This window comes from Vibrio sp. MM46 (assembly GCF_027587135.1).
GTDB classification, from domain to species: Bacteria; Pseudomonadota; Gammaproteobacteria; order Enterobacterales; family Vibrionaceae; genus Vibrio; species Vibrio harveyi.
Genome location: NZ_JAPPTO010000027.1, coordinates 1 through 57,671, shown reverse-complemented (window position 1 = coordinate 57,671; position 57,671 = coordinate 1). Strand labels below are relative to the sequence as shown.

Sequence of the window (57,671 nt, the reverse complement as noted above, 5' to 3'; positions counted from 1 at the left end):
CTCACAGCTGGGCAAAAGAGCTGACCCCTTTCAATATTCGTGTGGGTGGCGTCATCCCATCCGTAAACCATACCAGCGAAGATCTAGACGAGCGACATTGGGCTCAGATCCAAGATGAGTTGGTAAGAAATACCGCCTACATTGTCGCAAATGAGTACTTTAGCGGACGCGTCGTCACGACCGAAGTCTAAGTAAACCTTCCTACCTAAATCCGCCACCTAACAGAGCCGTTGGTAATGTAAAGAACAAAAAAAGCCCCAGTCTTTCGACTGGGGCTTTGAGTTTTCCCGATTGTAAGTTTCGTGCTAGCGAAAACCTACTTCATAACTAACGTCGTACTTATGCGTTAGCTTTTTCTTTCTTAGCTTTTGGTGCTGCTTCTTTCGCTACTTGGTCTGCTTTCTTCTTGATAACAGTTGTACCTTCGAAAGTTTCGCCTTCAACGAATGCTTTACCGTAGTAAGAAGCCATTAGAACTTCTTTTAGCTCAGTGATTAGAGGGTAACGAGGGTTAGCACCTGTACACTGGTCATCGAACGCTTCAACAGCTAGTTCGTCTAGTTTCGCTACGAAGTCAGCTTCAGAAACACCTGCTGCTTGGATAGACATTGGGATGTCTAGGTCGCCTTTCAGCTCGTCCAACCATGCTAGTAGACGTTCAATCTTCTGAGCAGTACGGTCACCTTCTTGGCTTAGGCCTAGGTGGTCAGCAACTTCAGCGTAACGACGACGTGCTTGTGGACGGTCGTATTGAGAGAACGCAGTTTGTTTAGTTGGGTTGTCGTTCGCGTTGTAACGTACAACGTTCGAGATTAGTAGTGCGTTCGCTAGACCGTGAGGTAGGTGGAACTCAGCACCAATCTTGTGCGCCATTGAGTGACAAACACCTAGGAATGCGTTAGCAAACGCGATACCAGCGATCGTTGCCGCGTTGTGTACTTTCTCACGAGCGATTGGGTCGTTTGCACCGTTCGCGTAGCTTGAAGGTAGGTACTCTTTAAGCATCTTAAGCGCTTGTAGAGCTTGACCATCTGAGTACTCGTTCGCAAGAACAGATACGTAAGCTTCTAGAGCGTGAGTTACTGCATCGTAACCACCGAATGCTGTTAGAGACTTAGGCATGTTCATTACTAGGTTAGCATCAACGATAGCCATGTTTGGCGTGATTTCGTAGTCAGCTAGTGGGTACTTAGCACCAGTCTTGTCGTCTGTAACAACAGCGAATGGAGTAACTTCTGAACCAGTACCTGAAGTTGTAGTGATACATACAAGCTCAGCTTTCTTACCCATTTTAGGGAACTTGTAGATACGTTTACGGATGTCCATAAAGCGCATTGCTAGTTCAGCGAAGTGAGTTTCTGGGTGCTCGTACATTACCCACATGATCTTCGCAGCATCCATTGGTGAACCACCACCTAGAGCTAGGATTACGTCAGGTTGGAAGCTCTTCATTGCTTCTGCACCTTTCTCAACAACAGATAGTGTTGGATCCGCTTCTACGTCGAAGAATGTTTGAACTTCGATGCCTTGCTCTTTAAGCAGTTTAACTACTTCATCAGCGTAACCGTTGTTGAATAGGAAACGGTCAGTTACTAGGAATGCGCGTTTCTTACCTTCTAGGTCGCTCATTGCGATTGGAAGGCTACCACGACGGAAGTAGATAGACTTAGGTAGTTTGTGCCACAACATGTTTTCAGCTCGCTTAGCTACAGTTTTCTTGTTGATAAGGTGCTTAGGACCTACGTTCTCAGAGATAGAGTTACCACCCCAAGAACCACAACCTAGAGTTAGAGAAGGTGCTACGTTGAAGTTGTAAAGGTCACCGATACCACCGTGAGTAGTCGGGATGTTTACAAGGATACGTGCAGTCTTCATCTTGTCACCGAAGTAACGGATGCGGTCTGCGTTTACGTCTTGGTTAGTGTAAAGACCAGATGTGTGACCGATACCACCGATTTCAACCATTGTTACCGCTTGAGCAACTGCATCTTCGAAGTTGTCAGCACGGAATAGACCTAGAGTTGGAGATAGTTTCTCGTGAGCGAACTCATCATCGTAAGAAACTTTACCTAGACCTTCACCTACAAGAACTTTTGTGTCAGCAGGAACTTTAACGCCAGCCATTTCAGCGATTGCTGGAGCAGGTTGACCTACGATTTTCGCGTTTAGTGCGCCGTCGATAAGAAGTACTTTACGTACTTTATCAGCGTCAGCTTTAGATAGAACGTGAGCTTTATGAGAAGCGAAACGCTCTTTCACTTCGTCGTAAACTTCGCTAACTACGATTGCAGCTTGCTCAGAAGCACATACTACGCCGTTATCGAAAGTTTTAGACATTAGGATAGAAGCAACAGCACGTTTGATGTCAGCTGTTTCATCGATAACTACAGGAACGTTACCTGCACCTACACCGATAGCTGGCTTACCAGAAGAGTAAGCTGCTTTAACCATGCCTGGACCACCAGTTGCAAGGATAAGAGCGATACCGTCGTGCTTCATAAGAGCGTTAGAAAGCTCTACAGATGGTTGGTCGATCCAACCGATGATGTCTTTTGGTGCACCAGCTGCTACTGCTGCATCTAGAACTAGTTTCGCCGCATCGTTAGTTGAGTTCTTCGCACGTGGGTGTGGCGAGAAGATGATGCCGTTACGAGTTTTTAGAGAGATTAGAGATTTGAAGATAGCAGTAGAAGTCGGGTTAGTCGTTGGAACGATACCACAGATGATACCTACAGGCTCAGCGATAGTCATTGTGCCTAGGTTGTCATCTTCTTCTAAGATGCCACATGTTTTTTCGTCTTTGTATTTGTTGTAGATAAATTCTGAAGCGAAGTGGTTTTTGATTACCTTATCTTCAACAATACCCATTCCAGATTCAGCAACTGCTTGTTGTGCTAGTGGGATACGAGCATGGTTAGCTGCAAGAGAAGCTGCGCGGAAGATTGCATCTACTTTCTCTTGAGAAAATGTTGCGAACTCTTCTTGTGCTGCTTTAACGCGTGCTACTAGAGCATCTAGTTCAGCTAAGTTAGTTACAGGCATGGTGGATCTCCTAAAATAATAAATATTAAAAACTTTTTAGTAAGGTTATTGTCTTTCGTTTTTACTGTTTATCAGCGACTTAACTAACAACCATCTTAGTAAATTGCTTTCATGGCTGAGTATAATATTTCAGAGTGTGAAAAAAATTGACTTGGATCAGTTCTCACAACTGAAATACCCCCAAAGTAGTGGTTTACCACAACAAAACAACATAAATCATTGATAAATAAATAAATTAAACTTCATTTTTTATTGAGCAAAAAAGAAGCAAACGAACTAAAAACTAAAAGAAATAACAACAATCTGTAAAAAAGTTTCATTTTTAGCCAACAAAATTACATGTGGACCCTAATTTTTGTGCTACTGAGAGTATATCGAATACGTCTTATCTCTCTACAAACCACCTTTCTTTTTGTGAAAAATGTGCGAATGTTAACGTTTGTGTAAATCAGTATGCTCTCTCATCAATTTTCTACGTAACAATTCGTTTCCAGATTGAATACATTTTCTTCAATAATTAGTTTTTCTCACAAATACTAGCCCAAATACGTTAGTTTTTTTCATTTCTTCCTACCGCACTTTTGCCTTACATTACCGCCTAAAATTACCCCCTCTCTTTTTCACTATTGTGAACGTTTACGAGTAAGCAACATGCAGACTTTAGAGTTAGCTATTTTCCTACAGTTTTTCTTAGGTTTGGTCGCAGCAGTGAACCCTGTTGGTATCATGCCTGTGTTCGTATCACTAACCGGTCATATGACACCAGAAGAGAAAAATAAGACCGCCACGACAGCCAACGTTGCCGTTGCGATTATTTTGATCATTTCTCTTTTTGCTGGTCAGTTGTTGCTGGATATGTTCAGTATTTCTCTGGACTCTTTCCGTGTTGCAGGCGGTTTACTACTTCTGAGTATCGCGTTCTCGATGATGAGCGGTAAACTGGGTGAAGATAAGCAAAATAAACAAGAGAAGTCGGAATACGTAAGCCGCGAACAAATCGGTGTAGTACCGCTAGCGATGCCTTTGATGGCAGGTCCAGGTGCAATCAGCTCAACCATTGTTTATGGCGCACGTTACCCAAGTGCACTCGACACGGTTGGTATTAGCGTTACGATCATGCTGTTTTGTTTTTGCTCTTGGTTGTTGTTCCGCTCTGCGCCTTTGATCGTTCGTTTCCTTGGTCAAACAGGCATCAACGTGATTACCCGTATTATGGGTCTAATCTTGGGCGCTCTTGGTATTGAGTTTATTGCTAACGGTTTAAGAAACCTATTCCCTGGTTTAGCCTAAATTTCATAACTTCTGGTATGATGTTGCAATCCGTTTCATTTTAACGCTGACAGTGCAACATCATGCCTCGCAAGTCTTTCAAGCATCATTTATACGTCATTATTTTCGGTACTCATACACGTGCTGGGCGTGCCTTCGATATCGCACTGATTATTGCGATCATTACTTCTCTCGTGGTTTTGATTCTAGAATCACTGCCATCGGTAATGACTGAATGGTCGCGAGAACTGCGTTACATCGAATACACCTTCACAGCCCTATTCACTATTGAGTATTTATTAAGACTGTACTGCTCTCCAAAACCTAAGTCTTACGCCACCAGCTTTTATGGTGTAGTTGATCTGTTAGCGATTCTGCCGACCTATTTAGCGATCTTCTTCCCTGGTGCTTCGTTTATGGGTGTAGTGCGATTACTACGTGTCATGCGTATCTTCCGCATCTTGAAATTGGTGCGCTACCTACAAGATTCCAACATATTGCTACGCTCTCTATTGATGGCGCGTCGTAAGATTCTTATCTTCTTTAGCACCGTAGGTATTCTGGTCACCATTTTCGGCGCACTGATTTTCGTTATTGAAGGTCCGCACAACGGCTTTACGAGTATTCCTAAAAGCATCTACTGGGCGATCGTAACGATTACCACTGTTGGGTATGGCGACATGGTGCCGCAAACTCACCTTGGGAAAGCCATCGCATCATTAACTATGCTGCTCGGTTATTCGATACTTGCGGTCCCAACCGGCATTATCACTGCAGAACTCAGTAATGAGATGAATGCGCACAAACAATTAGTAAAGTGCCCGAATTGTAATCGCTCTGGTCATGATTCAGATGCGATGCACTGTAAGCATTGTGGCAGTGAACTAGCAGATCCTGATAATCGCGTCGTGAGTGCGGACGAGGAAGAATAGAACAGGAATCGGCTTTCGATGCCTAAAGTGGATCGCTCCCGAATCTCAGGGCGTAATGCTTCCAACAAGAGATCCCCGACTGCGCTCCTTCGTCGCTTTCGGGAATGACGCGGCGTTAGTTTGGAGAACAATATCTCTCACTCTCAAGAACGAGGGCGCCAGCCCCTCTATTTGTCTCTCTTAATAAAGAACTTTCGCAAAGTACAGCCCGTTCCGTACTCCAGACTTACGATCAAAAAAGCCGATGAATTCACATCGGCTTTTATATAGCTTTTAGCTCTCACGCAAAAAACATTCCCGCAAGACGAAGCCCGTTCTTGGTTTAGCAACCATCAGTGAAGACTTCAACCTTGTAATCATCACCCTCTTCCATTGCAGTAGTGTATTTTACATAGCAGTTACTTGCTTTGATTGAGTCTCGGTCATAAGCTTTCACCCACTTTGATTGTGTGATAACTCGATAGTTTGGATTGGCTGGAGTTTTACCAGCATTGAATGCATCCCAGACCCATTCACCATCACCGTTTTTGTAGTTCATCTCAGCCGTCATAAACTGCTCTAGACCACCATTTTCTACAATTGGATAACCAAATTGGACGCTACCTGCACCATCAACATGGTACGCCGGAAGCTTTTCTTGTCCTTCAATAGCTGATTTACCGAAAGCAAGTTCCGCAGCGTTGTGCACAGAGGCTGCCATGCCCTGAATTGAAGAGACCCGAGCGTCATGCTGTAAGTTTAAAAAGCGCGGTGCAGCAACGACTGCAAGAATGCCTAAAATAACAATGACAACAACGAGTTCAATAAGGGTGAAACCTTTAGATGTTTGCTTCATAACAGCGCTCCGATTTGTAAGACGCAGCAAAGCTAAAGGTCAAAAGTCAATTTTTTGTCACGTGAATATCAAAAAAGCACCCAGTTGGGCGCTTTCAAAATAGACATCTCAAAGTTGAGACAAGCTACGCTTTCTCAGCAAGAATGATGCGTAGAGTACGGCGTAATGGCTCTGCTGCACCCCATAATAGCTGGTCACCGACAGTGAACGCATTTAGGAAATCATCGCCCATTGCCATTTTACGTAGACGACCAACAGGGATTGACAGGGTACCTGTTACTTTCGCAGGCGTAAGTTCTTGAGCCGTGATGTCGCGGTCATTCGGAATCACTTTTACCCAGTCGTTGTGCGTTGCGATGATTTCTTCGATTTCATCCATTGGCACATTTTGCTTAAGCTTGATAGTCAGTGCTTGAGAGTGACTACGCATTGCACCGATACGAACACACGTACCATCAATTGGCACTGGTGCATCTTGGAAACCAAGGATCTTGTTCGCTTCTACACCCGCTTTCCACTCTTCTTTACTTTGACCGTTGTCGCGCTTGACGTCGATCCAAGGAATCAAAGAGCCAGCTAGTGGCACACCAAACTTATCGGTTGGGAATGAAGAGCCGCGCATGGTGTCGGCAACTTTTTTATCGATATCGAGAATTGAACTCGCTGGATTTGCTAGTTCAGAGCTTACTGAGTCGTTGATTACGCCCATCTGAGAAATCAGCTCACGCATGTTTTGCGCGCCTGCACCAGATGCCGCCTGGTACGTCATCGCACTCGTCCACTCGACAAGACCTTTCTCAAACAGACCGCCAAGACCCATAAGCATCAAGCTAACGGTACAGTTACCACCAACAAACGTGTTTGTACCACCGTGAATGCCTTGTTGAATTTGTTTCAGGTTAACAGGGTCCAGCGTAATGATAGAGTCGTCGACCATACGAAGTGTCGAAGCAGCATCGATCCAGTAACCTTTCCAGCCAGCTTGACGAAGCGCTGGATAAACTTTCTCTGTATAACCACCACCTTGACACGTAATCACTGCATCAAGTTGTTTTAAACTGTCAATATCGAACGCATCTTGAAGTAAACCAGCTTCTTTACCTAAGTTTGGAGCTGGGATACCTATTTGAGACGTACTGTAGAAAACTGGCTCGATCAAATCGAAATCTTTCTCTTCAACCATACGTTGCATTAGGACTGAACCCACCATGCCGCGCCAACCAACTAAACCTACTCTCATCGCACTAACTCTCCATGTATATTTTTGAAACTTTCTCCATAGTTCAATTTTCGACACAAAATCTCAAGCCCTAATTTGCAAATAAACACAACTTTTTTAACGTTTACCGCGAATTTTTATAATCCAAGGTATTTTCTTCTCTTTTCTTATCGGTTCAGCACTAAAACCTACCGAGAAAACTGCCAACACTGTGCTACATGGTCTTACCACTCCGTGAGAAAACAACATTTGCAGCACATATTTTTTACATCACAAAACATTTCAAACTATTAAACTTAAAGTTTTTTAGTTATTAATTTCACAAGCAAACGTTTTATCGGATGAAAGTCAAGATAAAGCACCAAATGTTCGAAATATAATTTTTGTTAATGTATGTTATGCGCGATTAAAACAGGGAGCGGCCTTCCTCTATTGCTCCATGAACGACAGAGGCACATATGAAGCAAGTTACAACACGTCTTCCTAGTCTGATACAGGTATTTATCTCACTAGGTTTGTTTCTTCTTTTGGCATTTTCATTTACTGCCAAATTAGACCTTCCAATCCAGCTTGCGCTGTACATTGGTTGGTTCATTATCATGTTATTGGGTCTAAGATTAGGTCACCAATACAAAGACCTTGAAAAAGCAGCACTAAACGGGATTTCTAATGGTTTAGGTGCCGTGCTGATCCTTCTTGCTGTAGGTGCCTTAGTCGGTACTTGGATCTCTGGTGGTATCGTACCAACCATCATCTACTACGGCTTAAAAGCCATTCACCCTTCTATCTTCTTGTTAGCGACAATGATCATCTGTTCTTTGACTGCGTTAGCAACAGGCACTTCTTGGGGTGCGGCAGGTACTGCTGGTATTGCCATGATGGGAATTGGTCAAGGTCTTGGGGTTCCAGCACCAATTACAGCTGGCGCGGTTTTATCAGGTTGTTACTTTGGCGACAAAATGTCTCCACTTTCTGATTCCGTGATTCTTGCTTCTTCAATGTCAAACGTAGAAGTCGTAGAGCACATCAAAGGGATGCTGCCTATTGCCCTGATCAGTTACATCATTACGGGTATTATGTTTACTGCATTTGGCTTCCACTTCGCAGGTAAAGTGGATATGAGCCAAGTTGACTCAGTAATTCAGGCTATGGAACAACAATTTTTCATTACGCCTTATTCTTTTGTTCCAGTCATTATCGTTTTGGCTCTACTCGCTATGCGCATGCCTTCTTTCCCTGTGATCAGCTTCGGTTCACTACTAGGTATTATCTGGGCAGTAATGATTCAGGATGTAGACTTCCTAACGGCATTCAATACCGCTTGGGCACCATTTGCAATTTCTTCGGGTGTGGATTTCATTGACTCGATTCTGAACCGAGGCGGTATGTCTTCTATGCTAGGTTCTGTTGCAGTTATCGTATTTGGTCTTGGTTTTGGTGGCTTGCTAGATAAGGTGGGCGTGCTTGAGACAATTGCGAAACTGTTCGAGCGACGTGTTCAAAGTGCGGGCTCTCTAGCGACAAGCACCATTGGTACAGCTTTCATGGGTAACGTATTTGGCTCGGCGATGTACGTATCACTGATTCTGACACCAAAAATCTGTGCGAAAAACTACGATCGCCTTGGCTACAAACGTAAAAACCTATCCCGTAACGCCGAGTTCGGTGGTACGTTAACGTCAGGTATGGTGCCTTGGAGTGACAACGGCATCTACATGGCGAGTATTCTGGGTGTGGCAACATTGTCTTACGCGCCATTCATGTGGTTGAGCTTCGTGTGTATTATCGTCACTATCTTCACGTCGTACATGGGTTGGTTTGTCGATAAATGCGAACCAACAGCACCAGCAACAGAAGAACAAGCAGAAGGTGAACTAAAGCAGCAAACGGCTTAAATAGTTCTAACTTTCAATAGAATAGAAAAAGGACCGACGATTCGGTCCTTTTTTATGTTTGTCGTTTGGCTAAGCTCCGGCTAATCAGGCAGATTTGGTTCCTGCTCTTACCGCTGAACGTTTACCTAAGGCATAGCCCAAAACAAGAGGAGCAAAGAAGATCACTAGGATGAACAAAATGAAGTAGATGATGGTGCTCTTCACCAGTTCGATCAGTTTATCCATTGCAAGGTTCACAACCTCTTGTGAAACGTGGTCGAGGTCTTGCGCAAACTTCTCTCTTTCGTTTGTAATAATTTGAGCAATCTCTTGGCGTTCTCTCGCCACCATTTTTTCTAGTGCTTGTCGCTCTTCACTCAACTGAACCAAGCGCTCTTCTGTTTTCTGGTCGATATCTTCAACAAGTGGCTGCAACTGCACTGCCATTTGCTGTGCCAAGTTACGCATATACTCTGGGTTATTATCGATAAAGTCTTTCAACGACTCAGAAGTAACCTTCAAGCTGTTTAGCGCTGCATTTACTTGTTCGATACTTGCTGAGCTATTGAGTGCGAGCAACTGCGCTTTCCACGTCATGATTTTTGGTGTTTGTTCAGACACTAAGCTCAAACGATCAGACACATCACCGATAGCCTCAGGCATCGTACCCAATGTCGTTACAGCTTCTTCCTCACTGATCTGATTCGCTTGTAACCAAGCTCGATAAGCTGGTGTACGGATCATACTCAAATCCGCGAATGGGTATTTCTCAACAAAGTCAGCCACAAACACTTTGGTTTTCGAGTACACGTCTTTTTTCAACAAAGATTGTGCAAGCTTATCGACTTCCTTGGCTAAGTGAGCAGACACTTGTTGTGCTTCCCCGGTAGTGAATAGATCTTTCCCTGCACCGACACTGAAGAACTGGTCCATTTGGTGAGTAAATACCCACGTGTCAATCAGCGCCGCCATTGGCGAGACTTGGTAAGCGGCAGCTTGAAGCCCTTCTTCCGCATTGATTTTCCAAAGTAAAATATAAGATTGGTTTACTTTATCGTTAGGCTCGTAGTTGTCTTGGAGCACATCGGCAGCTTGCTCTACTTGAGCAAAGAACTGCTGAGCGTATTCACGCGTCATAATGCGCATGTTTAGCTCTTGTTTGGTGAGCGGTACAGTTTGACTATCGATTTTTACTTCTAAGAGAGAGCATCCCGAAAGGCTTAAAACCAGACAGGCTATCAACCAAGAAGACAGTCGGCGGATGAACATGAAATTACCTATGATCAAATGGTGTAGGACAGGAACAGTGACGAACCAAAGCATAAGGTTCGCAAGCGCCCCTTAATACCTGAATCTCTACTATTTTAAGTCAGAGGAATATCAATCTGTTAGCACTTCTCGAATGTTTTCACTATTAAGAACTGCCTCAGCAAAAAGTGTCGTTTTCTGCAGGGTATCTTCCAACATATCCAGCTTGCCTGTAACGACTTCCTGACCTTGTTTAATTAAAGATTCGATATCCCCAGATATATAGTGTAGAGGCATCGCCCCAATGCTGCCTGACACTCCCTTCAAGCTATGGGCGATACGCTGAGCGTGTTCTTCATCCTTACCCTCAGCTATCAATGTTCTTAGCTTCGTACCATCTTCAGAATGATCTTGTATGAAAACCTCTAACAACATACGCACAGACTCTTCATCACCAGAGAGCGAATCAAGCATTTTCTCTATATCGATATAAGGCTCATCCGTCTCCACGCTCACACTCGCGGCTAAAGAAGATGCATCGTCATTCTCTTCTTCTAGAGGTGTGGTTGGTTTTACCACATCCACAGGCATGCGCTCCTCACCACTTGGCTCGGTAACTTGCTTCTCTGTCGGCAAAATCACTTCAGATGGGTTCGGCTTCATTGGTGTATCCGTTTTTTCACAAGGTTGAATTGGAGCATCTAAGACTGGAGTTTCCTTGTAGAACAAAGCCCAAGAAACCACCGCGAGTAAGGAACCACTTACTAACACTAAAAAGGAGATGTAAAACATCAGCTTTTGTTCAAGAGAGCTAATGACAGAGGCAAACTGATTAGAAAATTCAGGGTTAAGCAATTGGTTAGCGAGGTGGCTGCCTTGAGCATGAGCGGCAAGCACATTTGACGTTTGAGCCAATCGACGTTGGAACGCCCCTTGCTCTTTTTGCTCTAGCTTTTGTGACTCGGTAAAAAGAGAATCAAGCTCTTGGTAAGTATCTGAGCTTGTCGCTGCATCGCTAAACATGGCTTCTAAGACCAAAGCACCTAAGCGATAGTACATGGTTCTCAGTTGCTCAGAGTTACTGGCTGACTCTCGGCTATTATGGAGTTGGTCAGCCAGCGCGACTAGCTCACTATCGCTACCGATAAATGTTCTCGCGCCTTCAAGAAAACGATCAGTTGAATAAAGCAGTTGCGTTAAGTCTGGACCACCCCAGCGGTCAGAGTACTCGCTCTGCAATTGCAAACGAACTGCATAAACAAGCTGAAGTTTGAGAGAGACTTGGTCAACGTGCTGAGCACGATAAGGCAGCTCAAAGTTAAAGATATGACGCACTTCATCAACCTTGCTGCTGAGTTCATCAACGGTTGAAATCGTACGTATGGTTTGTTGAGCTTGCAGCCAAATACCCACAGCAAAGGCACACCATACCGCAAACAAAAACCAGATTGCTTGTTTTATTCCCTCTTTGAATTGCAGCAACGCCCATTCCTCAATTATCTCTATTAATAACAAGCATATACCATGAAATGCGCTTTTAGTGTGCACACTTCACATAAAAAAAGAGAGCACAATGCTCTCTTCTTTCAATTAATTACGGCTCAACTGATCTTTCAAGTTTGGCGGTGTGCCTTTAATCGTAAGCGTGTCTGTCTCTGGATCGTAGAAAATACGCTCACCCAGCAACAGGCTATCAAAACTAATATTTAAGCCGCCACCAGCACCAACGTACTTAGTCAGTTTACGCACTGTAGAACGGTCGCCTGGGAATGACTCTTCCAACTCGTAACCTTGCTCTTTGGTGAAATCCATAAAGCTAGTACCATCTTGGCTAGGAGGAAGCTCACCAGACAGTTCAGAGATTTGCACCTCGTCACCTGATTTAATTTGCTCGTTACAGTAATTGTAAACCTGCTTTTTGTATTCGTTCGCTTCTTGCTTTTCTAACTTAGAATCGGCACAGAAATCTTCCACCGCCTGCATCAGCACTTGGTTTTGCTGTTTAGTGTCTAAACCAACATCCGCTTGCAAGAAATCCAAGAAGAAGTCTGCCACTTTACGACCTACGCGACCTTTGATGTAAGAAAGGTAACGGTTTGAATCACGATCAGTGTCATAACTCGATAGATCGATGCGTGCCGCGATATCCATCTTAGTGATGTCTAAATAATCCGTAGCATCGATATCTAAGCCTTCTGTCACTTTTAGGCTTTGGTTCATTGGTAAGATACCAATAAATAAATAATCCGTAGCCAAGCTCTGATACTCAGCAAAGACTAAGATACCTTCGTCAGCAAATGGGTACTTGATCAACTCTTCTTTCAAGCGATTTGCACTAATTTGTGAGAAATCATAAAAATCTCTCTCTCCTTTGCGCATTTCTTGAAGCCAAAACTGAAATTCGCTGTCTGATTGGAAAGAGCCGAAGCCTTTTCCTGCTTTAGAATGGAATACGCGATGCAGTTCCGCGACAAGGTTTTCTGTTGAGGTATCGTTTTCTAACGACGCCGGGCGAAGTTTAACAACCAGTTCGTCCTGATCGTTTTTGCACAATTGATGCAGAATAACGTTTGAAAGATGAAGGCTCATAGTGATTTTATCTTGCTACAAGGTTTAAGTTGTTGGGCATTGTAGGTTATCATAAGCCGCTTTTACTATCATTATTAGAGTCTTTATGCCGATTACATCTAAATATACTGACGAACAAGTAGAGAAAATTCTTGCTGAAGTGGGTGCTGTTCTTGAAAAACACGCTGCTTCTCCTGAGTTGACGCTAATGATTGCCGGAAATATCGCAACCAATGTCTTAAATCAACAAGTTGCTGCTTCACAACGCAAAGTTATTGCTGAAAAATTTGCTCAGGCACTGATGTCTTCTCTTGAAGCGCCAAAATCACACTAAAAACGGATAATAGAACAAGTACATGGTAGACAGCGGAAACTCATACGGCGAACGCGTATCCCGACTAGTAGGTTGGGGGCATTGGTTTGCATTCTTCAACATCGTCGCTTCGATGTTGATAGGTACACGCTATATCGTTCAATCGCCTTGGCCAGAAACCCTGATGGGTCAATTCTATTTGGCGGTTTCGTGGGTGGGGCATTTTGGCTTTCTTGTTTTTGCTCTGTACTTATTGGTTCTATTTCCGCTGACGTTTGTCCTGCCATCTAGGAAACTCTTCCGTTTGGTGGCAGTGATATTTGCTACGGTTGGTCAAACCGTGCTGCTGATTGATACTCAAGCGTATCAATCAATTAATCTGCACCTAAACCCTGTGGTTTGGGAGTTGTTGTTTAGCGAAGACAAAAGCGCACTCAGCTCAGATCTCCAACATTTATTTGTTGTGATGCCGCTGATCTTCCTTGTTCAACTCGCTTTATCTGAATGGGTATGGCGTAAACAGCGCAAACTTTCTCATAAACACGTTGGTCGACCATTGGCCGCCGTGTTCTTCTTAAGCTTCATCGCAAGCCATTTGGTTTACATCTGGGCTGATGCTTACTTCTACAATCCTATTACCAGCCAACGCTCTAACTTCCCACTGTCATACCCTATGACAGCGAAGAGCTTTATGGAAAAACACGGTCTTCTTGACCGCGAAGAGTACCTAAAACGCTTAGCTGAGAACCAAGGTAATATTGATTTAGTAAGCTACCCACTAGAGAAGCTAGAATTCAATCGTCGTGTTAACAAGTTAAACGTGCTGATGATCAGCGTGAACAACTTACGTGCCGACGCATTGAACCAAGACGAAATGCCGAGCTTGTACCAGTTCGCACAAGACAATCAAAACTTTGTTAATCATTACAGTTCGAGCAATGATACATACGGTGCATTTGGTCTGTTCTATGGTTTACCGAGTAGCTACGCAAGTAGCATCAAAGCTCAAGGTAGCGCACCAGTTATGCTAGATGTACTGAAAGATCAGGGTTATAGCTTTGGTTTATTCAGTGGCAATGGCTTTGAAGAAGACTTGTATTCTGAAGTTATCTTCCGCGGCTTAAACTTGGCAAACTCACTCGATGGAAGCCAAGCTCATACCGATCCACAATCTATTTCTGCGTGGAACACATGGCTAACAGAGCAAGCCCAGCAGCCTTGGTTTAGCTTCATTGAAGTGACAACCGTTGATAACTTCGAATCAGAAACGATGGCAGCGAATGAAGAGCTCCCTGCTAGCGAGCGATTCAAGCAAGCTTACGAGCAAGCGGTAAAATCGGCTGATAAAACAGTTGCGAAGATCATCGCAGACCTAGAAGAAAAGCAACTGCTTGCAAACACGATTGTGGTTATTACCTCAAACCATGGTAGCGAGTTCAACGAAACCAATACCAACAGTTGGGGCGCAAACAGCAACTACAGCAAATATCAACTGCAAGTGCCTATGGTTATCCATTGGCCAGGTATGCTACCAGCGGAATTTACCCACAGTACAAGCCACTTAGACTTGTCAGTGACACTGTTGCAAGACATGCTGGGCGTATCTTCAAACCCATACGATTACAGCAGCGGGCGTAATTTGTTTGATGAAAGTCGCCGTCGTTGGATCTTAGCCGGCGATACACGTGAAATAGCACTGATCACCGGCTCTCAAACGACCGTTATCGATAAGTTTGGTAACTACAAGCTGTACGATGACAATTACAAGCGTTTGCGCGAAACATCGCCTAAACTGCCTGTTCTAATGCAAGGTTTGACAGAGCTTCAACGCTTCTATTCTAAAAGCAATTAATTGAACAAAAGCTCTCCACCCGGAGAGCTTTTTTGATTCTTTTCTCCACAAACAACACAAAATCGTGCACTAAACGTCCAAACGATTCATTTTAGGGTTTACAAGATTTTCAAAGCCTTATATTATGCGCCTCAACAACGGAGAGATGGCTGAGTGGTTGAAAGCACCGGTCTTGAAAACCGGCATACGTTAATAGCGTATCTAGGGTTCAAATCCCTATCTCTCCGCCACATTTAGAAAGCCCGTTGAGAAATCAGCGGGCTTTCGTCGTTTTAGCGCTCGGAGAATTACGGGATTTCTAAATCCCTAGTTGAGCGCCCCCCCCCGGACTAGGCGTCCCCGCACTCAGCCACATTTAAAAAGCTCGTCGAGAAATCAACGAGCTTTTATCGTTTTAGCGCTCGGAGAATTACGGGGTTTCTAAATCCCTAGTTGAGTACAACCTCGATACGTAGCCACTCTTAGAAATGTTCGTTGCGATGCGAATCAAAAAGAGTGCCACTACTCCAAACATTTATCACTCCTCAACTGATAAGAAAAAAGCCCACAACCTGAAGTGTAGGTGTACCTTGAGAGTGACTTACATTTATTATTAGGCGAATTATAAGGTGTTTATAACTGTTGCTAAGGTTACAGCTAGCCTAATATTTATCTCGGCAAATGACAGGACTCTCTTTCTGGCATGTGCTAAATCCATCTATTTGTTGCTTAGACAACGTCAAAGGCTAGGAAAATAAAAAGGGAAAGGATTCCCATCTTAACATCCCAATCAAGTGTAAAACCCGTTAATTATTGATGTCGTCTTCATCGCATTCTCGCGACTTGGTTAACCCTTCTTGATTTTGCTTTTCATGCAAAGCTTCGATTAACTTTTTATCAACTTCTGCAAAATATAGGTCTTCGATTGCTTTCTCCCGCAAACGCAGCTTTTCCGTAAAATCCATACGCTGCCGCCTCTTTTTTGACAATACTCACCTTAAGTATAGGTCTTAGGCTTACCACAATAAAAAAGGTGAGACATCAGTGCCTCACCTTTCACAATCATTGGTTCTACTATCGTGGTTTATATACGCTTTCTGCGGCATTGATAAGCTGCATGTGAATGGGTACTAAATCTGAGTGATTACTTCGATACCCACCACCAACAACAGCGGCAACAGGAACCCCTTTATCTTTCATCAACTGCATTATGAAACGGTCTCGTTCATATATCCCTTGCGTGGATACGTCAAAATAACCAAGTTCATCGTCGGTATGTATATCTACACCCGCATCATAGATAACCATATCCGGGCGGTGCAGGTTGAGCGCCATTTCAACCACTTCTTTAAACGTCATTAAGAAAGTATCGTCACTGGTTCCTCGGCTCAACGGAACGTCGAGATCTGAATCCGGTTTCCTCGCGGGAAAGTTCTTATCACAATGGAAAGACAGGGTGATGATATCAAGCTCGTCTGCACATAAAGTTGCAGTACCATCACCGTGGTGCACATCGCTATCAATAATAAGCACTTTGTCTACGTGCTCTGTCTCCAGCATGTGTTTTGCCGCGATCACCAAATCATTGAATAGACAAAAACCACTTCCAAAATCTTTATGCGCATGATGGTAGCCACCGCTAAGGTGAATCGCGACACCGTGCTCTAATGCCTTTTCTGCAGTCAAAACGGTGCCCGCTGTCGACATAAGCGTCCGCGAGACTAAGGTCTCACTCCAAGGAAATCCTATTCGACGCATTTTAGCTGCCGGCATATCGCCACTAACAAGCAAATCCACATACTCCCCACTATGAACCAGCTTGATCTCATCCACGTTAAGCGGTTGAGGTTGGGAAAATTCGATATGTTGTCCCCAATCTTGTTGAACCAACTTGTCCTTCACTGCTTGATAAAGGTATTGGTACTTCATAATTGGATAACGGTGACCTTCCGGCAGTTCCAGTTGTGAGTAGATGGGATGATAGATCAGTGGCAACATGAGACATTCTTTTCAACAATCATTGTGAAATAGTACCAACTCCAAGAGTTGATTAAAAAGGAAATTAATTGATAATGATTTTCAATATCAGTTAATTTCCTTTCATTATGAACAAAACGTTATATACGATCCTTGGCGCTTTCTTTGGCTCTTTTTGCGCGATATCGCTTTTCATGTCAATGATGGTTGGAGCTTGGTGGCTGGTTGATTTTATTGCTCTGAGCTAACACAATGATCTTACTTCTATATCACCTAATTGAATCACACAGATAGGCACACCCATGAGTCAGACAGTCTTTATCACCGGAGCAAATCGCGGCATAGGTTTGAGCCTAACAGCACTGTATTTACAACAAGGTGCTCACGTACATGCGACCAGTCGCAATCTAGCAGAAAGCAAAGATCTGCAAGCGTTAGCATCAAACTATGACACGTTAACTTTGCATGAGTTAGACGTCACCAATTACGACGATGTTACTGAGTTAGCTAACCAACTCCCTGCTATCGATCTGCTGATCAACAATGCTGGGTATTACGGGCCGAAAGGTTATGGTTTTGGGAATACAGACGTTGATGAATGGCGTCAAGTATTCGAGATAAATACGATCGCGCCCTTAAAGCTTGTCGAGAGCTTCTATCCTGTAATGAAAAAAGGGACAACTAAGAAGATCGCATGTATCTCTTCTAAAGTTGGCAGCATGACAGAAAATACCTCTGGAGGAGGTTACATCTATCGCTCTTCTAAAGCTGCACTAAACTCAGTAGTAAAAAGCTTAAGTAATGATTTAACAGGAGAAGGTTTTACCGTACTCGCTCTACACCCTGGTTGGGTACAAACAGCAATGGGCGGACCAAACGCCCTTATCGATACTCAAACCTCCGCAGCAGGTCTTGCAAAAGTAATAGAGCAAAGCTCGCAGGAAAATTCTGGTCAGTTCATCAACTACGACGGAACCATGCTTCCTTGGTAATCTTTCGCAATCAATAGCTTAAAGTTGGGTCACGACAATCTAATCGTGTTGTGATCTTTCTATCCCCCCTTCTTTATCTCATCACTTTACTTGAATTTCACTCATTCCTATCCAGACTTAGTGAGGATATCGACCACTAAGGAGAGTAACCATGGCTGCAGATAAAGATCTGGTCAATTTCAGTGAAGATCATGAGCTCAATTACTGCTTGAGAAGTGCAGGTAAACGTCAAACTCAAGCGAACCGAGACACGCTTGTCGACTTGGGACGACAAGTAAAGCAAGATTTAGGAAAGCGTGTTTTAACGCAAGATGATGTGCGCGGTGCGATACAAAGTAATGGGGAGCTATTTGATTAGCAGCGATCCATAAATGATAAAAAGCGGCGCTCCAGGTGCCGCTTCGCTTATTGATTATTTAGACGCTTTCTACCCAAGTAACCTCGAGATGCTAGGTTCAGCGAGAATAACTTGGTTTGTAGACGCGACGGCGATTTAAAGGTTTAGTCATTCTAAATCAAGAATCGGCAACAAAGTATACAAGCCAAGACCCTTATATTTGCAAAGAGTGCCCTTTAGGAGCGTGTCTTTGACTCGCTTTTTTAGTCAAACAAATGGCTGCGTCAAACAACTTGGAAAGAGCTGGCTATTACGCTGCGTTGTTTTCCTTGACCTCGAATCAATGACAACGCTCTGAATCCTGCATCTTGAAGTCACTTGGGTATACGTTTGCCTGTACTCGACTTTGATGTGCTCTTTTTGGAATAGCTGCGCTTCTTGCGTTTAAATGCAGGACGCTCGACTTTAGGAAGGTGACGTAAAGAATCTGGAATAGGACCGGACTTCACCTCGCCCATCAAACCATCGATACGTTGCTCTAACGCCTGCATAAAAGGTTGATAAGCTTGATTTCGCTCTGCCATACCCTGCAATTGGTGTTCCCAATGTGCTGTCATATCGGGATAAGTCGAGTCCATCGGCAAAGCATGGATCAAACCACGCCCTGCTGGTGAGCTTAAAATCGACTTTCCCTGACGCGTTAAAAGTTGGCGCTTAAACAAAGTGTCTAAAATGCCGGCTCTGGTCGCTTCTGTTCCCAAACCGTCTGTATCGCGTAAGATCTTCTTCAGTTCTTTGTCTGCTACGTAACGCGCAATCCCAGTCATCGCTTGCAGCAATGTCGCTTCAGTAAAATGCTTTGGAGGTTCTGTCTTACGGTCTTTAATTTCCCCTTCCCGACACGTCAGTACCGTACCTTCTTGTAATGGCGGTACAGCATCGATGCCCTCGTCCTCTTTGTCCGTTTTCCCCATGAGTGCTTTCCACCCCGGAGAAACCAACTGGCGACCTTTAGCGATAAACGTGCCACCAGCGATATCAAATACAAGCTTCGCTTCTGCGTAAATGGCAGCTGGATAGAATTGCATTAAATATTGACGTGCAATGAGTTGATACACCTTCATCTCATTACCTGACAACGCGTTCACATTTGCTTGTTTAGGCGTTGGGATAATTGCGTGGTGAGCATCAACTTTTTTGTCGTTCCACGCTTTGGACTTAATTGACAAATCCGCACCTTGCACCGCACTTTGTAGCTCTTTGGCATTGTTGGAGATAGCAGAGGTAACAGAACCCGCTTGTGCGTAATGCTCCATAGGCAAGTAACGACAATCCGAACGCGGGTAAGTGATCAACTTATGTTTTTCATAGAGAGCCTGACAGGTATCTAGTACTTGTTGTGCGCTCATCCCATAACGTTTAGCAGCATCGATTTGTAACGCAGATAGTGAATAGGGAAGCGGAGCCGATTGCTTGGTTTGCTTTTGTTCTGATTCGGTCACTTTGGCGGGCTGATTGGCAATGCGATTCGCCACGTTCTCTACGAGCTTTCTACTCAGAACGCGCCCCTCTTCGTCTTGCCATGGTTTACACGCCTCACTAGGTTTCCAACGCGCACGTATATCAAACGAACCATTTTGATCTTGATATGGAATTAAAGCATGCAGCGTGAAGTAGTCTTTCGGCACAAAGTTCTCGATTTCTTCGTCACGACGCACCACCAGACCTAACACTGGAGTTTGCACCCGCCCTACTGACAAAACACCTTGATAGCCCGCTTTTTGGCCCAGCAAAGTGTAAGCACGCGACATGTTCATTCCGTAAAGCCAATCGGCTCGAGAACGCGCCAAAGCAGAAACAGAAAGAGGAATAAAGTCGCGGTTACTGCGCATCGAGCTTAAGGCTCGTTTTACTGCGGGCAAGTTCAAGTCCGAAATCAACAATCGTTGAGTGGCTTCTTTTTTGGTTTTGGAGAGTTTGCAATAGTCCAGAACCTCATCCACTAACAGTTGCCCTTCTCGATCAGGGTCTCCTGCATGAATGACCTCCGTAGCCTCTTTGAGAAGTTTACGGATCACTGTGAGTTGTTTACTGGCACTCTTCCTCGGTCTCAGTTGCCATTGCTGTGGAACAATCGGTAAATCAGCCAGATTCCATTTCTTATACCGTTCGTCATAAGCGTCAGGTTCTACTTGCTCTAACAGGTGACCAATACACCAAGTTACGACATCACCGTTTCCACAGCGGATAAAGCCTTGATCTTTCTTTTGAGGATTTGGCAACGCAGCCGCTATAGCGCGACCTAGACTTGGTTTTTCAGCAATAAACAGACGAGACATAAAGTTCAGAAAATCAAAACAATGAGGGGGACATTATCTAATGTCCCCCTAACAAATCAAGAAAAACTGTACAGATGAACAGTGATAAGGTCACGATTCTAGATTATTGAAACTCAACGAATTGAGACAGTTCACGCTCTGGCACTTTCATTGGCGTACAACCAGGGGTGCCTAAATACAGGAAACCTACGATTTGGTCTTTGCCTTCAAGACCAAACGCTTGATGTACTTCTGGATGGAACATCCACTTTCCTGAACGCCAAAAGCCTTGGAAACCTTGGGCAACTGCCGCCATTTGCATCGCTTGCACTGCACAACCTGCAGACAGATATTGTTCCAGTTCTGGGACTTTTTCGTGTTCTGTCACTTTAGCAATCACAGTGATAACCATAGGCGCGCGAAAAGGCGCGTTTTTCACTTTTTCTATCACCGCGTCTTCGCTGTTTTCAGCTTCAGCTGCTCTCACAAGGATATCTGACAACTTTTTAAGGCCATCCCCTTGAGCAATAACAAAACGCCAAGGCGTCAATCCTGCGTGATCTGGCGCTCGCAGACCTGCACGAATGATATTTTCTAGAGCTTGCCCTTCTGGTGCAGGCTCAGACAACTTGGCAATAGAACGGCGGTTGAGCAAAAGATCGAGAGCTTCCATGAACAAGTCCTTATTAGGTGAGTTATTATTTTTACGCGTTCACTTTAGCATAATCCACTTTGGCAAATAACACTCTGTTTTATAGGGTTTAAAACCATAAAAAAAGCTGCGCACAAGGCGCAGCCACAAAAGGTTAAGAATGAAAAAGATCCGTCACAGATAACTACAGTTTTACAGCAAGTTTGACGCCTTGACGGATAGCGCGCACCGCATCAAGTTCTCCTGCATGATCTGCGCCGCCAATAATATGCAGTTTTTCACCAAGCTCGTGCCACTTGTCCTCAAATGGACGAACCGACTCTTGACCGGCGCAAATCACCACTTTATCTGCAGCTAACAATTGTTCTTTGCCATTCACATGAATGTGCAAACCAGTATCATCTATCTTGTCGTAAGACACGCCACCATATAAGTGAACACCGCGTTTCTCTAATGTGCGTTTATGAATCCAACCCGTAGTTTTACCCGGACCTTTACCGACACGACCTTTACGACGTTGTAGAACCCATACTTCTTTATCACTAACAGCATCGGGATAAGGGTATAAACCGCCCGGTTGAGACATCTCTTTGTCGATTCCCCATTCGTGTAGCCAATCATCCAACGTCTGACCAACTGGTTCAGTGAGCATGGTGGCTACATCGACACCAATACCACCAGCACCAACAATGGCAACTTTCTCACCTACAGGAGTTTTATCTCGAATGAGTGTTTGATAGTCGATCACTTTTTCTGGATTATCGATGCCATCGATTTTAACTTTACGAGGCTCTACACCCGAAGCCATCACCACTTCATCGTATTCGGTCAATAAGTCATAGTTAGCTTCTGTTTCTAGGTGAAGGTTAACGCCCGTCTCCTCAATGCGATTTGCAAAGTAACGAATCGTTTCACGGAATTCTTCTTTGCCCGGGATTTGCATCGCTAAGCGGAACTGCCCTCCAATGCGGTCATTTTTCTCAAACAGATCCACTTTGTGTCCACGCTCAGCCAATGTAGTAGCACACGCAAGACCGGCAGGACCCGCCCCAATAACGGCAATGTTTTTCTTCTTGAATGCGGGTTCTACGACAATTTCTGTTTCATAACAGGCGAGCGGATTGACCAAACAGCTCGCTCGCTTGCCTTTAAATACGTTATCCAGACACGCTTGGTTGCAACCAATGCAAGTATTAATCAATTGGGACTTCTCTTGTTCAGCCTTAGCGACAAAGTAAGGATCAGCTAAGAAAGGTCGCGCCATTGATACCATATCAGCGTGTCCAGAAGAGAGAATACGTTCAGCTTCGTCAGGGGTATTAATTCGGTTACAAGTAATAATAGGAACCGAAACGTGAGGTTTGACTTTTTCAGTAACCCAAGTAAACGCACCTCGTGGAACTTGAGTCGCAATCGTTGGGATACGAGCCTCGTGCCAACCGATACCCGTATTGATGATGGTTACACCCGCTTCTTCTAGTGCCTTTGCCAGTTCAATCACATCATCAAAGGTGCTGCCTTGCTCAACCAAATCAAGCATAGAGAGTCGGAAAATAATAATGAACTTTTCACCAACCGCTTTGCGCACCGCTTTGACAATTTCAACCGGGAAACGCATGCGTTTTTTGTAGCTGCCGCCCCACTCGTCATAACGCATGTTGGTGCGCTTACATAAAAACTGGTTAATCAAATAACCTTCAGAGCCCATCAGCTCCACGCCATCGTAACCCGCAAGCTGTGCCAATTCAGCACTGTTAGCAAAAGCGTCGATGGTCTTTTTGATCTGACGTTCGCTCATTTCACTAGGTGCAAATTTTGCGATCGGAGCTTTGATTCCCGACGCACTTTGCGCGAATGGGTGCATCGCATAACGTCCGGCATGAAGAATTTGCAAAGCGATTTTGCCACCATGTTTATGTACGGCTTCTGTCACAACCTGGTGTGCCTTAGCGTGTTTCGGCTTACTAAACTCGGCACTCAAAGGGTGTAGTCGGCCACGTAAGTTTGGAGAAAAACCACCCGTCACGATAAGACCTACACCGCCCTTCGCACGCTCTTCATAGAACGCCGCAAGCTTTTGTAGTCCTTCTTTGTGTTCTTCTAAACCGGTGTGCATTGATCCCATCAAGACGCGGTTTCGTAGCTGTGTAAAACCTAAGTCCAATGGTTTTAACAAATTTGGGTACATGGCAGACATCACTAAACATCCATTTTTATTGTTGTGGTCTGACCACAGTACGCCGCAAAAACCAAAAAATCAAACAAGCGTTTACATTTTTGCAACACACATCAATCTCGCGCTAAACTATGCCAATTGTTGAATGAGCGTGATAAGCTAAAAAAATTGTTATCTTTTGAGATCTTAGAGATAAGACCCCATACTTTGTACTATTAGGGAATGACTATCTCGTTATGGAGACAAGATGAAAAAAATCTTCCAATTTATTGGTCTGATATTTAAGGGGATATGGAAAGCCATTACCTTTGTCAGACTTGCTCTGGCAAATTTGATCTTCCTAGTGATGATTGCCGTCTTTTACTTTGCTTTTACATACACTGGTGAAGGTCAACCTACTGTTGAAAAAGAATCGGCTCTTGTGATGAACCTTTCTGGTCCTATCGTCGAGCAGCGCCGTTATGTTAATCCGATGGACTCCGTCGCAGGTTCAATCCTAGGTAACGAAATTCCGAAAGAAAACGTACTCTTCGATATCGTCGATACCATTCGTTACGCCAAAGACGATCCGAAAGTTTCTGGCTTAGTCCTAGCTTTACGCGATATGCCGGAAACCAACCTGACCAAGCTTCGCTACATCGCCAAAGCGTTGAACGAATTTAAAACGTCAGGCAAGCCTGTCTATGCCGTCGGGGACTTCTACAACCAGAGCCAATACTATCTGGCAAGTTATGCAGATAAAGTGTTCCTAGCACCTGATGGTGGCGTGTTGATCAAGGGTTACAGCTCTTACTCAATGTACTACAAAACCTTGTTAGAGAAGCTAGACGTATCAACACACGTATTCCGTGTTGGTACCTACAAATCCGCAATTGAGCCCTTCATCCGTGACGATATGTCTGATGCAGCGAAAGAATCAGCAACACGCTGGATAACCCAACTTTGGAGTGCCTTTGTCGATGACGTTGCGACTAACCGTAACATTGATGCAAAAGTACTAAACCCAACAATGGATGAGCTCCTTGCTGAAATGAAATCCGTTGATGGTGATCTTGCACAACTTGCTGTGAAAATGGGTCTAGTAGATGAACTTGCAACGCGTCAAGACGTTCGAAAGTTATTCGCAAAAGAATTTGGTAGTGATGGCAAGGACAGTTACAACGCAATTGGTTACTACGATTACCTAGCGACCATGCGCCCTAACTTAATGCCGTCTGAAAATGACATTGCTGTTGTCGTCGCGAGCGGTGCGATTATGGATGGTCAGCAACCACGTGGCACTGTTGGTGGCGATACGGTTGCAAGCCTACTACGCCAAGCTCGTAATGACGACAAGGTAAAAGCAGTCGTACTTCGAGTGGACAGCCCTGGCGGTAGTGCATTTGCTTCAGAAGTGATCCGTAATGAAGTGGAAGCGCTTAAAGAAGCAGGTAAACCTGTGGTCGTATCTATGTCTAGCCTTGCTGCTTCAGGTGGTTACTGGATCTCAATGAGCGCAGACAAGATCGTTGCTCAACCAACAACGCTGACAGGCTCAATTGGTATCTTCAGTGTGATCACTACATTTGAAAAAGGCTTCACTAAACTTGGTATCAGCACCGATGGCGTAGGCACTTCACCATTCTCAGGTGACGGTATCACAACGGGATTGTCTGAAGGTGCGTCTCAAGCATTCCAGCTTGGCATTGAGCACGGTTACAAGCGCTTTATTTCACTGGTGGGGTCCAACCGTGATATGTCTGTGGAAGACGTCGACAAAGTGGCACAAGGTCGAGTTTGGACAGGTCAAGACGCAATGTCATTCGGCTTGGTGGACCAAATGGGTGACTTCGATGATGCGGTAGAACTGGCTGCGAAATTAGCAGAAGTCGACAACTACGATATCTACTGGGTCGAAGAGCCACTATCGCCAACAGAACAACTGATCCAAGAGTTTATGAATCAGGTCAAAGTATCTCTCGGTATCGACGCGACTGCGTTTTTACCAAAGAGCCTTCAACCTGTCGCTCAACAATTTGAGCAAGACGCAAGCATGCTGCAAAGCTTTAACGATCCAAAAGGTCAATATGCGTTCTGTTTGAACTGCCAAGTGCAATAGCTTTCCTAGCTTAGCCAAAAAGGGGCGTCTCTGTGCGAGATGCCCCTTTTTATTAGGTTTCATTTCGCTATAATCCCCGCCACTGTTCCCCTACATGAAGTAAAGTAGAACGATGACTAGAAAACATATCTACATCGCTTACACCGGTGGCACCATCGGTATGCAAAAATCGGATCACGGCTACGTGCCTGTGGCTGGCTTTATGGAAAAGCAACTAGCCAGTATGCCCGAGTTCCACCGTCCAGAAATGCCGGAATACACTATCCACGAGTACGAACCACTGATCGACTCTTCAGATATGACGCCTGCTGACTGGCAGCAAATCGCAGACGACATCCGTGACAACTACGAAAAATATGATGGTTTTGTGATTTTGCATGGTACTGACACCATGGCATACACCGCTTCAGCCTTGTCTTTCATGTTGGAAAATTTAGGTAAGCCCGTTATCGTGACAGGCTCACAGATTCCGTTGGCTGAGCTACGCTCAGACGGACAAGCAAACCTCCTTAATGCCCTGCACATTGCGGCCAACTACCCAATCAACGAAGTAACACTGTTCTTCAACAACCAGTTGATGCGTGGTAACCGTAGTACCAAATCTCACGCAGATGGATTCAATGCCTTTACTTCACCTAACCTGCCACCGCTTTTGGAAGCAGGGATCAATATCCAAATCAGTAACAATGTTACGGTTGGTGCAAAACCAGAAGGTAAGTTCAAAGTACACAACATCACGCCACAGCCAATTGGTGTGATCACCATGTACCCTGGCATTTCACACGAAGTAATCCGCAACACGCTACGCCAACCAGTTAACGCTATGATCCTGTTGACGTTCGGTGTAGGTAACGCACCACAAAACCCTGAGCTACTTGGCCATTTAAAAGAAGCCTCAGAACGTGGAGTGATCGTCGTAAACCTGACTCAATGTTTGGCAGGTAAAGTGAACATGGGCGGCTATGCGACAGGTTGTGCCCTGGCAGATTCTGGCGTGATCAGCGGCTTTGATATGACACCAGAAGCGGCACTTGCGAAACTTCACTATCTTCTAAGCCAAAACTTGTCTTATGAAGAGATCAAACTGAAGATGCAAGAAGTGCTTCGAGGTGAAATGAGTCTATAACACGTTAATGACTCCACCGAACACGAAAAAGCCCAATCGAAATGATTGGGCTTTTTACATCTAAAAGGTGAATCAGTTGAGGTTTGGATTAACTCGAACGATGTCACTCTCTTCTTGTTTAAACTGTTTTTTCAATTCTTGCTTGGACTTAAAGCTGATTTCACCACCAGCGGCAACCGTCATATGTTGAGCTTCAGTATTATGTTTTGATTGATACAACATCACAGCTTGCATACATGAGTCTCGCTGCTCTTGAGAAAGTGGTGTACCCTCGGGCCATCTACCTGTTTCTACTGCGTAAACCAATCGATCATAGACTTCTGGAGTTATCGCATCTAATAATTGTTCTGCGTCCATAATGTACCTTCTTATTACATTCTATTTACAGAACATAACGGTATAGAAAACAGAGTCAAGAACCTGAAAATGAATTGGTGTAACGGATCACAAGCAAAACCATGAAACGAACATACTGGTTACTAGCAAGCCTTTTCAGCCTAACATTAACTGGCTGCTTTGAAGGCAATGTCACAACGGAAGAATTGTGTCAAAACAACCCCAAACTTCGCTGCGAGAAGTTAAATATGGACGATGGTCAATGTCGAATTCCGCGTACGAATCTTGTCTGGCATCGTTTTGAATTGCTCAAGAGCCCGACCGAAGCCAATCAAGTGATCGAATATGGCTTGGTGGCAGAGTACCGCAAGTGTCTAGAACTCGCTTCGCAAATCACGCCTATCGATCAAAGTGCGTTAAAGCGTAAACGCTTTGATGCCTTGGTGCACAGCATTGATGAACTAGATCGCATTGTGAATGAACTCAAAGGTACAAAAGACCCTGCCACTCTCTATTTTTTATGGTCGCAAACAGGTGACACACAAGCTCGCCGACAGTTTTTACAAATGGAAGGTTCGCCAGAACTGAATACAGCAGAAATGCAATACGCCTTGGCAACGTTCTATACCAACCGCGATCAGCAAAAAACATTAACATTACTTCATAATTCACTATCGATGTCGAATGAGGAAAACTTAAACCCTGAGATTTTAAAATCTTTAGCAAGCATCAACCAAGGTCAGGGAAACAAAGCACAAGCGTACTTGTGGGCAATGGTGGCTAAACGCTTCGATGTTCCCCTTGCAGATGAGCAGCAGTTAAAACGCATGTTCAACTTTGCACAGCCAGAGAAATATGAACAATTAGACGATCTTGCTAAATCAATATCTAAGGCAATAGAGAAAGGAAATTATTCACCAAGGATGATTCCAAGCGATTTATAAAATAAAAAAACTCCCATTCATATAGGGAGTTTTTTTATTTGTAGAGTAATCGTTTGTCTTATATTAATTGAAAGGATGAAACATTCTTTCAGTCCAAAATGGCGTTATTGGTCGGATTTGTTGAAAATTAACGACACTGAGTTTACACAATAGCGTTCGCCTGTTGTTTGCGGTCCATCTTCAAAAACGTGACCTAAATGGCTGTCACAAGCCGCACATCGGATCTCTGTACGAACCATTCCGTGACTTAGATCTTTTAGATAGCGCACCGCGGTATCATTAATTGGTGCATCAAAACTTGGCCATCCACACCCTGAATCGTACTTGTTATCGGAGATAAATAGAGGGGCATCACAACATGTGCAGGTATACACACCTGTGTCTTTATTGTGAAGCAGTTTACCGCTGAACGGAGCCTCTGTACCATGCTCACGACACACGCGAAACTCTTCCTCTGAAAGCTGCTCACGCCACTGTTCATCGGACTTCGTTACTTTTCTTCCGCTTTGTTCTACCAATTTCTGTTCCTTATTTCTTATTTTTGGCAATGACTTTTTTAGCAAAAAACTTGCTTCTCGTAACAGTTGTAGCACATACTTTCTCACCAGGACACCATGTGTAATTAATTTGATACGAGTTCTTATCTCGAAAGTTATATTACGCCAACTGGAATGTAGAATAACCAGTTAAAAGTTTAAAAAACGAGCATTTGCGAAGAATTGTTAAAAAAAGCGTCGCTTTTTTTTGACTTTAAACAAGTTAAGTCCGATTATCTGTTGCAGATGTTTACTGGATTTTGTAATTTTACTACCAGTTATCTTTAATCAGAAATTAAGTTGTGGAGCAACTATAATGACTATCAAAGTAGGTATTAACGGTTTTGGCCGTATCGGTCGTTTCGTATTCCGTGCAGCGCAAGAGCGCAACGACATCGAAGTTGTAGGTATTAACGACCTTATCGACGTAGATTACATGGCATACATGCTTAAGTACGACTCAACTCACGGCCGTTTCAACGGTACTGTTGAAGTTGAAGGCGGTAACCTAATCGTTAACGGTAAAACTGTACGTGTAACTGCAGAGCGCAACCCAGAAGACCTAAAATGGGACGCAATCGGTGTTGACGTAGTAGCTGAAGCAACTGGTCTTTTCCTAACTGACGAGACTGCACGTAAGCACATCACTGCTGGCGCGAAGAAAGTTGTTCTAACTGGTCCTTCAAAAGACGCTACTCCAATGTTCGTAATGGGCGTTAACCACGCTACTTACGCTGGTCAAGACATCGTTTCTAACGCTTCTTGTACTACTAACTGTCTAGCGCCTATCGCTAAAGTTCTTAACGACAAGTTCGGTATCGAATCTGGTCTTATGACTACAGTTCACGCTACTACAGCAACTCAAAAAACTGTAGACGGTCCTTCTGCTAAAGACTGGCGCGGTGGTCGTGGTGCTTCTCAAAACATCATCCCATCATCAACTGGTGCTGCTAAAGCTGTAGGCGTTGTTCTTCCTGAACTAAACGGCAAACTAACTGGTATGGCTTTCCGCGTACCAACAGCTAACGTTTCTGTAGTTGACCTAACAGTTAACCTAAAAGAAGGCGCATCTTACGAAGCTATCTGTGCAGCAATGAAAGAAGCTTCTGAAGGCGAACTAGCTGGCGTACTAGGCTACACTGAAGACCAAGTTGTTTCTCAAGACTTCATCGGTGAAGTTCAAACTTCAGTATTCGATGCTAAAGCTGGTATCGCTCTAACTGATAACTTCGTTAAAGTTGTATCTTGGTACGACAACGAAATCGGTTACTCAAACAAAGTTCTAGACCTAATCGCTCACATCTCTAAGTAATTAGACAGTTAGCAATTAGCGAATAACTTCGTTAAAGAAAAGGCGGCTCTAGAGTCGCCTTTTTTGTATCTGGAATTTGAGAGAATATAAAATCGATATAACATCTGTTCTGCAAGTATCGACAACGCTCTCCCCCAGCTATAGGAAATAACACATGGATTTAAAAACTCTCCCAGCACTCACTGTGTTATCTGACAACGTCACTATCGTTGAAGTTGATCAGGTTAAAGTCGTCCGCGTTATTCATGAGAAAGCAACGGCAGGCATCGCGCTACATGGCGGTCACGTTGTGTCATTTACACCAGCGGGTAAAGAAGACCTCATCTGGATGAGTGAGAAAGCAATTTTTGATGGTAAAGCAGCACTTCGCGGTGGTATTCCTGTCTGTTGGCCTTGGTTTGGTCGCATTGCGGCACCAGCTCATGGCTTTGCTCGCACGGCGGAATGGGAACTAGTTGAACACCGCGAAAATGATAATGGCGTGATCGTTGAACTCGCTCTATTCCCAACTGAAGAAACTCACGACATCTGGCCACACATGTTTGATGCTCGCTTGATGGTTGAAATCAGCGACCAATTGAAAGTGACATTAAAAGTCACCAACATCGATGATGCAGAGTGGACATTCTCTGGTGCACTGCATACCTACTTAAACGTTGGTGATATCAAGCAAGCACAAACAACAGGCATGGGACCTGAATACATCGACAGCTTAAAAGAAGGTGAAATCTGCCAAGGCGGTGATGTCCTTCAACTGACTGATACGATTGACCGTGTTTACACTCAACCAGAAGCACAAATCTTGGTGAAAGACGCGGTACTGAATCGCACACTAAGTGTAGAAAACCAAGGTCATAACTCTGCCGTATTGTGGAACCCTTGGGCTACAGGCGCACAAGGTATGGGTGATATGGCAGACAATGGTTACGAGACCATGCTGTGTGTTGAGTCCACGGTACATGCACCAAGTATCAAGCAAGGCAAAACCTTGCAGCCAGGCGAGACTCACGAGCTTATTACTGTGATTTCTGCCCATTAACACTACTCAAAGGTCGGTTCAACCGACCTTTTTACCACCAGCAGGCACAAGGTTTCGGTAGCCAGTGCCATACTTTAAAGTACAAGCATCGGAGCAAAAACACATTCGTCTAAAAAGGCACATATGATGAAACACGCGGTTTTCCTGATACCATTGTCCGCTACTCTTTTATTTGGATGTATACCCAAGTAACCTTCGAAAGGTTCTACGAGACCAACAAACCGTTTAAGAAAATTGAAGGGCTAACCTTCGACAATCAGAACCAAGCTTCAAAGTTGAATGCTTTCATACGTCCCGTCGAGTCAGACAACCAGTGGAAATCAGTCCAAGTCATCGACTATTACCGATAAACTCATCTGTGTTATTGCGTGCCATAACGAATAATCGATTCTCGATAAAGCGAAAGTAGTGCCTCATTCTTCACTCCTACCCCGACATTTTGCGCAGAGAATACGCTCCATTCATCATTCATATATTTGCGCTGATCGGCTTTCTGGATCGTCATACCTTCTGCCGGTCCATCAGTAACCACTCTTACAGCCCCACAACGCAGATTGAAGAGTGTTGGGTCAATCACATAGGCAATAGCGGAAGGATCGTGAACATGACATCCATCCATCCCTACCTTTTCCGAATAAAACTTCAGGTAATAACGGCTCACATCCCAAATAAACTGCCCCACTTCCCCTGCATCATCTCGAAGTTGATCAAGGTATTGACCAGTAAAGAAGCTCTCCTCTGTGACATCTAATCCAATAATCACCACCGGCCATGATGCAGTAAATACCTTGTCTGCGGCATGAGGATCATCATGAATATTTGCTTCTGCGAATGGCGTGACATTGCCTCTATGGCCGTTCTCACCAAAAGCGCCACCCATCACAACCACTTCCTTAACTAAGTGAACAATTTCAGGATCCGCTTCCAGTGCCAGAGCAAGGTTAGTAAGTGGGCCAACTGCCACTAAGGTAATCTCTCCCGGCTGCTCACGAACACTATCGATAATGTACTGATAAGCGGGCTTATCAATAGCAGTTTCATTCAGTGAGCTTGGTGCCTTCACATCGCCAAAGCCTTCTTCGCCATGCACGACAACCGTCGCTCCGACAGGTGCTTTTATTAAAGGTTTATCCGCCCCCTTGGCAACGATAGCATTCATACCAAACTTCTGTTTTAGGTACAGCGCGTTGTGAGTCGCATTGTCTATGGTCGCATTACCATAAACGGTAGTGATACCCATAAGCTCGATATCCGGATGAGCTTCTGCAAAAAGAATAGCCATCGCATCATCGATACCTGGGTCTGTGTCTAGAATGATTTTCTTTGTCATATGAGCATCTATTTCACGCAAGAAAACACTAACAATACCTATAAAAAACAAGGATAAACGTGACAAAAATCTAAGGTATGAGTTTTCTCATCCTACATCTCTAGACGACAGCTCGATCTAGCGAAAGGAAATTGGTCATCATTGCTCCAACTTAAAATCAAAGTTTCGAGCTTTTTTTGAAAGAAAATTGCTTAATTAACGGTCAGTTAGTGCCTAAGCTATTGGTTGCGGTGGTTTTTTGACAACTAACTTAATAAAAATCAAAAAAACACGTCATATAAATCGATAGCATGCCGATACAAGATTTATAACATCGAAAAATATCAGGAATGACACTACATGCTAGACAATTATCGAAACCAAAGTGTCGGTTTTCAGCTAAAGCTGGTAATCACGCTGTGTCTACTCATCGCATTTTCAAGCATTGCTGCGCTTGTTTATCAAAACGCTTCTAACGTACTTTTAGAAAACACCCTCAAAGAACACCAATCTAAAGTTGAATCGATGGCAAAAACCATTGCCGGTCAATTCAACGCTTATTTACACACGGCAGAAGTTTTGGAATCAACTTTCCGTAATGGGTATCTAGCTGGTGTATATGTAGAGAATTACACTGTCGACTTTCAAGGTCACCAGGTTCCAAACATTACCCAATACAGCGAAAGCCTGATTGGTGATACCAAATTGGTGGATACCTTTACGCGTGATACTGGCGCTATCGCAACGCTATTTGCCCCACTAGGAAATGATTTCATTCGTGTTGCAACATCATTAAAAGATCCTCAAGGTAAGCGAGCTCTGGGAACGACACTTGGTCAAAATCACCCGGGCTATCAGAAACTTATGAGTGGTCAGCCTTACTACGCACAAATCAAACTTTATGGTGAGCGCTACATCACCTACTACGCCCCTTTAAAAGATGCAAATGGTAAGGTCCAAGGAATTTCTTTTATCGGTCTCCCTGTTGAGCGCGCGACACAAGATCTCTTTAACTCATTAAAGACTGTAAAATGGGGAGATACGGGTTACACCATTATCTTGGATAATGAGAAAAGTAACCAAGGTCACTACCTTCTTCATCCAACACGAACAGAAAGTGAGCCACCGATTCAAGAAGTTGCTGACTACAACGGTAACAAGCCTTTCCACCAATTATTCGAACAAGACAGTGGTCTGATTCGATACCCATTTGAATATCAAGGAACGGTAGGTGAGAAATACCTTGTTTACACTCAAGTGCCTGGTTGGAATTGGAAGCTGTTGGGTGGCACATTTATCCACGAAGTGACCAAAGGCAGCCAAACGTTGCTTAAACTGATCGCGACTATCTCTGTCATTGTTGCTGCGGCGACATTTTTGGTGCTGACATTGGTTCTAAACCGCATGCTAAACCCACTCACTGTACTGAACGGTTATATGAACCGCTTAGCGAAAGGTGAAGTAAGTATTGATATTCCTGCATCAGGAAAAGCGTCTAAAAATGAAATCATTAACCTGAACAACGGCGTCGCTAACATGGCGGGGCAATTGAACGAGTTAGTTGGTCAAATTCGAACAACAAGCGACCAAGTTGAGAGCAACTCAACAAGTGTTGTGGATGATGCGAACCGCAACTTGATGCAATCCGATCTTCAGCAAGAACAGGTTGAACAAGTTGTGACTGCGATTGAGGAGATGGCATCATCCGCTCAATCTGTCGCACAACAGGTTGAACAAATTGCAGAAAACGTCCGCTCTGCAAACACAGATAGCCAATCTGGTTTGGGCGTAGTTGAAGGGGTTTGCATTGATGTGGCACAGCTCAACGATCAGCTAGACCAATCTGCGGCAGCGATTGAGCAAGTAAACCGTGATAGTGAAAGCATCCAAACTGTCACGAAAATGATTGATGAAATTGCTGAGCAAACTAACCTACTCGCTCTTAATGCTGCAATTGAAGCAGCGCGAGCTGGTGAGCAGGGTCGTGGCTTTGCGGTCGTAGCAGATGAAGTTCGTACACTGGCTCATCGCACTCAAACCTCGGTGAAAGACGTTGTGGAAATCATTGAGAAACTTAAAGGCTCAACAAGCAATGCCGTAAGCATGATGACGGAAAGTCAGCAAAACGCGAATAAGGTACTTGATAAAGCACAAGAAGCAGGCACTGCGCTTGAAGCCATTGCGGGTCAAGTTCAATCCATCGCCTCTCAAGCAGACGCAATTGCGGCAACGTCTGAAGAACAAGCACAAGTTTCTCAAGAAATCGCGGCAAATGCTCACTCTATCAGTGAGTTGAACCGTGAAAGCCGTGACACGAGTGCAAAAACATCACACAGTGCGACCGAGCTGCAACAGCAAGCACAAAACTTGAAACACCAAGTGGACTTCTTCCACTAAGCCATCAAGTAAAACCATCAAAGAGCCGATATTTTCGGCTCTTTTTTGTTTCGCTTACCCACCCCCTTTTTGATAGAATCTGCCGCCCTACTTCTTGTCCAGAGATCGTCATGAACTATCAATGTCCTCTATGTCATCAACCTCTTGAGCTCACCGCAAAGACGTTTAAATGTGAAAACAATCATCAATTCGACCTAGCGAAAGAAGGCTACGTAAACTTGATGCCAGCACACCACAAACGCTCAAAAGATCCAGGTGACAACAAAGAGATGATGCAGGCGCGTCGTCGCTTTCTTGAGGGAAATCATTACGACCCAATGCGCCAAGAAGTCGCTCGTCTTTGTGCAACCTATACTCAAGGTACAAGTCATCAGTTATTGGATATTGGCTGTGGTGAAGGTTACTACACAGACCAAGTTCAGCGCTCATTACATGCACAAGATGAAAACGCCAATGTCTATGGGTTAGATATCTCAAAAGTCGCTATTCGTTATGCGTCTAAACGCTACCCACATTGCGATTTCAGTGTTGCATCAAGCCATCGACTACCATATGCAGATCGGTCTCTGGATGCTATTTTGCGCATCTATGCACCATGCAAAGCAGAAGAATTGCAGCGTGTTATCAAAGACAATGGTGTGGTGATCACTGTGACGCCAGCGGGTCGCCACTTGTATCAGTTCCGCGAGCGCATTTATCAAGAAGTTCGCCTGCACAATGAAGAGCCAGAGCACATCGAAGGTTTCGAATTAGAGCACCAACAGAAGCTGAACTACACCATGGACTTAAAAGATGGCGTCGCATTCGATTTACTGCAAATGACACCATTCGCATGGAAAGCCAGCGATGAACTTCGTGACGAGCTAAAGTCATCTACACTTTTCCAATGTGAGGCTGACTTTATGTTGCGTGTCTACCGTAAGAAAACGACTCAAGCAGGTACCGAAGAATAAATGTAACGCTAATTATTCTCATTACTATTGATTCATTTATCAGCCTCCATTAATATCGTTCGGACATTTTTGGAGGCTTTTTAATGCGCTTTTCTACACTAAGTCTGATTTTTGCAGGCTTGCTAACTGGCTGTGCTTCAAACGCACCCACCGCTCCTGACGCGATAACTGGTGACGTAACCAGTTTCTATGACTACCAGCTACATGACCCTGCTGGTAAAGCCATCTCAATCAACCAATTACCCTCTGAATTACAACAAGCAGACGTTATTTTAATTGGTGAATGGCACACTCACGCAGGTATCCATCGTTTTCAAACAGATATGCTCAAACAGCTGTCAAAGACAGACCGTCCTATAGCACTTTCAATGGAACAAGTTACTCGCGACAAACAAGCTATCTTAGACGCTTACCTTGATGGAGAGATTGGCGAGCAGTACTTCATGAAGCAGAGCAACGCATGGCCGAACTACGAAAGCGATTACCGTCCTTTGGTGGAATTTGCTAAGCAAGCCGATATTCCTGTGATCGCAGCAAACGCACCGAAGAACATCGTTCGCTGTATCGGTCGTCAGGGTGCAGATTACCTAAATAAGCTCGACAGTGACGAGCGCAGCTTCATCGCTGATGAAGTAAATACGGCAAACAGCCCATACAAAGAAAAGTTCATGGCATCTATGCACCATGGCAAACCAGAGCAAACAGAGAAACAATACGCCGCTCAGGTTACTTGGGATGAAACGATGGCGGACTCGATCGTCAAATACCTTGCAAAACACCCTGACAATCAAGTCGTGCATGTAGCCGGTAAGTTCCACACAGAAGATGGTTTGGGCACTGCTGCTTCCATTTTACGCCGTAACCCAGACCTAAAAGTCGTTGTTATTACCCCAACAGAAGAGGTTACTTCGGAAAGTTCGGATTACCAACTAGAAGTACTTTCTCCACCAGTGCGTTATGTACAAGATGCCAACCGAATGGCAGCGTACAAGCACCTAGCAACACGCAACAGTGACCTTCAATGTAAGTAATCAGAAGCATCTTACAACCGATATAGAGAAACAGGTCTGCTTTTTGCAAGCAACTTGGTTTGTATACCTAAGAAGCGGCAAAAACAGACCTATTTTTTTCTGATTGATTCAAGATATATCTATTGCCGTCGATATAAAGATAACTGCTTTTTACCTGCACTCAATCAGAGAGTGTCGTTGTTCGAAGGGGTAACAGATGAATCCAGTAGGAAGCAATTCAGTCAATACATACGCTGCTCAACAAAATAAAGTTGAACAAGCGAAAGCCAGCGAAAAAATCACCGATGGCGCACCATTAAAGATTGAGCAAAATAAAGTGTCACTCTCTAGTGAAGGGAAAGCACTACTCGCTGCGCTTCAGCAAATCGATCATGAAAGCAAGAAAGCGGAACTCGAAAACCAAACCGTTGGCGACAAAGTCGAATCTTTTGCTCATGGAGCGCTGGGTATGGACCATCCTCACACTATCGAAGAAGAGGAAGATGGCTCTTACTCAGCAGGTCAATATCTTTCAGCAGCCCTCACGGTTGGTGGTATCATCTTAGCTCTTGTGTAGGCGTTAACCGTTTAGCATCAGGTTAAACAAGAGTTTCTTTCGTTACGATAAGTAACCTCATTTGAACGCTTTTTTTGTCCAAGTCCATAATGGAAAACTATTCATTAACGGACGATGAACTGTGAAAAACGCATTTTCGCTCATAGACAAACCCACTTTTTTTGGCGCTATTGCGCTGCTCCTTTCGATTGTTTTCCCTTTAATTTTGTTTCCGGCTGAAGGTGCACAATGGATTGCCGTTGCTAAAACCTTTATGACTGACAAGCTCGGTTTCTTATACCTTGCACTAGGGCTTGCCGCTTTTATCTTCATGATTTATGTCGTTTTTAGCGACATGGGCCAAATCAAGTTAGGCGATCCTGATGAAAAGCCAGAATTCACCACGGCATCGTGGGCCGCAATGCTGTTCTGTGGCGGCATCGGGGCAAGTATCCTCTATTGGGGCTGTATCGAGTGGGCATACTATTACCAATCTCCTCCGTTTCAACTAGAGCCTGGTAGCGAAGAAGCTGTACGTTGGGCTGCAACTTACGGTCTGTTCCACTGGGGACCAATTGCCTGGTCCATCTACCTTATTCCTGCATTACCAATTGCGTACTTCTTCTACGTACGAAAACAACCCGTACTGAAAGTCTCCAGTGCATTGATGCCAGTACTTGGCGAAGAACGCAGCAAAGGTACCGCTGGCAAGATTGTTGACGTACTGTTTATCTTCGGTCTACTTGGCGGCGCAGCAACCAGTTTAGGCTTAGCTGCACCTTTGATCGGAGAAGGTCTGCATTACCTCTTCGGCATGCCTAAAAATACTTACAGTCAAGTGCTTGTATTGCTGATCTGTACTGCGATCTTTGCTTACTCCTCTTACGCAGGCATGGAAAAAGGCATCAAAGTACTAAGCAACATTAACTTCTGGGGAGCGATGGGACTACTAGCCTTTGTGTTGGCAGTAGGACCAACCATCTTCATGCTGGAGACTGGCTTAGATTCGATTGGTCGTATGTTATCTAACTTCTTTGTTATGGCGACATGGGCAGAGCCATTTGGTGGATACGGCACTTTTGACAACACACATTTCCCACAAGATTGGACTATCTTCTACTGGGCGTGGTGGCTAGTCTTCGCTCCAAGTATGGGACTGTTTGTCGCTCGCATTTCTCGCGGTCGTACCATCAAGCAGATGGTTTCCGGTTCCATCTTCTTTGGTTCACTGGGGTGCTTCCTATTTTTCATGATCTTAGGTAACTACGGCTTGTCTTTGCAGTTATCCGGAGAACTCGATGTCGTCGGCATTTTGAATGCCGAAGGCGCTACAGCAGCGATATTCTCGATGCTTGATGCATTACCGATGAGCTATTTTGTTATCGCTGTATTTACCTTGCTGTGCATCATTTTTACAGCGACGACTTTTGATTCGATTTCATACATTCTGGCCTCTGTTGTACAAAACAACGTCACTGAGGAGCCAATGCGTTGGAACCGAATGTTCTGGGCATTTACGTTGTCTTTCCTGCCTACTGTTCTGATGTTTATGGGGGGACTAAGCACCTTACAAACAGCGGCGATTGTTGGAGGCTTACCTCTACTTGGCATCTCAATTATGCTCATGGTGTCGGCTGTTCGAGCGACAACATTGGATATTCGACATCAGGAAGATTACATCGAACCAACCATTAATATTGAAGAGCTACCAGAGTTTGATCCTTGGTCAACAGAAGGGATGGCAATGGCTAGGTTTGAACGCGCACGAGACGCCGCTCAAGAAGCCGCGGAGCAAGAGCGTGACGCACTGGCACAATTGATGACACTGCGTAAACGCATCCGTGCTTTCGCTCTTGAACATAGCGACGACAATGATTTTGCCGATCATCACTTACCGCAGGATATGCAAGAGGAGTTGCAAGCCCTATTGGATAATGTGATGAAGGCAAAAGAGAGAAAACTCGAGTTATCGGAAACTGCCCAGCAATCCAGAGCCGAGTTTAATCAAATCGTGGCCCAAAGTACCTCTTACGCAGTGTAGCTTTAGCCCATGACTTTCAACTCCTAAACATAACTCAAAGCTCACTTCGGTGAGCTTTTTTTGTATCTGACGTAGTATGCGCCTGTGTATCTCATATGAATCTTTTGTGACGGTAGTATTTTTGTCATAAATCCTTGTTGTAATTCGAGCGCTTTTATAAATAAGGAATATACAATGAAGCACTTAGCGACCCCAATCGTCACAGCAGTGGCGGCATCTACGCTCTCTTTCAGCGCTCTGTCGGCAGAGATCAAAAACGTTATCTTAATGATTGGCGATGGTATGGGACCTCAACAAGTCGGTTTGCTTGAGACCTACGCGAATCATGCACCTAATTCAATCTACAAAGGCGAAACCACCGCACTTTATAAACTGGCACAGGAAGGTGTTATTGGTTCATCGTTAACCAACCCTGAAGATGCCATTGTGGTGGATTCTGCTTGTTCTGCAACCATGCTTGCCACTGGCATTCCAACCGCTTCTGAAGTAATTGGTATCGACAGTCAAGGCAACCACGTTGAAACGATCTTAGAAAAAGCTAAGGCAAAAGGTAAAGCGACAGGTCTTGTTTCCGACACTCGAATGACGCACGCGACCCCAGCCGCTTTCGCCTCGCACCAACCTCACCGCTCACTAGAAAACAGTATCGCCGTCGACATGCTAGAGACGGGTGTTGATGTCATGCTTTCTGGCGGTCTTCGTCATTGGATCCCAAAATCTACCAACGACAAAGGCGACACATATAAGCAACTTGAAAAGCTCACCCAAGGCGATGTTTACCTAAAATCAAAGCGTAAAGATGAGCGCAACTTGCTGACAGAAGCGCAACAGCAAGGCTACAGCTTAGCGTTTAATCGCGACATGTTAGAAAACGCTAAAGGAGAAAAAGTTCTTGGTCTATTTGCTTACTCAGGAATGAACGATGGCATTGCTTACAGCCATAGCAAAAATGACCCGAAACGCACCCAACCATCCCTTAAAGAGATGACAGAAAAAGCACTGGATGTGCTATCAAAAGACAAAGATGGCTTCTTTTTAATGGTAGAAGGCGGTCAAATTGACTGGGCAGGTCACAGCAACGATGCAGGTACCATGCTTCATGAGTTGATCAAATTTGATGAAGCCGTCAATTCCGTTTATGAATGGGCGAAAGGTCGTGAAGATACGCTAGTAATCGTCACTGCCGACCATGAAACAGGCTCTTTTGGCTTCAGCTACTCCTCAGCAAACCTTCCTAAACCAGAAAAGCGCAGTGGCGAAGCTTTTGCTAAGCGTGATTACGCACCAAACTTCAACTTTGGTCAGTTTGACATTCTCGATGGACTCTACAATCAAAAACAAAGCTACTACGGTATGATCAGCGAGTTCCAAAAACTCGATAAAGCGCAGCAAACACCAGAAAAGTTAGCAGAAATCGTGAATGCAAGTAGCGACTTTGCCATTACTCCGGAGCAAGCTGAGCGCGTATTGGCAAGTAAGCCAAACCCTTACCGACTGGCAAGCCACAAGTACCTGAGTGAAGAGAATGTTCCAGCAATCAATGATTTTGATGCTTTTTTCCCATACAACGATCGCGGAAACTTGTTGGCTCGAGAACAAGCGACCAAACAAAATACAGTGTGGGGAACGGGTACACACACGCATACGCCGGTCAATGTATTCGCTTGGGGACCTGCGGGTACCATCCTGCCAGTATCAAAGATCATGCATCACTCACAACTGGGCGAATACCTCATTCAACAAATTAAATAATTTCCGCTCTGCACTTACTTTCATCTTCTGATGAAACTTCAACGCCCTCGTTTGAGGGCGTTTTTTTACATTGAAACGGTTGACGCTTCGCGCTTCGCGCTCCACTATTTGCCAAATATTTATAAAAATGACCAATGCTATGTGTGAAATATTTGCCAAACAGCCCCAGGAAAATTATCAGTTTGTGACCCGTTCGATTCGAATTGATGGTCATGCAACCAGTGTGAAGCTCGAATCAAGTTTCTGGCTGACACTAGAAGAAATTGCCTCAGCACAAGACATGACGGTACCAAAATTCATCAGCACTGTTTACCAAGAAGCGCTGGAACACAACGGTGAAGTCAACAACTTTGCTTCCCTACTTCGTTGCGCTTGCCTCACATACGCCCGCCAACCTCAGGCAACGATTGAAAGAGCTTTGAGCGAGCAACACTGATCCCTGCATTTTATTGTCGTACCTGAGTACTACCCATTGCGCGTCGAAACTGACTAGTCTAGGCGCACGATTAAGGAGTACTCATGACAAAAATAATTCATACCATGATCCGCGTAAGCGATCTGGAGCGTTCTCTTAAGTTCTACCGCGACGCACTTGAGCTAGAAATCAAAGACCAATACGTATTCGACGGCTTTTCTCTTACTTACCTAGCGAACTCAGAAACAGGGTTCGAACTTGAACTGACTCACAATCATGACCAAAGCGAACCGTACACTCACGGCTCGGGTTATGGTCACCTTGCGGTGAGTGTTGAAGACATTGAAGCCGTACACCGCCGCTTAACATCACTTGATATTGAGGCAAGTGATATCAAGGTGTTTGACCATCAGCAAAAACACTTAGCAACCTTCTTCTTCGTCACCGATCCTGACGGTTACAAAATCGAATTCTTACAACGACAAGGTCGTTACCTTTAATAACAACAAAGAAGTAAACATAACTATGATTCATTTAACTGCTGCATTTCACGCAAAACCAGAACACACATCGACACTTAAGCAGGCACTAGAAGCTATGTTAGTGCCAACTCGTAATGAAGAAGGATGCGTGCGTTACCAACTTTTCCAAGACAAAAATGACGCTTGCCAATTTTTGTTCCAAGAGCAATTTGCTGACCAAGCGGCTTTTGACCAACACTGTAATACTGAACATTTCCAAGCTCTGCTTAGTACTATCGATGGTTTACTAGCTAGTGAGCCAAAAATCACCTTCTTTGAAGAGCTATAAGCGTTAAAGCACAAAAATAAAAAAGGCACTCAAGTGAGTGCCTTTAGTTTCTGTTGAGAGAGTTACGCGTCTTTCTTGTCGACCATATGTAAATGAACATCTTGTTGCGGGAAAGGAATCGAAATACCTTCGCGGTCAAAACGCAATTTCACTTCTTTTGTCACATCCCAGTACACATCCCAATAATCGTCGGTTTTCACCCAAGGGCGAACAATAAAATCAACCGATGATGTATTTAGCGTATGAACCTTGATGTTTGGCTCTGGTGAGCGAAGCACTGAAGGGTGAGACGTGACTATATCATTCAGAACTTCTTCTGCTTTTAGCAGATCATCGGCATAGCCAATACCAAAGACCATATCAACTCGACGAATACGCTCGTGCGTCACGTTCTTAATCACATCGCCCCAAATCTTGCTGTTTGGCACAATGATAATTTGGTTATCGAATGTACGAATCGTAGTATTCACCAAACTCATGTGGCTTACCTTACCGTCAACACCACCCGCGTATACGAAATCGCCAACATCAAATGGGCGATAGATCAGCAGCATCATGCCTGCCGCAAAATTCGATAATGTATCTTGTAGGGCAAAACCAATGATCACACCGGCGATACCGAAACCAGTTAGGATTGGAGCAAGGTTTAAACCGATTTGAGACAAACCGACCATGATACCGATGATCCATACCGCCTTGCCCGACATCGAAATAAAGAAATCTTGCATCAAATGCGACAATTTCAAATTCTTAGAGGCTACCGTTTTACTCACGACTTTTCGGGTTAACTTCGCCAATGAACGAGCAATCAATAAGATCAGGGCAAAGACAAAAAGCTGGAAAACATGCTGTGGCGCATTCTCCGCGAACCAATCTACCGCAGAGTTCGACCAATGACTCAGGATAGACAGAATGACTTTTGAGTTCAGAAGATCATGGGTGATGCTACCTGTCACTTCAAATATCTGACGTTTATACTCAGACGTCTCCAGCCCTACTTTGTCACCAATCGAAATTAATTTGCGAAGGCTATCGGTAGCAATATTAAGGCGTTGTTTAAGGATCAGTTGGCTCAGTTGTAAAGACGCTTTTTCAGATTCTGGGCTGGAAGAGACTTGTGAACCGATGATTTCGCTTTGCTGGTTGAGGTACTCGATAGACGCAGATAGCAGACGCATACGCTTATCTACGCCCTCTTTAAACTCAGCATCAGCATCTTCGTCTTGAACGTCTAACTTCTTCAACCAGTTTAAATTTTGCCAACTCGATTCATAACTCACATCCAAATACTGTTGCAGTTCACGATAGCTATTGATTAAAGAAAGCTTATCTTCGTCTTTTGACTTATTGATTTCCTCATTCAGCGCTTTGATTTTGTCATCGAGATAAACCACGGCACCTTCTGAGTACTTCTCTTGAGTTTGTACGAGCTCAATCAACTTCTCATGAGGAATGGACTTATTACTGATCGCAGTAGCGAGACGACTTCTCAGTTCTTCGTTTTTCTGGAAAAGCTGTAGTTGAAGTGCATCGCGTTCGTCTCCACTAGCTAACTTTAAACTTTCAGATAAGTCGAGAATGTCTCGGTTAATATTATCAATAGCCTTCTCTGCTGCAGAAACTTTTGGCATATCTACTGTGGTCTCAACGCTTTCCGTAGCTTGTACAATGAAAGGGCTCATTGTCAGAGTCAGCAGAGCCATTAAAACCAACCATGGGGTCAAACGCACTTTAAGGGGAGATAGTAACGTCATTTTTACCTCGTAAGAGACAATCCCAATCAACACGATCGAGAAATGGAATGTAAATCCTTGAAATTAGATGCTCTAAGTTTACAACACGAATTCGCAAACCGAGCAGCATTTAGTAAATTAAGCGTCAAAATTCATAATCAATGTCCATTATTTACTCCGTTTTATTCGCTATTAGATCAAACCTATGACAAGTTCCATTGTGTTGATATTGATACAAACTGAAGATTAGGTGTGCATCACCGTCGCCACAAATACAGCACCTGAGTAAGAATGGACTATGATTGAACGGAGTGAACGCTAATTGTTTCATCAATAAGGAGAAATCATGGGTTTTCTATCTTGGATCATTCTGGGCTTGATAGCCGGAGCACTCGCTAAGTGGCTGATGCCAGGCAATGATGGCGGCGGTTGGATCGCGACTATGGTGTTGGGCATTGCTGGTGCCTTCGTAGGCGGATTCTTGGGAAGCTTTGTCGGGCTGGGCGGTGCTGATGGCGTAAATATCGGCAGCATCATCACCGCCACATTAGGCGCGTTTGTATTGTTGTTTGTCTACAACCGCTTCTTGAAAAATTAGGCGATTTCCCCCAATAACAAACAAGCCTTTCACTCACATGAAAGGCTTGTTTTTATTCCGATATTATCGATTAGGGTGATTTAAGATATGGTCTTCCCAGTCCACCACGTCTATCTCGTACACCACTTTGTTTCTAACACTTTCGCCAGCAGCATGCATGGCTGACTTGGAACCCGTTATCAGTGGGTGCCATTCTGGTAGTGGTTGGTCCTCTGCGAGCAAACGGTAGGCACAAGTGTGCGGTAGCCAAGTAAAGTCATCAATATCTTCACGTGTTAGCTTGGTGCACTCTTCCCCTGAAGTGAAACGATTCGGGTAATCTTTGCACGAACACGTTTTGCTGTTCAGCCAACTGCAAGCAACATTGGTGTAATAAATTTCGTCCGTATCTTCATCCATTAGCTTGTGTAGACAGCACTTGCCACACCCATCACAGAGAGATTCCCATTCTTCTTCTGTCATGTTCTCTAACGATTTACTTTGCCAAAATGGAGTGCTCATACGCTTACTACTTATTACTGAGTGGGAATGAATTGGGTGCGTTTTATACCCCTCTGGGCATCAAAATTCAAGTTTTACGGTGTGAGTGAAGTGATAGGAATATTGAGTAAGATTTGTTCGCATTTAGCAATGCGATCATATTGCGATGAATTTACGCGCGCCTCTTCCAATCTGGCGAGAAATGTCCATAATGCCCCCTTCATTTTTACGAGGGCTTTAAGATGGATTGTCGATTAGGTTGTGGGGCATGCTGCATTGCACCGAGCATCTCTTCCCCGATTCCAGGCATGCCAAATGGCAAACCAGCAGGTGAACGTTGTATCCAATTAAATGACGATAATCTGTGTAAGCTGTTCGGAAAACCAGAACGCCCGAAAGTTTGCCACGACTTCAAACCATGTCCGGTTGTGTGTGGCAAAACAAATCAGGAAGCGTTAAACAACATTACAGAATTAGAGCAACTCACTTAATCGTTCCCCAGCTCTCTTAGGTACAGGTAGATCGTATCGCGTGAGATACCGAGATGATTTGCCACCATCAAAACCGCATCTTTGTATTTGAAAATACCCAGCCCTTGCAAACGGGTGACCAGTTCTCGGTTACGTTTGGATGGTGTGATCGCTTCATTCATCCACACTTCTGATTGAACAGTTTCAATCGTACTAATGATGGTCTCATCAATATTACGCGCGAATGTCTCAGGTGAACGCGCTCCTGTACAACATTCGTTTTGCTGTTGCGGCATAATTGAACGCAAGAAATCTTGCATTGGTACGTCCATGTCCACGTTAATACACAGCAATCCGATCGGTTTATTTTTAGGGTTGCGAACTATCGTGGTAATGGAGTGCAAGGTCTTTCCACTCGCCGTTTTCGTTAAATACGAGTCTGAAACGTCATTGCCCTCTAACAGCTTCATTCTTGCTAAGTTGGTAATCGGTGCACCTTCACCACGTTCAGTAATGTGACCATTGGCAATTTTGATAATTTCCGGTGCTTCCGCATCAAGGCTGTGAAGAACGACTTCGGTGTGCTCACCATACATGCGTGCAATACCATCCACGACGTTCTTCATTGAATTCAAAATATCTAAATCACTTTTAGTGAGTTTCTTAAGCAGCAATGTTACTTCCCTTAGCAAAAACGTTGAGGCTAGGCTGACATAATATCGATAATAGATTTGTCAGTATACGGCATACCGAGTCTAACCATCGAGCCTACATTTCTAATCGTTTGTTCGACTTCGTTACCTACTATACCTTGATTCTTCACGCTGTGGTTACCCATAGCCATCAAATATGAGCGTACTGCGGTGGTAGAGGAAGTGCAGACTTTCATCGCGCAGGACGATTTCGCCCCATCACATACCATGCCCGAACTATCGCTAATCACGTTCTGAATCGCATAACATGACTGTTCAAACGAACCTCCCGCCAAATATACTAGCGCCATGGAAGCTGCGGCGCTGGTGACGGTATTACCACAAAACGCCGATAGCGGTGGGTAGTACGATTTAATGTAAATCGCACCTAAGTGACTCATGATTAACGCACGAGCTAATTGCTCTTCAGTACTTTGGAAAACCTCTGCTGCAATGACCACTGGCATAGTAGCCGCAATACCTTGGTTACCACTGCCAAAGTTACTCATGGCTGGTAGCGTAGCTCCCCCCATACGTGCATCCGAGGCGGCAGAGGTCATCATTTGGATACGGCTCATCAAATCATTACCAAGCAACCCCTGCTCAATATTACCTTTTAATGTACGACCGATCTCCAATCCATAACCATTATCGATACCCTCTTGCGCTAATGAGCTGTTGAGCTCGGCCGCTTGTAGGATAAATTTGATCTCTTCAAAAGGCGCTTTAAGTGCAAAGTCGTAGATTTGTTTGATAGAGATGTCCACACCTTCACAAACAGACCCAGTTGCAACTCGTTGCTGTTGAGGCGCATCAAATGTCACTTTGCCATTGTGAGTGATCTGAATAATGTTGGTGTGTCCACCACTGATTGTCACTGATACCGTGTCTTCTCCAGCAGCCATGGTGACGCTGCAAAAGATGAATTCTTGGGTATCAATGCGTGCAACGCTAACGCGCTCTTCATCAATCAGTTGTTGAGCAGCAGTCACATTGTCTTGATTAATATGGGCAAGAACTTCCAATTCGGCATTAGGGTCGCCGGCCAACGCACCTACAGATGCGGCAATCTTTAGACCAATCTTTCCGGTTCCAGGGACATAAACTCCCATTGAGTTTTTAAATAGATTGTCAGAGACACGGACTTCTATCATCTCTGGGGTCTGGCATCCAAGCTCACGTTTTGCAACTGCTGCCGCGTATGCAGCAGCAATGGGTTCTGTACATCCGAGTGCAGGTTTTACAACTTGCTTAATGATTTGGATATATTGGTTCCATTGCTGATTCATGTTTTTTCTCCGTATTACTTTTTGCAAGCAATCGCTTCAACTTCAATCAATACGCCTAGCGGAAGATCTTTTACCGCAAAGCAGCTGCGCGCAGGACACTCTTTATTAAAGAACTCAGCATAGACTTTGTTAAACTCAGCAAAGTCACTGATGTTCGCCAAATAACAAGTTGTTTTCAAAACAGTGTCAATGCTACCACCGCCTGCTTCTAAGACGTGTTTTAGGTTCGTCAAAGATTGATGACTCTGAGCAGTAATGCCCCCCTCAACTACTTTGCCTACTGCACTATCAACTGGCAGTTGACCAGACGTAAAAATCAAGTCTCCGTAAGCAGTGCCGTGCGAATAAGGGCCAATAGCAGCTGGAGCGTGCTCTGAAGTAATCAATTCTTTCATTTTAATCCTCACATAATTTTTAATTTTAATAAGAAAACTCTTAAGTAAGTTTTCATTTCAAAGCTATTCTTTCAACTATATGCGAATACAACAACTACTTCAGATCACATAAATCGATCTTTTTTCAGATTTTATTGAGTATTTTTGCCGAGATCTCAAATTTATCTGAATTTTCCACAAAAAAATTGTTGTTGTTCTTTTTCTCAAATAGATTTGAGAAAAATTCATACTAACAAAGAGACAACGACAATGAGCGTTACTGTACCTACACAAACTCTTCCAATAACCAAAGAGCCGCCTCACGTTAAGGCGGGAATGACCGTAGAAGAATGGAAAGCCGCAACCAAGTTTGACAGCACAGACTGGGGTTGGGTGATCATGAGTATCGGCATGGCAATCGGTGCTGGTATTGTTTTTCTTCCTGTAAAAGTTGGTGTACTGGGCATTTGGGTATTCCTTGCTTCGGCAGTTATTGGTTACCCTGCCATGTACTTATTCCAACGATTATTCATTAACACCTTATCGACGTCACCAAAATGCCAAGACTACGCTGGTGTCATTTCAGGGTACCTAGGAAATAAATGGGGGGCTCTGTTGGGGATACTCTACTTCATCATGCTGGTGATTTGGGTGTTCGTTTACTCCACAGCAATCAACAATGACTCAGCCTCTTTCCTACATAGCTTTGGCATCACTAAGGGGCTATTGTCGGAAAACCCGCTGTATGGTCTTGCTTTAGTTTGTGCTTTAGTGGCCATCGCGTCACGTGGTGAAAAGATCTTATTTAAAGTGAGCACTGGTCTGGTTTTGATCAAGTTATGTACCGTTGCCTTACTTGGCGTGATGATGATTGAAAAGTGGGACTTTGCTAACGTCGGCTCTGTACCTGCGGCAGGTGCAGGTTTGAAAGACGCCATTGAACTATTGCCCTTCACTCTTACTTCAATCTTGTTTATTCAAAGCTTGAGCCCAATGGTTATCTCTTACCGCTCTAAAGAAAAATCAATTGAGGTTGCGCGTTTTAAAGCGATGCGTGCGATGAAGATTGCTTTCGGTATTCTGTTTGTCACCGTGTTCTTCTATGCAATCTCGTTCACCCTTGCGATGTCTCACGATCAAGCAGTAAAAGCAGCTGAAGAGAACATCTCTGCATTAGCGATGGTCGCACAGGGTATGGACGGGACAACATTGAAATTGCTTAGCTTAATGTTGAACATTTTCTCTGTTATGACGGCGTTCTTTGGGGTGTACCTAGGGTTCCGCGATTCTTGCCAAGGTCTTGCAATGCTGGCTCTTAAGAAAGTCATGCCTGAAGAGCAGATTAACCGTAATTTGGTAACCAAAGGCATCATTCTATTTGCTATTTTGATGGCTTGGGGCGCTATCGTGTTGAACTTGCCAGTATTGAGTTTTACTTCAATATGTAGCCCGATCTTTGGTTTGATTGGTTGTTTGATCCCTGCGTACTTGGTGTATCAAGTTCCTTCACTGCATAAATACAAAGGTGCTTCACTCTACCTAATCATTGCGACAGGTATTCTACTGTGTATCTCACCTTTCATCGCATTTAGTTAACCCTTCCTCTCACCTCGGTTATTCGTCTTCATGATGATGACCGAGGTTCTCTACGTTTCCACTCCATAGAGTATTTCGTTTCATAGAGTATTTCGTTTCATATCTGAGACAAAAACCCGCCGATCTGGTTATTCGCTTAATTTCCGTGCTTCGAATCACACTTTTCTGACAATTCTCTACTATGTTCAGCGGGTAATCTAAATCCGAAATAGGAAACAACATGAATAAATACATGGCAGAGGTTTTTGGTACTTTTTGGTTAGTGCTTGGTGGTTGCGGCAGTGCGGTATTAGCTGCAGGCTTTCCAGATATTGGCATCGGTCTACTAGGTGTTTCTCTTGCGTTCGGCTTAACCGTACTCACCATGGCATTTGCGATTGGTCATATCTCAGGTTGTCATTTAAACCCAGCTGTAACAGTCGGTTTATGGGCTGGCGGTCGTTTTGATACCAAAGACGTTATCCCTTATATCATCGCACAAGTGATTGGTGGCGTGATTGCAGGCGGTGTGCTCTACGTTATTGCAACAGGTCAAGCTGGCTTTGATGTAGTTGGTTCTGGCTTCGCATCAAATGGCTACGGTGAACATTCTCCAGGTCAGTACTCAATGGTAGCAGCACTTGTAACAGAAGTTGTGATGACAATGATGTTCCTTATCGTGATCATGGGCGCGACCGACAAACGTGCTCCTCAGGGATTTGCACCTATCGCGATTGGCCTATGTTTAACCCTGATTCACTTGATCAGTATCCCTGTAACGAATACATCCGTTAACCCTGCGCGTAGTACTGGTGTTGCCGTATTTGTTGGCGACTGGGCGGTTTCTCAGCTTTGGCTATTCTGGGTAGCACCAATTGTTGGTGGTATCTTAGGTGCGCTTATCTATAAGAATCTTCTAGGTGTAGAATCAAACGACTAATTGATTATCAAACCGCAAGATCAAAAAAGCCGCTGAATTCAGCGGCTTTTGTCTTTTCCTAATCTCCTAATTGTGAATAAGGATAGATAGGATATGGTGCGACTAGTGCGCCTCCCGTAAATATAGCGGCAGGCAGCATCCCTGAGAAACTATAGGCTTGGAACAAATGGTTGTACATTGTCCCCCCTTCTAACCAGAGTCCCGTTACCTGATCATATCCATGAAAACCAAATAACCTAGATACATCTGAATTAAAATAGTCATGAACCTTAGATACTTTGTTAATGAAGCGTCCTATGAGTCCATTCTCATTATACAGGTGAGCGCCAGAAGCCTCCGGTGCCATACCTCCCTCTGTAAATAAAGTCGGAGTAGGCTTCTCACTCCACATAGGCTTACTACCACGAGTACCATCAGTCAGTAATTCACCATCAACATTATACTTACAGACTGAACTTGAGTTAACAACTTCACAAGACCGGAGCTTATAGCGGTCCGTAACATTTTTCATGTACTCAAAGCTAAGCACGACCACTTGTGATAATGCGGCAAATTTCGCACCTTTTTCACATGAACCACCCGCGATCTCACCTGTAGCACAACCACCAGCAGCTGCGACACTTACTTTCGTGGCTGCATGTGCAAATCCTCTCGTTGGTTTAAAGCTATTGTAACCTCCGATAGCGCCTGTAATTGCACCAATCGCAGCCCCTTTGCCAACTCCGTTCCAGCTTTCACTAATGATCCCACCGGTTACAGCCCCACCAGTGGCGCCACCAAGTGCACCGGCTGCAATGGCATTAGTAAGAGACCCTGCAGAGAAGAAACTTGCACCAGCATCGGCGAGCAACACACTGTACGTACCACCACTGGCGACAGTGACGACAATCCCAACAACGATACCGACGATTTCTCTCGAGTAACGAGAGGTAAACTCTCGTACGTCGTTCCATTGACGTTTGAGTTCTTTTTTAATTCTCTTAAAGAAATGACCAGAAGGATCGTTGTATTTAAGAGGATTATTGAGAACGTAACTGTATCGATTGAATGATTGACTATTATCAGGAGCTTGTATGTAAACGTCAGCGCTGATAAATCGTGCTAGCGTTGCATCATATAAACGACCGTTCATATGGATTAAGTCAACTTCATTAAGCATCTCATGCCCTGTAAATGCACGATTCAACAATACAGGTTGAGGTAACAACACATTGTCAGCTTTCCAAGTAAACGCTCTCTCTTTGCCCCAAGGGTCATATAGCTTACGGTCAACAATATTCCCCCACATATCACTTACCATATCAACCGATTTAAGCGCATCTGTATGGCTGTAACGAATTTGACGATCTACAGATGCATAGCTTCCTTGTCCATCAGTCTTCAATGAGTTCACATTTACAGCGACCAGACCATTTCCAGCATAAATGTACTGAGTTTGTTGAATATCCCCAGATGCTAGCTCTTTTAACTCGTAGGACTTACCGAGGTACCAAGTTCTGCTTCCATCGCTACTACGCTTGCTGACTCGCTGATTCGACTCATCATATTTAAAGTCAACCCAGCCTTGTTCTTGCTGAATACGTGAAGGCTTGTTGAAACCTGTCCATTCAATTGTTCTCCCTCCGCCAGATAGCATATTTCCGTTTGCATCGTAGCGATATTTATTATCCCCAGCTTGAGTTACCGCATGCTTGTGTAACGGATCTGCGTAGATATAATGACCAACGTCAGACTTATATTTGATGTTGCCATTCGCAGCATAAGACATGGAATACTTTTTGTTAAATAACGGATTCTCAGCATGTGCTGCACCAATACCAGACAAATGGTAGTCTGTTAGTCGGTCTTGATCGTCATAGTAGAAATTTTCTTGTATATCATTAACAAGATCTCGGCGACTCTGCACATTATCCATTCTGTCGTAGGTGTAATGAACGCCACGCAGCAACATGGAACCTTGCCTAGTGTATATATTGAGTAGTTGACCATTACTCTCATGATAATCGAAACTATTAACTAAGCCATTCCCTAAAACCTCTGATGTAATTCGACCTTCGGCGTCCATATCGTTGAGCTTCCAGTACGAAATTCGTCCAGCATCTGGGTTATCATCTTTGAGGGAACTTAGTGCATCTGACTCATTTTCAGATTCCACAGCTAGGTTATTGTACTTCTGTGAAACAAGCTTGACTTGCTTAACTAATTTTACTAGTTGTTCTGCAGCTAAAAGATAGCTATTTACACGTAATTCGGTTGTATCTTGCACATATTCAAGCCTATCCACTTCTTTTGAAAGTGAATTGAGTTCATCAAACATTTGACGCATTCTTTGATCATATAGCGGATCGTCCCTTTCCAAATCAAATGTCGCTAAACTTATACTTCCATCATCAGAATAGTTGCCGTAGTACGCAGTTTGGTTTTGATTGGTCAACCCTGCTTCAAAAGCAGCCCATTCATCAAGGCTTACCTCTCTTAATAAGTTACCTTCAATCTTAAGATGGAAGTTAGGTTGCTGAACTACAGGTATCAAACCATTTCCAGAGACCACCACTGTCCTTGGGGAAACTTTGAAATAACGCTCGCCATACTCACTTGTGTACATATGCAATGGTCTAGTATGTAGCTCCGCCCTCATTTGGCGCGCAAATGCCTCATTTTCAGCCACTCCGTCAAATGAGATAAGCTGATCTTTAAGCTTCTGATACTCTTCCTTACGTCGCTTGTAGAAGAATTGCTGCTCTTGTAGATCTTTTATTTTAACTAAATAATCTTTCGCTTTATTTAGGGCTTCATTGATTAGAGGTTCAATCACGCTGCGATATTCAGCTGCAGTGTAATTAACTTGAGCTTGAGAAATATCTCCCCAAACTTCCGTATTAATACCCGTTAAAGCATCTCGGGTGTAGTTTAGAGTAAACTTGTTAGGTCTATGTTCTCGAATTAGTTGCCCGTTAGAGTCATACTCTAAGTCTCGTGCGAATGTGTGCTCTGGAGTAATCGTCTCTTCACGTCTCAGTAAACCCATATCGTTGTAGAAGTAGTTCTTAACCAGTTCTCCATCTACAGTTGCTTTTAGTAATCCTCCTAACCAGACGCGACCATCCACTCTGTCGTAAAACCATGCCTTTGTGGTGATGTGTGTTACTTCTTTCTCAATTTGCTTAACTTTTGATTCTATTTTCTCAGCGACTTTGCGACCTAGGCTGTCATAAGCAAAATGAGTACTTTGACCTTTCGCATCAGTTTGATTAACAAGTTGACCAAAACCGTCATATTCATAAGTCCACAAACCTAGATCTGGATCATCTACTAAAGATTTATTGCCTTGAATATTGTACTCGGTACGAACTGTTTCTCCTTCTGACGCAATAGCAGATTTCAACATTCCATTGGCATAGAAGTCGTAGATAACTTTGCCACCGTTCGGCTCCTGTTTCTCAATCTCCCAACCTAATACGTTGGTAAAGGTTTTAGAAACTCGACCTTTAGCGTCCGTTTTGGTTACAGTGAAAGGATCGTAAGAATAAGAAATCCAGCTGTCTTCTTTGCCTGCAGGGCCAGGTTCTTTTATCGATATGACTCTTCCTAATTTGTCGTACTGAGTGACAATATACTGAGGAATATCACCTTGGTAATAAGGTTTTGAAGCAGAGACTAAATTGCCAAATGCATCATACCCAGAATCAACGAACACCCACTTACCGTTTACCGATAAAGAGGCTCTTCTCACTTCTCTTTCTAAAAAGTCAAAAAAGCTGATCTTCTTGCCTGAGTTTTTCGATTGATTGATAACACAGTAACTCGCATTGTTAACATCGAATAAGCAACGACTATCTCCCGCAGGAAAGCGACTGATCTCAGATTTTACAGAAGTGTTTACAACAGACACCTCGGTTTCTCGACCAAAACCATCGAGTTTTGTCGAAGTAGAAAGACCATTTTCATCAACTTTTACAATTACTCCTGACAATAGATCAACAGTCTGAGACGAGACGTGTCCAACAGGGTTTGTCACCTCGGTTACAACACTATTCCCTACGTAGGAATGTTTAAAGGAAGTCGAGCGAGTTTCTAATTTCCCCCCGTTAGTCGCAGTAACGCTTTCTTTAGTAACAATACCGTTTCCATCTCGCTCTTTGAGGGTAACCATTGAATATGGCGTATTTGGTAGTGTCGTGTGCTCACGCAACAAACCAGTTTCATTGTCATATTTGAAAGTAGCCTCTTGAGATATCGTGCTACCATCGCTGTGAATGTAAGTTGTTTTAGTCGAATCGAGCAACCCGATTAACCAAGTATCTACCTTATTTACATACACGTTTTGGGTAATTTCAACAAACGTGTCACTATAACCGGTAATCGGATTAAGTCCGGTTGTTGTCGTTTGAACTTTACCAACATTGAGAAATGTATCGACATCACTCTGCTCTACGGTAACTGTACTTAGCAGTTCACCACTTTCAGAGTATTGGTAGTCCTTTCGTTCTGAGGTGTAAAATGCAAATGTGTTACCGATTGTAGGAGTTTCAATCCATTCGACGATTTCGTCGTATTCTGCAGTTGTGATCGCCTTCACGAATCGAGCTTGACCGGATAATGTAGATAGCTCGCGATTCAAATCATCCGATACTGGTGTCATGGACCACACTGGTATTTGGTCTTCTAGTGCCGTTGTTCGTTCCTCAACCAAAGAAAACTCTGTGGAAGGAATCATGATTGGTATCAGCGTTGAACCGCCAACAGGGACAAATTTGTCAGCGCTTGCTGCATATTTTTGCCCCTTATATTCGATAAGCTTATAACCTGTTAAATGCTTATCTGCTGCAGAAGACAGCTGTTGGAGATTTTTAACGACTTGCGTAGCACTTAGCTCTTTTTTTATCGTCTTAAATTCAAATTCAGCTTTTGATCTTTTAGTAAGCTCTCTAAAGTTCCAAAAATCATCCAAACTACAATCACCGCAATTATTTGACCACTTCTGTCCATTTGCAACGTAATCGATTTGCTTGTTCAATGTGCCTGAGTTAGGAAACTCTGTATTAAATTGAAACTCTTGGTTGAGAGTGTTTTTTTCATTAACAAAACTTCGCTGCCGAATCCATTCGAAACCATTTTGTTTTAAACCATCTTTAGAGCGCTTTGCAGGACCATACAGGAACAAGTAGTTATTTTTTCCTTGTCCGTTGTCGGTCTCGAGACGATAAGCTACAGGGAAAGAGCCTGGTAAGTTAAAAAGACCAGAATCAACAGACTTAAAAGAGTCAGTAGGCGTATGATTGCCATATGGACCAAACCATACTGAAGAAACATGTCCTAGACCATTAGTCACTTTTTCAAGCAGTAATTGAGGGTGGTTGCTCTGAGCAGTAGTCTGACATTCTAAACGGTTGGATCTCTTTTTGCAGAGCTCAAACTTACCATCTTGGTTCAAATCAATGAATGAGTTAAAACCAATTCCCCAATTATCAACATCAAATTCATATTGGTACTTATAAGCGTTGACACATTGGACCTTGTTACCGACGCCACGACAGAAATCTATAACACCATCCTGATCTAAATCGAGCCACCAACGTTTATCTACGCTCCCTAGTTCCCCGGTCCAATCATCACTTTTGACAAACTCGATGTCATCTTCGAATTTATCCAGAGAACCAAGAGAACCAAGAGAACAAGTTAGATTAACCGTTTTACTAGCATCACTATCCGTCATGCGACAAAAGTCGATGGCATTATCGCCATTCACATCAACCCACCAACGGGAATCAGGCTCCCCTACAGAACTAATTGGAAAGTTAACATTTTTTTGAACTAGATCTTTGCCCGAAAAAGAAGTGCACTTAATCGTTTTCCCTTTGACAGAACAGAGTTCACTACCACCATCGCCATTTATATCAGTCCAATAAGTGTCTTTAATTTGCCCCCATTCTATGCCCCGAACGTGCACTGAATCAGACCACTCGCCATCTTCTTTTGGTTCACTACACAGAAGTTCATCACCTATACGACGACAGTACTCAGGTACGCCATTACCATCCATATCCCTCCACCAACGGAAGTCCTTCATGCCAGAGTTCGACACACCCCAAGAAAGTTGTGTCGTTGTATTATTTGAATGAAAAGCGTCACAAAGTAGTTTGTCATCATTGATACGACAAAACTCTGTTTTACTATCACCGTTAATATCTAACCACCAATGACCATATTCATCTCCCCAGTTACTTATATTGTAGGTTCGAGCAACATTTGATTGAGAAACATCCATATGACATGTAAATCCATGAGCATCAGTCTTGCAAAAGTCACCGACACTATTTCCATCAATGTCCACCCACCAGCTTCGGCTGGAATTGCCCCAATTACTGGGGATACTGCTATCTCCCCAGTGACCAAAATCAATGTTGACGACTTCTTCTCCAAAGAATGACTGACCTTTGACAGGGCCTTTAGGTTCTTTCCAATTAAATTTCGTAGCTGGTAAGCAATTATCCGTTGCATCACAATATTTAATATTGTCAATAAAAGTAGCACCAAAACCTTTTGTTAATTCATTGTAACTTAATTGATAATAATTCTTAACTTTATTATTTACATTAGTTTCAATTCTTATTAGGTTAAAATTAGACTTATAGATGTTTCCATCTACCTTAAAATGTTTTGTAGGTATCGAATTATTGACAACACTATAAATAAAATTGATTTTAAATGAATCATAAGATATCGATGATAATAGACCTAAATCATCATAGTTATAGGAAATACCCTTTGCTTTTGGGTGGATTTGATACGAGCTCAGCAACCAACTTTTAGAAATATTGTGATATCTGTACTCTTCAACAGCACCACTTTTATCACGCTTAACGAAGTAGCTTGTTTTTGTATTTGAATCGCCATTCAATGTTATTTTTGACTGATCATCTATGTGTAAGCGGTACTCAGATCCGTCCTTCCCTACAACGCCCTCTTTCCCAATCAAACGCGTACCATTTAAACAAAAATTGTCAGTTAGACTATAGGTTACAGAGCTTGTAACTCCCTCAATTGCTTGATGATCGCCACACCTCTTTATTGAAGATAGTCCGTTAAGTGTAAATCCTGACCCGAGAGACGAAACTGTCGACCCAGAGCTTGAATAACTAATCGCTAAATTGGGAGTCGCTCCCCCTTTACCACTAGGGAATGTAAGCGGAATTTGATAATACGCAACACCTTTATCTATCGATAACTCTCCAGGTAAGGTACCTATCGTTTGAGATATCGCTGGCGTAGATAAACCTACAATTATTAAACCAAGCCAACT

At 43.8% G+C, this 57,671-nt stretch carries 46 protein-coding genes and 1 tRNA gene (1 of these 47 running past the window's edge); 27 read left to right on the top strand and 20 right to left on the bottom strand.

Annotated features, from left to right (window positions below; translation table 11 throughout):
• A protein-coding gene (locus OH459_RS23275) for an SDR family oxidoreductase (RefSeq protein ID WP_017189356.1) crosses the window boundary here: on the top strand, positions 1-191 show its final stretch. Its footprint begins 553 nt before the window's first position; only the last 191 of its 744 coding nucleotides appear in the window; its start codon lies off the left edge, out of view; the stop codon is at positions 189-191.
• A 148-nt stretch (positions 192-339) separates the two neighbouring features.
• On the opposite strand, the gene adhE is transcribed toward OH459_RS23275, so the two are convergent.
• Positions 340-3,042 carry a bifunctional acetaldehyde-CoA/alcohol dehydrogenase gene (gene adhE / locus OH459_RS23270; protein WP_005444662.1) on the bottom strand — a complete coding sequence of 901 codons (2,703 nt, stop codon included), beginning with the start codon at positions 3,040-3,042 and terminating at the stop codon, positions 340-342.
• A gap of 651 nt (positions 3,043-3,693) precedes the next feature.
• Between adhE and OH459_RS23265 the strand changes: the two genes are divergently transcribed.
• A complete protein-coding gene (locus tag OH459_RS23265) occupies positions 3,694-4,332 on the top strand; it encodes a YchE family NAAT transporter (RefSeq protein WP_005444661.1) in 639 nt (212 codons plus the stop codon).
• A 62-nt stretch (positions 4,333-4,394) separates the two neighbouring features.
• Positions 4,395-5,243 (top strand): ion transporter, encoded by an 849-nt coding sequence (locus tag OH459_RS23260; protein ID WP_005444660.1) that lies wholly within the window; start codon positions 4,395-4,397, stop codon positions 5,241-5,243.
• A gap of 322 nt (positions 5,244-5,565) precedes the next feature.
• On the opposite strand, the gene OH459_RS23255 is transcribed toward OH459_RS23260, so the two are convergent.
• The gene (locus OH459_RS23255; protein WP_005444659.1) at positions 5,566-6,078 is read right to left on the bottom strand and encodes a type II secretion system protein; all 513 of its coding nucleotides are present in this window, start codon (positions 6,076-6,078) and stop codon (positions 5,566-5,568) included.
• 124 nt (positions 6,079-6,202) lie between these two features.
• Positions 6,203-7,318, bottom strand: a complete 1,116-nt coding sequence (gene asd / locus OH459_RS23250; protein ID WP_047516610.1) for an aspartate-semialdehyde dehydrogenase — start codon at positions 7,316-7,318, stop codon at positions 6,203-6,205.
• A gap of 437 nt (positions 7,319-7,755) precedes the next feature.
• Between asd and nhaC the strand changes: the two genes are divergently transcribed.
• Complete coding sequence (gene nhaC, locus OH459_RS23245) at positions 7,756-9,192, top strand: Na+/H+ antiporter NhaC (protein WP_005444657.1); 1,437 nt, start codon at positions 7,756-7,758, stop codon at positions 9,190-9,192.
• A gap of 84 nt (positions 9,193-9,276) precedes the next feature.
• Here the strand turns inward: nhaC and OH459_RS23240 are convergent, their stop codons facing one another.
• The 3 genes from OH459_RS23240 to yejK form a co-directional block, all read right to left on the bottom strand.
• A complete protein-coding gene (locus tag OH459_RS23240; protein ID WP_038898603.1) occupies positions 9,277-10,440 on the bottom strand; it encodes a hypothetical protein in 1,164 nt (387 codons plus the stop codon).
• Between the two features lie 111 nt (positions 10,441-10,551).
• The gene (locus OH459_RS23235) at positions 10,552-11,901 is read right to left on the bottom strand and encodes an Hpt domain-containing protein (RefSeq protein ID WP_047516615.1); all 1,350 of its coding nucleotides are present in this window, start codon (positions 11,899-11,901) and stop codon (positions 10,552-10,554) included.
• A gap of 108 nt (positions 11,902-12,009) precedes the next feature.
• Positions 12,010-13,008 carry a nucleoid-associated protein YejK gene (gene yejK / locus OH459_RS23230; protein ID WP_005444652.1) on the bottom strand — a complete coding sequence of 333 codons (999 nt, stop codon included), beginning with the start codon at positions 13,006-13,008 and terminating at the stop codon, positions 12,010-12,012.
• Positions 13,009-13,093: 85 nt separating this feature from the next.
• On the opposite strand from yejK, the gene OH459_RS23225 reads away from it, so the two are divergent.
• The 3 genes from OH459_RS23225 to OH459_RS23215 all read left to right on the top strand — a co-directional run bounded on the left by OH459_RS23225 (position 13,094) and on the right by OH459_RS23215 (position 15,382).
• On the top strand, positions 13,094-13,321 hold the full coding sequence (locus OH459_RS23225; RefSeq protein WP_005444651.1) for a YejL family protein: 228 nt from the start codon (positions 13,094-13,096) through the stop codon (positions 13,319-13,321).
• Positions 13,322-13,343: 22 nt separating this feature from the next.
• Entirely contained in the window at positions 13,344-15,152 is a 1,809-nt protein-coding gene (locus OH459_RS23220; protein ID WP_009698525.1) for a DUF3413 domain-containing protein, read from the top strand.
• Positions 15,153-15,291: 139 nt separating this feature from the next.
• A tRNA-Ser gene (locus OH459_RS23215) sits at positions 15,292-15,382 on the top strand.
• A gap of 555 nt (positions 15,383-15,937) precedes the next feature.
• Here OH459_RS23215 and OH459_RS23210 read toward each other — a convergent pair.
• Together OH459_RS23210 and OH459_RS23205 are read right to left on the bottom strand one after the other, a co-directional pair.
• Complete coding sequence (locus OH459_RS23210; protein ID WP_005444649.1) at positions 15,938-16,096, bottom strand: hypothetical protein; 159 nt, start codon at positions 16,094-16,096, stop codon at positions 15,938-15,940.
• Positions 16,097-16,205: 109 nt separating this feature from the next.
• Positions 16,206-17,129: a histone deacetylase family protein gene (locus OH459_RS23205; protein WP_005444648.1), complete on the bottom strand. Its 924-nt coding sequence runs from the start codon at positions 17,127-17,129 to the stop codon at positions 16,206-16,208.
• Positions 17,130-17,410: 281 nt separating this feature from the next.
• Between OH459_RS23205 and OH459_RS23200 the strand changes: the two genes are divergently transcribed.
• Positions 17,411-18,100, top strand: coding sequence for an SDR family oxidoreductase (locus tag OH459_RS23200; protein ID WP_038899686.1), 690 nt, complete (start codon positions 17,411-17,413; stop codon positions 18,098-18,100).
• Positions 18,101-18,251: 151 nt separating this feature from the next.
• Positions 18,252-18,458, top strand: coding sequence for a hypothetical protein (locus OH459_RS23195; RefSeq protein ID WP_005444646.1), 207 nt, complete (start codon positions 18,252-18,254; stop codon positions 18,456-18,458).
• Between the two features lie 353 nt (positions 18,459-18,811).
• Here the strand turns inward: OH459_RS23195 and OH459_RS23190 are convergent, their stop codons facing one another.
• The 3 genes from OH459_RS23190 to OH459_RS23180 form a co-directional block, all read right to left on the bottom strand.
• The gene (locus tag OH459_RS23190) at positions 18,812-20,776 is read right to left on the bottom strand and encodes a DNA topoisomerase III (protein WP_017817824.1); all 1,965 of its coding nucleotides are present in this window, start codon (positions 20,774-20,776) and stop codon (positions 18,812-18,814) included.
• Positions 20,777-20,879: 103 nt separating this feature from the next.
• Positions 20,880-21,428, bottom strand: coding sequence for an NAD(P)H nitroreductase (locus OH459_RS23185; protein WP_005444644.1), 549 nt, complete (start codon positions 21,426-21,428; stop codon positions 20,880-20,882).
• Between the two features lie 163 nt (positions 21,429-21,591).
• The gene (locus tag OH459_RS23180) at positions 21,592-23,604 is read right to left on the bottom strand and encodes an NADPH-dependent 2,4-dienoyl-CoA reductase (RefSeq protein WP_009698533.1); all 2,013 of its coding nucleotides are present in this window, start codon (positions 23,602-23,604) and stop codon (positions 21,592-21,594) included.
• A 226-nt stretch (positions 23,605-23,830) separates the two neighbouring features.
• Between OH459_RS23180 and sppA the strand changes: the two genes are divergently transcribed.
• Positions 23,831-25,681 carry a signal peptide peptidase SppA gene (gene sppA / locus OH459_RS23175; RefSeq protein ID WP_005444641.1) on the top strand — a complete coding sequence of 617 codons (1,851 nt, stop codon included), beginning with the start codon at positions 23,831-23,833 and terminating at the stop codon, positions 25,679-25,681.
• Between the two features lie 112 nt (positions 25,682-25,793).
• Complete coding sequence (ansA, locus tag OH459_RS23170) at positions 25,794-26,807, top strand: asparaginase (RefSeq protein WP_269989006.1); 1,014 nt, start codon at positions 25,794-25,796, stop codon at positions 26,805-26,807.
• A gap of 72 nt (positions 26,808-26,879) precedes the next feature.
• Here ansA and OH459_RS23165 read toward each other — a convergent pair whose 3' ends face one another.
• On the bottom strand, positions 26,880-27,164 hold the full coding sequence (locus OH459_RS23165) for a YeaC family protein (protein ID WP_005444637.1): 285 nt from the start codon (positions 27,162-27,164) through the stop codon (positions 26,880-26,882).
• A 101-nt stretch (positions 27,165-27,265) separates the two neighbouring features.
• On the opposite strand from OH459_RS23165, the gene OH459_RS23160 reads away from it, so the two are divergent.
• Positions 27,266-28,087: a DUF2989 domain-containing protein gene (locus OH459_RS23160; RefSeq protein WP_049536839.1), complete on the top strand. Its 822-nt coding sequence runs from the start codon at positions 27,266-27,268 to the stop codon at positions 28,085-28,087.
• 104 nt (positions 28,088-28,191) lie between these two features.
• Here OH459_RS23160 and msrB read toward each other — a convergent pair whose 3' ends face one another.
• On the bottom strand, positions 28,192-28,605 hold the full coding sequence (gene msrB / locus OH459_RS23155) for a peptide-methionine (R)-S-oxide reductase MsrB (RefSeq protein WP_005452043.1): 414 nt from the start codon (positions 28,603-28,605) through the stop codon (positions 28,192-28,194).
• Between the two features lie 334 nt (positions 28,606-28,939).
• On the opposite strand from msrB, the gene gap reads away from it, so the two are divergent.
• Together gap and OH459_RS23145 are read left to right on the top strand one after the other, a co-directional pair.
• A complete protein-coding gene (gene gap, locus OH459_RS23150; protein WP_005452046.1) occupies positions 28,940-29,935 on the top strand; it encodes a type I glyceraldehyde-3-phosphate dehydrogenase in 996 nt (331 codons plus the stop codon).
• A 154-nt stretch (positions 29,936-30,089) separates the two neighbouring features.
• Positions 30,090-30,974, top strand: coding sequence for a D-hexose-6-phosphate mutarotase (locus OH459_RS23145; protein ID WP_005452049.1), 885 nt, complete (start codon positions 30,090-30,092; stop codon positions 30,972-30,974).
• A gap of 361 nt (positions 30,975-31,335) precedes the next feature.
• Here the strand turns inward: OH459_RS23145 and OH459_RS23140 are convergent, their stop codons facing one another.
• Positions 31,336-32,304, bottom strand: coding sequence for a nucleoside hydrolase (locus OH459_RS23140; RefSeq protein ID WP_269989005.1), 969 nt, complete (start codon positions 32,302-32,304; stop codon positions 31,336-31,338).
• 339 nt (positions 32,305-32,643) lie between these two features.
• Between OH459_RS23140 and OH459_RS23135 the strand changes: the two genes are divergently transcribed.
• The 9 genes from OH459_RS23135 (at position 32,644) to OH459_RS23095 (ending at position 42,217) form a co-directional block, all read left to right on the top strand.
• Positions 32,644-34,680 carry a methyl-accepting chemotaxis protein gene (locus tag OH459_RS23135; protein WP_009698536.1) on the top strand — a complete coding sequence of 679 codons (2,037 nt, stop codon included), beginning with the start codon at positions 32,644-32,646 and terminating at the stop codon, positions 34,678-34,680.
• A gap of 110 nt (positions 34,681-34,790) precedes the next feature.
• Positions 34,791-35,633: a 23S rRNA (guanine(745)-N(1))-methyltransferase gene (rlmA, locus tag OH459_RS23130; protein ID WP_005452052.1), complete on the top strand. Its 843-nt coding sequence runs from the start codon at positions 34,791-34,793 to the stop codon at positions 35,631-35,633.
• Between the two features lie 83 nt (positions 35,634-35,716).
• Positions 35,717-36,664: a ChaN family lipoprotein gene (locus OH459_RS23125; RefSeq protein ID WP_269989004.1), complete on the top strand. Its 948-nt coding sequence runs from the start codon at positions 35,717-35,719 to the stop codon at positions 36,662-36,664.
• A 196-nt stretch (positions 36,665-36,860) separates the two neighbouring features.
• A complete protein-coding gene (locus OH459_RS23120) occupies positions 36,861-37,220 on the top strand; it encodes a hypothetical protein (RefSeq protein ID WP_005452054.1) in 360 nt (119 codons plus the stop codon).
• Positions 37,221-37,341: 121 nt separating this feature from the next.
• Entirely contained in the window at positions 37,342-39,240 is a 1,899-nt protein-coding gene (locus tag OH459_RS23115; protein ID WP_005452055.1) for a BCCT family transporter, read from the top strand.
• Between the two features lie 174 nt (positions 39,241-39,414).
• Positions 39,415-40,992, top strand: a complete 1,578-nt coding sequence (locus OH459_RS23110) for an alkaline phosphatase (RefSeq protein WP_005452058.1) — start codon at positions 39,415-39,417, stop codon at positions 40,990-40,992.
• Between the two features lie 139 nt (positions 40,993-41,131).
• Positions 41,132-41,428, top strand: coding sequence for a ribbon-helix-helix domain-containing protein (locus tag OH459_RS23105; RefSeq protein ID WP_029790484.1), 297 nt, complete (start codon positions 41,132-41,134; stop codon positions 41,426-41,428).
• 83 nt (positions 41,429-41,511) lie between these two features.
• The gene (locus OH459_RS23100) at positions 41,512-41,907 is read left to right on the top strand and encodes a VOC family protein (protein ID WP_239923308.1); all 396 of its coding nucleotides are present in this window, start codon (positions 41,512-41,514) and stop codon (positions 41,905-41,907) included.
• A gap of 25 nt (positions 41,908-41,932) precedes the next feature.
• Positions 41,933-42,217, top strand: coding sequence for a putative quinol monooxygenase (locus OH459_RS23095; protein WP_005452063.1), 285 nt, complete (start codon positions 41,933-41,935; stop codon positions 42,215-42,217).
• A gap of 62 nt (positions 42,218-42,279) precedes the next feature.
• Here the strand turns inward: OH459_RS23095 and OH459_RS23090 are convergent, their stop codons facing one another.
• Positions 42,280-43,971, bottom strand: a complete 1,692-nt coding sequence (locus tag OH459_RS23090) for a mechanosensitive ion channel family protein (protein ID WP_009698542.1) — start codon at positions 43,969-43,971, stop codon at positions 42,280-42,282.
• Between the two features lie 325 nt (positions 43,972-44,296).
• Here OH459_RS23090 and OH459_RS23085 point away from each other — a divergent pair, with 325 nt between their 5' ends.
• Positions 44,297-44,548 (top strand): GlsB/YeaQ/YmgE family stress response membrane protein, encoded by a 252-nt coding sequence (locus tag OH459_RS23085; protein ID WP_005452067.1) that lies wholly within the window; start codon positions 44,297-44,299, stop codon positions 44,546-44,548.
• Between the two features lie 63 nt (positions 44,549-44,611).
• Here the strand turns inward: OH459_RS23085 and OH459_RS23080 are convergent, their stop codons facing one another.
• Positions 44,612-45,049, bottom strand: a complete 438-nt coding sequence (locus OH459_RS23080) for a YcgN family cysteine cluster protein (RefSeq protein ID WP_005452070.1) — start codon at positions 45,047-45,049, stop codon at positions 44,612-44,614.
• 221 nt (positions 45,050-45,270) lie between these two features.
• Here OH459_RS23080 and OH459_RS23075 point away from each other — a divergent pair, with 221 nt between their 5' ends.
• Positions 45,271-45,519 (top strand): YkgJ family cysteine cluster protein, encoded by a 249-nt coding sequence (locus OH459_RS23075; protein WP_005452071.1) that lies wholly within the window; start codon positions 45,271-45,273, stop codon positions 45,517-45,519.
• Here the strand turns inward: OH459_RS23075 and OH459_RS23070 are convergent.
• Genes OH459_RS23070 through OH459_RS23060 form a run of 3 tightly spaced genes read right to left on the bottom strand, consistent with a single transcriptional unit; the run spans position 45,516 to position 47,874 of the window.
• Positions 45,516-46,172: a helix-turn-helix transcriptional regulator gene (locus OH459_RS23070; protein WP_005452072.1), complete on the bottom strand. Its 657-nt coding sequence runs from the start codon at positions 46,170-46,172 to the stop codon at positions 45,516-45,518. The two genes, OH459_RS23075 and OH459_RS23070, sit on opposite strands and share 4 nt — an antisense overlap.
• 29 nt (positions 46,173-46,201) lie before the next feature.
• On the bottom strand, positions 46,202-47,479 hold the full coding sequence (locus tag OH459_RS23065; RefSeq protein WP_005452073.1) for an L-cysteine desulfidase family protein: 1,278 nt from the start codon (positions 47,477-47,479) through the stop codon (positions 46,202-46,204).
• A gap of 14 nt (positions 47,480-47,493) precedes the next feature.
• Positions 47,494-47,874 carry a RidA family protein gene (locus OH459_RS23060; protein WP_005452076.1) on the bottom strand — a complete coding sequence of 127 codons (381 nt, stop codon included), beginning with the start codon at positions 47,872-47,874 and terminating at the stop codon, positions 47,494-47,496.
• Positions 47,875-48,189: 315 nt separating this feature from the next.
• On the opposite strand from OH459_RS23060, the gene OH459_RS23055 reads away from it, so the two are divergent.
• Together OH459_RS23055 and aqpZ are read left to right on the top strand one after the other, a co-directional pair.
• On the top strand, positions 48,190-49,449 hold the full coding sequence (locus OH459_RS23055) for an amino acid permease (RefSeq protein ID WP_005452078.1): 1,260 nt from the start codon (positions 48,190-48,192) through the stop codon (positions 49,447-49,449).
• A 220-nt stretch (positions 49,450-49,669) separates the two neighbouring features.
• Positions 49,670-50,368: an aquaporin Z gene (gene aqpZ, locus OH459_RS23050; protein ID WP_009698545.1), complete on the top strand. Its 699-nt coding sequence runs from the start codon at positions 49,670-49,672 to the stop codon at positions 50,366-50,368.
• A 58-nt stretch (positions 50,369-50,426) separates the two neighbouring features.
• Here aqpZ and OH459_RS23045 read toward each other — a convergent pair.
• Positions 50,427-57,671: RHS repeat-associated core domain-containing protein (locus tag OH459_RS23045; RefSeq protein WP_269989003.1), on the bottom strand; the 7,245-nt coding region annotated here is incomplete at its 5' end.

Excerpts from the sequence above, each read along its gene's own strand:
- aqpZ (WP_009698545.1), top strand. The coding sequence starts at position 49,670 with ATGAATAAATACATGGCAGAGGTTTTTGGTACTTTTTGGTTAGTGCTT.
- OH459_RS23195 (WP_005444646.1), top strand. The coding sequence starts at position 18,252 with ATGGCTGCAGATAAAGATCTGGTCAATTTCAGTGAAGATCATGAGCTC.
- OH459_RS23140 (WP_269989005.1), bottom strand. The coding sequence starts at position 32,304 with ATGACAAAGAAAATCATTCTAGACACAGACCCAGGTATCGATGATGCG.
- OH459_RS23095 (WP_005452063.1), top strand. The coding sequence starts at position 41,933 with ATGATTCATTTAACTGCTGCATTTCACGCAAAACCAGAACACACATCG.
- OH459_RS23165 (WP_005444637.1), bottom strand. The coding sequence starts at position 27,164 with ATGGACGCAGAACAATTATTAGATGCGATAACTCCAGAAGTCTATGAT.
- nhaC (WP_005444657.1), top strand. The coding sequence starts at position 7,756 with ATGAAGCAAGTTACAACACGTCTTCCTAGTCTGATACAGGTATTTATC.
- OH459_RS23190 (WP_017817824.1), bottom strand. The coding sequence starts at position 20,776 with ATGTCTCGTCTGTTTATTGCTGAAAAACCAAGTCTAGGTCGCGCTATA.
- rlmA (WP_005452052.1), top strand. The coding sequence starts at position 34,791 with ATGAACTATCAATGTCCTCTATGTCATCAACCTCTTGAGCTCACCGCA.
- OH459_RS23185 (WP_005444644.1), bottom strand. The coding sequence starts at position 21,428 with ATGGAAGCTCTCGATCTTTTGCTCAACCGCCGTTCTATTGCCAAGTTG.
- OH459_RS23260 (WP_005444660.1), top strand. The coding sequence starts at position 4,395 with ATGCCTCGCAAGTCTTTCAAGCATCATTTATACGTCATTATTTTCGGT.
- OH459_RS23240 (WP_038898603.1), bottom strand. The coding sequence starts at position 10,440 with ATGTTCATCCGCCGACTGTCTTCTTGGTTGATAGCCTGTCTGGTTTTA.
- OH459_RS23180 (WP_009698533.1), bottom strand. The coding sequence starts at position 23,604 with ATGTCTGCCATGTACCCAAATTTGTTAAAACCATTGGACTTAGGTTTT.
- OH459_RS23200 (WP_038899686.1), top strand. The coding sequence starts at position 17,411 with ATGAGTCAGACAGTCTTTATCACCGGAGCAAATCGCGGCATAGGTTTG.
- OH459_RS23120 (WP_005452054.1), top strand. The coding sequence starts at position 36,861 with ATGAATCCAGTAGGAAGCAATTCAGTCAATACATACGCTGCTCAACAA.
- asd (WP_047516610.1), bottom strand. The coding sequence starts at position 7,318 with ATGAGAGTAGGTTTAGTTGGTTGGCGCGGCATGGTGGGTTCAGTCCTA.
- OH459_RS23160 (WP_049536839.1), top strand. The coding sequence starts at position 27,266 with ATGAAACGAACATACTGGTTACTAGCAAGCCTTTTCAGCCTAACATTA.
- OH459_RS23225 (WP_005444651.1), top strand. The coding sequence starts at position 13,094 with ATGCCGATTACATCTAAATATACTGACGAACAAGTAGAGAAAATTCTT.
- OH459_RS23075 (WP_005452071.1), top strand. The coding sequence starts at position 45,271 with ATGGATTGTCGATTAGGTTGTGGGGCATGCTGCATTGCACCGAGCATC.
- OH459_RS23085 (WP_005452067.1), top strand. The coding sequence starts at position 44,297 with ATGGGTTTTCTATCTTGGATCATTCTGGGCTTGATAGCCGGAGCACTC.
- gap (WP_005452046.1), top strand. The coding sequence starts at position 28,940 with ATGACTATCAAAGTAGGTATTAACGGTTTTGGCCGTATCGGTCGTTTC.
- OH459_RS23145 (WP_005452049.1), top strand. The coding sequence starts at position 30,090 with ATGGATTTAAAAACTCTCCCAGCACTCACTGTGTTATCTGACAACGTC.
- OH459_RS23265 (WP_005444661.1), top strand. The coding sequence starts at position 3,694 with ATGCAGACTTTAGAGTTAGCTATTTTCCTACAGTTTTTCTTAGGTTTG.
- ansA (WP_269989006.1), top strand. The coding sequence starts at position 25,794 with ATGACTAGAAAACATATCTACATCGCTTACACCGGTGGCACCATCGGT.
- OH459_RS23110 (WP_005452058.1), top strand. The coding sequence starts at position 39,415 with ATGAAGCACTTAGCGACCCCAATCGTCACAGCAGTGGCGGCATCTACG.
- yejK (WP_005444652.1), bottom strand. The coding sequence starts at position 13,008 with ATGAGCCTTCATCTTTCAAACGTTATTCTGCATCAATTGTGCAAAAAC.
- OH459_RS23125 (WP_269989004.1), top strand. The coding sequence starts at position 35,717 with ATGCGCTTTTCTACACTAAGTCTGATTTTTGCAGGCTTGCTAACTGGC.
- OH459_RS23255 (WP_005444659.1), bottom strand. The coding sequence starts at position 6,078 with ATGAAGCAAACATCTAAAGGTTTCACCCTTATTGAACTCGTTGTTGTC.
- OH459_RS23105 (WP_029790484.1), top strand. The coding sequence starts at position 41,132 with ATGTGTGAAATATTTGCCAAACAGCCCCAGGAAAATTATCAGTTTGTG.
- OH459_RS23090 (WP_009698542.1), bottom strand. The coding sequence starts at position 43,971 with ATGACGTTACTATCTCCCCTTAAAGTGCGTTTGACCCCATGGTTGGTT.
- OH459_RS23100 (WP_239923308.1), top strand. The coding sequence starts at position 41,512 with ATGACAAAAATAATTCATACCATGATCCGCGTAAGCGATCTGGAGCGT.
- OH459_RS23080 (WP_005452070.1), bottom strand. The coding sequence starts at position 45,049 with ATGAGCACTCCATTTTGGCAAAGTAAATCGTTAGAGAACATGACAGAA.
- adhE (WP_005444662.1), bottom strand. The coding sequence starts at position 3,042 with ATGCCTGTAACTAACTTAGCTGAACTAGATGCTCTAGTAGCACGCGTT.
- OH459_RS23135 (WP_009698536.1), top strand. The coding sequence starts at position 32,644 with ATGCTAGACAATTATCGAAACCAAAGTGTCGGTTTTCAGCTAAAGCTG.
- sppA (WP_005444641.1), top strand. The coding sequence starts at position 23,831 with ATGAAAAAAATCTTCCAATTTATTGGTCTGATATTTAAGGGGATATGG.
- OH459_RS23220 (WP_009698525.1), top strand. The coding sequence starts at position 13,344 with ATGGTAGACAGCGGAAACTCATACGGCGAACGCGTATCCCGACTAGTA.
- OH459_RS23060 (WP_005452076.1), bottom strand. The coding sequence starts at position 47,874 with ATGAAAGAATTGATTACTTCAGAGCACGCTCCAGCTGCTATTGGCCCT.
- OH459_RS23065 (WP_005452073.1), bottom strand. The coding sequence starts at position 47,479 with ATGAATCAGCAATGGAACCAATATATCCAAATCATTAAGCAAGTTGTA.
- OH459_RS23205 (WP_005444648.1), bottom strand. The coding sequence starts at position 17,129 with ATGTTGCCACTGATCTATCATCCCATCTACTCACAACTGGAACTGCCG.
- OH459_RS23210 (WP_005444649.1), bottom strand. The coding sequence starts at position 16,096 with ATGGATTTTACGGAAAAGCTGCGTTTGCGGGAGAAAGCAATCGAAGAC.
- OH459_RS23055 (WP_005452078.1), top strand. The coding sequence starts at position 48,190 with ATGACCGTAGAAGAATGGAAAGCCGCAACCAAGTTTGACAGCACAGAC.